The sequence below is a fragment of the Rhodococcus sp. NPDC057529 genome (assembly GCF_042802055.1).
Lineage (GTDB): Bacteria > Actinomycetota > Actinomycetes > Mycobacteriales > Mycobacteriaceae > Rhodococcus_F.
In genome coordinates this window covers 57,672-114,083 of sequence record NZ_JBHVEY010000027.1, presented here as the reverse complement: position 1 = coordinate 114,083, position 56,412 = coordinate 57,672, and the positions used below count along the sequence as shown (strand labels likewise).

Annotated in this window: 52 protein-coding genes (2 of these 52 running past the window's edge); 33 read left to right on the top strand and 19 right to left on the bottom strand. The window is 68.2% G+C overall.

All coding sequences use genetic code 11. From position 1 onward, the window contains the following. On the bottom strand, positions 1–3,001 hold the 5' portion of the coding sequence (locus ACFU5V_RS36510; RefSeq protein WP_378705549.1) for an arabinosyltransferase domain-containing protein. It extends 272 nt beyond the left edge of the window; the window shows 3,001 of its 3,273 coding nt (coding positions 1–3,001); the start codon lies at positions 2,999–3,001; its stop codon lies off the left edge, out of view. A 324-nt stretch (positions 3,002–3,325) separates the two neighbouring features. Continuing rightward, the gene (locus ACFU5V_RS36505; RefSeq protein WP_378705537.1) at positions 3,326–3,940 is read right to left on the bottom strand and encodes a DUF4232 domain-containing protein; all 615 of its coding nucleotides are present in this window, start codon (positions 3,938–3,940) and stop codon (positions 3,326–3,328) included. 162 nt (positions 3,941–4,102) lie between these two features. Between ACFU5V_RS36505 and ACFU5V_RS36500 the strand changes: the two genes are divergently transcribed. Both ACFU5V_RS36500 and ACFU5V_RS36495 read left to right on the top strand, forming a co-directional pair. After that, the gene (locus ACFU5V_RS36500; RefSeq protein ID WP_378705535.1) at positions 4,103–5,527 is read left to right on the top strand and encodes an aldehyde dehydrogenase family protein; all 1,425 of its coding nucleotides are present in this window, start codon (positions 4,103–4,105) and stop codon (positions 5,525–5,527) included. Between the two features lie 161 nt (positions 5,528–5,688). Beyond that, the gene (locus ACFU5V_RS36495) at positions 5,689–6,486 is read left to right on the top strand and encodes an SDR family NAD(P)-dependent oxidoreductase (protein WP_378705532.1); all 798 of its coding nucleotides are present in this window, start codon (positions 5,689–5,691) and stop codon (positions 6,484–6,486) included. On the opposite strand, the gene ACFU5V_RS36490 is transcribed toward ACFU5V_RS36495, so the two are convergent. From ACFU5V_RS36490 to ACFU5V_RS36480, 3 genes are all read right to left on the bottom strand, one after another. Next, entirely contained in the window at positions 6,480–7,862 is a 1,383-nt protein-coding gene (locus ACFU5V_RS36490) for a flavin monoamine oxidase family protein (protein ID WP_378705530.1), read from the bottom strand. The two genes, ACFU5V_RS36495 and ACFU5V_RS36490, sit on opposite strands and share 7 nt — an antisense overlap. A gap of 71 nt (positions 7,863–7,933) precedes the next feature. Beyond that, on the bottom strand, positions 7,934–9,004 hold the full coding sequence (locus ACFU5V_RS36485; protein WP_378705528.1) for an LLM class flavin-dependent oxidoreductase: 1,071 nt from the start codon (positions 9,002–9,004) through the stop codon (positions 7,934–7,936). 1 nt (position 9,005) lies between these two features. Continuing rightward, the gene (locus ACFU5V_RS36480) at positions 9,006–10,304 is read right to left on the bottom strand and encodes an O-acetylhomoserine aminocarboxypropyltransferase/cysteine synthase family protein (protein ID WP_378705525.1); all 1,299 of its coding nucleotides are present in this window, start codon (positions 10,302–10,304) and stop codon (positions 9,006–9,008) included. Between the two features lie 199 nt (positions 10,305–10,503). On the opposite strand from ACFU5V_RS36480, the gene ACFU5V_RS36475 reads away from it, so the two are divergent. From ACFU5V_RS36475 to ACFU5V_RS36440, 8 genes are all read left to right on the top strand, one after another. Continuing rightward, complete coding sequence (locus ACFU5V_RS36475) at positions 10,504–11,202, top strand: alpha/beta hydrolase (RefSeq protein ID WP_378705523.1); 699 nt, start codon at positions 10,504–10,506, stop codon at positions 11,200–11,202. Positions 11,203–11,250: 48 nt separating this feature from the next. Beyond that, positions 11,251–12,615: an aminotransferase class I/II-fold pyridoxal phosphate-dependent enzyme gene (locus ACFU5V_RS36470; protein WP_378705521.1), complete on the top strand. Its 1,365-nt coding sequence runs from the start codon at positions 11,251–11,253 to the stop codon at positions 12,613–12,615. A 150-nt stretch (positions 12,616–12,765) separates the two neighbouring features. Next, positions 12,766–14,157 (top strand): LLM class flavin-dependent oxidoreductase, encoded by a 1,392-nt coding sequence (locus ACFU5V_RS36465; protein ID WP_378705519.1) that lies wholly within the window; start codon positions 12,766–12,768, stop codon positions 14,155–14,157. A gap of 34 nt (positions 14,158–14,191) precedes the next feature. Then, entirely contained in the window at positions 14,192–15,715 is a 1,524-nt protein-coding gene (locus tag ACFU5V_RS36460; protein ID WP_378705517.1) for an ABC transporter substrate-binding protein, read from the top strand. Continuing rightward, the gene (locus ACFU5V_RS36455; protein WP_378440795.1) at positions 15,712–16,737 is read left to right on the top strand and encodes an ABC transporter permease; all 1,026 of its coding nucleotides are present in this window, start codon (positions 15,712–15,714) and stop codon (positions 16,735–16,737) included. The genes ACFU5V_RS36460 and ACFU5V_RS36455 overlap by 4 nt, the downstream gene beginning before the upstream one ends. Positions 16,738–16,744: 7 nt before the next feature. Then, complete coding sequence (locus ACFU5V_RS36450) at positions 16,745–17,602, top strand: ABC transporter permease (protein WP_378705514.1); 858 nt, start codon at positions 16,745–16,747, stop codon at positions 17,600–17,602. Beyond that, positions 17,592–18,458, top strand: coding sequence for an ABC transporter ATP-binding protein (locus tag ACFU5V_RS36445; protein ID WP_378705511.1), 867 nt, complete (start codon positions 17,592–17,594; stop codon positions 18,456–18,458). Before ACFU5V_RS36450 ends, ACFU5V_RS36445 begins: the two co-directional genes overlap by 11 nt. Further along, positions 18,451–19,278 (top strand): ABC transporter ATP-binding protein, encoded by an 828-nt coding sequence (locus ACFU5V_RS36440; RefSeq protein WP_378705508.1) that lies wholly within the window; start codon positions 18,451–18,453, stop codon positions 19,276–19,278. Before ACFU5V_RS36445 ends, ACFU5V_RS36440 begins: the two co-directional genes overlap by 8 nt. Before the next feature lie 41 nt (positions 19,279–19,319). On the opposite strand, the gene ACFU5V_RS36435 is transcribed toward ACFU5V_RS36440, so the two are convergent. The 3 genes from ACFU5V_RS36435 to ACFU5V_RS36425 are packed head-to-tail and all read right to left on the bottom strand — an operon-like array spanning position 19,320 to position 21,874. Next, entirely contained in the window at positions 19,320–19,982 is a 663-nt protein-coding gene (locus ACFU5V_RS36435) for a methionine ABC transporter permease (protein ID WP_378442552.1), read from the bottom strand. Then, positions 19,979–21,001 carry a methionine ABC transporter ATP-binding protein gene (locus ACFU5V_RS36430; protein ID WP_378705506.1) on the bottom strand — a complete coding sequence of 341 codons (1,023 nt, stop codon included), beginning with the start codon at positions 20,999–21,001 and terminating at the stop codon, positions 19,979–19,981. Before ACFU5V_RS36430 ends, ACFU5V_RS36435 begins: the two co-directional genes overlap by 4 nt. Continuing rightward, positions 21,002–21,874 (bottom strand): MetQ/NlpA family ABC transporter substrate-binding protein, encoded by an 873-nt coding sequence (locus ACFU5V_RS36425; protein WP_378705503.1) that lies wholly within the window; start codon positions 21,872–21,874, stop codon positions 21,002–21,004. It abuts the gene before it with no gap. Positions 21,875–22,073: 199 nt separating this feature from the next. Between ACFU5V_RS36425 and ACFU5V_RS36420 the strand changes: the two genes are divergently transcribed. From ACFU5V_RS36420 to ACFU5V_RS36410, 3 genes are read left to right on the top strand one after another with little or no spacing between them, the layout of a single operon-like run. Then, complete coding sequence (locus tag ACFU5V_RS36420) at positions 22,074–22,583, top strand: NADPH-dependent FMN reductase (RefSeq protein ID WP_378430353.1); 510 nt, start codon at positions 22,074–22,076, stop codon at positions 22,581–22,583. Beyond that, positions 22,580–23,080, top strand: a complete 501-nt coding sequence (locus ACFU5V_RS36415; protein WP_072944120.1) for a flavin reductase family protein — start codon at positions 22,580–22,582, stop codon at positions 23,078–23,080. Before ACFU5V_RS36420 ends, ACFU5V_RS36415 begins: the two co-directional genes overlap by 4 nt. 9 nt (positions 23,081–23,089) lie before the next feature. Then, positions 23,090–23,800, top strand: coding sequence for a GNAT family N-acetyltransferase (locus ACFU5V_RS36410; RefSeq protein WP_378705500.1), 711 nt, complete (start codon positions 23,090–23,092; stop codon positions 23,798–23,800). A 23-nt stretch (positions 23,801–23,823) separates the two neighbouring features. Here the strand turns inward: ACFU5V_RS36410 and ACFU5V_RS36405 are convergent, their stop codons facing one another. The 6 genes from ACFU5V_RS36405 to ACFU5V_RS36380 form a co-directional block, all read right to left on the bottom strand. Then, positions 23,824–25,107 (bottom strand): NtaA/DmoA family FMN-dependent monooxygenase, encoded by a 1,284-nt coding sequence (locus ACFU5V_RS36405; RefSeq protein WP_378705497.1) that lies wholly within the window; start codon positions 25,105–25,107, stop codon positions 23,824–23,826. Further along, on the bottom strand, positions 25,107–26,033 hold the full coding sequence (locus ACFU5V_RS36400) for a MetQ/NlpA family ABC transporter substrate-binding protein (RefSeq protein ID WP_378430356.1): 927 nt from the start codon (positions 26,031–26,033) through the stop codon (positions 25,107–25,109). The genes ACFU5V_RS36405 and ACFU5V_RS36400 overlap by 1 nt, the downstream gene beginning before the upstream one ends. A gap of 36 nt (positions 26,034–26,069) precedes the next feature. Next, positions 26,070–26,759: a methionine ABC transporter permease gene (locus ACFU5V_RS36395; protein ID WP_276135988.1), complete on the bottom strand. Its 690-nt coding sequence runs from the start codon at positions 26,757–26,759 to the stop codon at positions 26,070–26,072. Continuing rightward, positions 26,756–27,772, bottom strand: a complete 1,017-nt coding sequence (locus ACFU5V_RS36390) for a methionine ABC transporter ATP-binding protein (RefSeq protein WP_378705494.1) — start codon at positions 27,770–27,772, stop codon at positions 26,756–26,758. Before ACFU5V_RS36390 ends, ACFU5V_RS36395 begins: the two co-directional genes overlap by 4 nt. Before the next feature lie 150 nt (positions 27,773–27,922). Further along, positions 27,923–28,840: an LLM class flavin-dependent oxidoreductase gene (locus ACFU5V_RS36385; RefSeq protein ID WP_378705491.1), complete on the bottom strand. Its 918-nt coding sequence runs from the start codon at positions 28,838–28,840 to the stop codon at positions 27,923–27,925. A gap of 58 nt (positions 28,841–28,898) precedes the next feature. Further along, the gene (locus ACFU5V_RS36380) at positions 28,899–29,291 is read right to left on the bottom strand and encodes a DUF3592 domain-containing protein (protein ID WP_378705489.1); all 393 of its coding nucleotides are present in this window, start codon (positions 29,289–29,291) and stop codon (positions 28,899–28,901) included. A 247-nt stretch (positions 29,292–29,538) separates the two neighbouring features. Here ACFU5V_RS36380 and ACFU5V_RS36375 point away from each other — a divergent pair, with 247 nt between their 5' ends. The 11 genes from ACFU5V_RS36375 (at position 29,539) to ACFU5V_RS36325 (ending at position 42,212) form a co-directional block, all read left to right on the top strand. Beyond that, positions 29,539–30,504: an ABC transporter permease gene (locus ACFU5V_RS36375; protein ID WP_378430360.1), complete on the top strand. Its 966-nt coding sequence runs from the start codon at positions 29,539–29,541 to the stop codon at positions 30,502–30,504. Beyond that, positions 30,501–31,370, top strand: coding sequence for an ABC transporter permease (locus tag ACFU5V_RS36370; RefSeq protein WP_378430361.1), 870 nt, complete (start codon positions 30,501–30,503; stop codon positions 31,368–31,370). The genes ACFU5V_RS36375 and ACFU5V_RS36370 overlap by 4 nt, the downstream gene beginning before the upstream one ends. Beyond that, positions 31,370–33,049: a dipeptide ABC transporter ATP-binding protein gene (locus tag ACFU5V_RS36365; RefSeq protein WP_378705486.1), complete on the top strand. Its 1,680-nt coding sequence runs from the start codon at positions 31,370–31,372 to the stop codon at positions 33,047–33,049. Before ACFU5V_RS36370 ends, ACFU5V_RS36365 begins: the two co-directional genes overlap by 1 nt. Positions 33,050–33,100: 51 nt before the next feature. Next, entirely contained in the window at positions 33,101–34,726 is a 1,626-nt protein-coding gene (locus tag ACFU5V_RS36360; RefSeq protein WP_378705483.1) for an ABC transporter substrate-binding protein, read from the top strand. 121 nt (positions 34,727–34,847) lie between these two features. Next, entirely contained in the window at positions 34,848–35,723 is an 876-nt protein-coding gene (locus tag ACFU5V_RS36355) for an LLM class flavin-dependent oxidoreductase (protein WP_378705481.1), read from the top strand. A gap of 28 nt (positions 35,724–35,751) precedes the next feature. Further along, positions 35,752–36,981 carry an acyl-CoA dehydrogenase family protein gene (locus ACFU5V_RS36350; RefSeq protein ID WP_378705478.1) on the top strand — a complete coding sequence of 410 codons (1,230 nt, stop codon included), beginning with the start codon at positions 35,752–35,754 and terminating at the stop codon, positions 36,979–36,981. A gap of 16 nt (positions 36,982–36,997) precedes the next feature. Beyond that, on the top strand, positions 36,998–38,293 hold the full coding sequence (locus tag ACFU5V_RS36345; RefSeq protein WP_378705475.1) for an LLM class flavin-dependent oxidoreductase: 1,296 nt from the start codon (positions 36,998–37,000) through the stop codon (positions 38,291–38,293). 26 nt (positions 38,294–38,319) lie between these two features. Further along, positions 38,320–39,051: an IclR family transcriptional regulator gene (locus ACFU5V_RS36340; protein WP_378705472.1), complete on the top strand. Its 732-nt coding sequence runs from the start codon at positions 38,320–38,322 to the stop codon at positions 39,049–39,051. Positions 39,052–39,165: 114 nt separating this feature from the next. Then, positions 39,166–40,122: a TauD/TfdA dioxygenase family protein gene (locus ACFU5V_RS36335; protein ID WP_378705469.1), complete on the top strand. Its 957-nt coding sequence runs from the start codon at positions 39,166–39,168 to the stop codon at positions 40,120–40,122. Positions 40,123–40,195: 73 nt separating this feature from the next. Beyond that, entirely contained in the window at positions 40,196–41,137 is a 942-nt protein-coding gene (locus ACFU5V_RS36330) for a TauD/TfdA dioxygenase family protein (protein ID WP_378705467.1), read from the top strand. 16 nt (positions 41,138–41,153) lie between these two features. Beyond that, positions 41,154–42,212, top strand: coding sequence for an ABC transporter substrate-binding protein (locus tag ACFU5V_RS36325; protein WP_378430370.1), 1,059 nt, complete (start codon positions 41,154–41,156; stop codon positions 42,210–42,212). A 51-nt stretch (positions 42,213–42,263) separates the two neighbouring features. Here the strand turns inward: ACFU5V_RS36325 and ACFU5V_RS36320 are convergent, their stop codons facing one another. Next, the gene (locus tag ACFU5V_RS36320) at positions 42,264–43,091 is read right to left on the bottom strand and encodes an alpha/beta fold hydrolase (RefSeq protein WP_378430371.1); all 828 of its coding nucleotides are present in this window, start codon (positions 43,089–43,091) and stop codon (positions 42,264–42,266) included. Positions 43,092–43,333: 242 nt separating this feature from the next. On the opposite strand from ACFU5V_RS36320, the gene ACFU5V_RS36315 reads away from it, so the two are divergent. Continuing rightward, entirely contained in the window at positions 43,334–43,927 is a 594-nt protein-coding gene (locus ACFU5V_RS36315) for a C40 family peptidase (RefSeq protein ID WP_378705463.1), read from the top strand. A gap of 70 nt (positions 43,928–43,997) precedes the next feature. Here the strand turns inward: ACFU5V_RS36315 and ACFU5V_RS36310 are convergent, their stop codons facing one another. Together ACFU5V_RS36310 and ACFU5V_RS36305 are read right to left on the bottom strand one after the other, a co-directional pair. After that, positions 43,998–45,587, bottom strand: a complete 1,590-nt coding sequence (locus tag ACFU5V_RS36310) for a GMC family oxidoreductase (RefSeq protein ID WP_378705460.1) — start codon at positions 45,585–45,587, stop codon at positions 43,998–44,000. Positions 45,588–45,635: 48 nt separating this feature from the next. Then, the gene (locus ACFU5V_RS36305) at positions 45,636–47,372 is read right to left on the bottom strand and encodes an aldehyde dehydrogenase family protein (RefSeq protein ID WP_378705457.1); all 1,737 of its coding nucleotides are present in this window, start codon (positions 47,370–47,372) and stop codon (positions 45,636–45,638) included. A 198-nt stretch (positions 47,373–47,570) separates the two neighbouring features. Between ACFU5V_RS36305 and ACFU5V_RS36300 the strand changes: the two genes are divergently transcribed. Both ACFU5V_RS36300 and ACFU5V_RS36295 read left to right on the top strand, forming a co-directional pair. After that, a complete protein-coding gene (locus tag ACFU5V_RS36300) occupies positions 47,571–48,752 on the top strand; it encodes a PucR family transcriptional regulator (RefSeq protein WP_378705454.1) in 1,182 nt (393 codons plus the stop codon). A gap of 22 nt (positions 48,753–48,774) precedes the next feature. After that, positions 48,775–50,076, top strand: coding sequence for a glutamine synthetase (locus ACFU5V_RS36295; RefSeq protein ID WP_378705451.1), 1,302 nt, complete (start codon positions 48,775–48,777; stop codon positions 50,074–50,076). Here the strand turns inward: ACFU5V_RS36295 and ACFU5V_RS36290 are convergent, their stop codons facing one another. Next, positions 50,077–51,297: a fatty acid desaturase family protein gene (locus tag ACFU5V_RS36290; RefSeq protein ID WP_378705448.1), complete on the bottom strand. Its 1,221-nt coding sequence runs from the start codon at positions 51,295–51,297 to the stop codon at positions 50,077–50,079. Between the two features lie 195 nt (positions 51,298–51,492). Between ACFU5V_RS36290 and ACFU5V_RS36285 the strand changes: the two genes are divergently transcribed. Continuing rightward, positions 51,493–51,897 (top strand): hypothetical protein, encoded by a 405-nt coding sequence (locus tag ACFU5V_RS36285; RefSeq protein ID WP_378705547.1) that lies wholly within the window; start codon positions 51,493–51,495, stop codon positions 51,895–51,897. Here the strand turns inward: ACFU5V_RS36285 and ACFU5V_RS36280 are convergent. Then, positions 51,840–52,169 carry a hypothetical protein gene (locus ACFU5V_RS36280; RefSeq protein ID WP_378705446.1) on the bottom strand — a complete coding sequence of 110 codons (330 nt, stop codon included), beginning with the start codon at positions 52,167–52,169 and terminating at the stop codon, positions 51,840–51,842. The genes ACFU5V_RS36285 and ACFU5V_RS36280 overlap by 58 nt on opposite strands. 21 nt (positions 52,170–52,190) lie before the next feature. Between ACFU5V_RS36280 and ACFU5V_RS36275 the strand changes: the two genes are divergently transcribed. The 5 genes from ACFU5V_RS36275 to ACFU5V_RS36255 all read left to right on the top strand — a co-directional run. Beyond that, entirely contained in the window at positions 52,191–54,242 is a 2,052-nt protein-coding gene (locus tag ACFU5V_RS36275; RefSeq protein WP_378705443.1) for a hypothetical protein, read from the top strand. Positions 54,243–54,445: 203 nt separating this feature from the next. Beyond that, complete coding sequence (locus ACFU5V_RS36270; protein ID WP_378705440.1) at positions 54,446–54,997, top strand: hypothetical protein; 552 nt, start codon at positions 54,446–54,448, stop codon at positions 54,995–54,997. Between the two features lie 101 nt (positions 54,998–55,098). Next, positions 55,099–55,578 carry a MaoC/PaaZ C-terminal domain-containing protein gene (locus ACFU5V_RS36265; protein ID WP_378705437.1) on the top strand — a complete coding sequence of 160 codons (480 nt, stop codon included), beginning with the start codon at positions 55,099–55,101 and terminating at the stop codon, positions 55,576–55,578. Between the two features lie 97 nt (positions 55,579–55,675). Then, positions 55,676–55,999, top strand: a complete 324-nt coding sequence (locus ACFU5V_RS36260) for a hypothetical protein (RefSeq protein WP_378430382.1) — start codon at positions 55,676–55,678, stop codon at positions 55,997–55,999. A gap of 165 nt (positions 56,000–56,164) precedes the next feature. Beyond that, positions 56,165–56,412, top strand: partial view of a hypothetical protein gene (locus ACFU5V_RS36255; RefSeq protein ID WP_378430383.1) — the 5' portion only. The gene runs 85 nt beyond the window's last position; only the first 248 of its 333 coding nucleotides appear in the window; it begins with the start codon at positions 56,165–56,167; its stop codon lies beyond the right edge, outside the window.

The following is a 56,412-nucleotide window of genomic DNA, read 5'->3' as shown; positions in this document are numbered from 1 at the left end:
CCTCCGCGACACCGGCCCGGTGATCGAGCGGTCGCTGGCACGGAAACGCAAGGCCCACAGCCCAGTCGATCATGACCGGCGATTCGGATCCGATCACGTCGTTCAGTGTCTGCGTCCGCGGAACCCGCGGCGGTGTCACCGCCAGCCACTGCTGCGGATCGCTGTCCGTGTCCGACGCCACCAGCCGGAGGACATCCGTCTCGGCCGGCAGGGAATCGAGCGGCACCCGCAGATTGCGCCACGACGGCGCCGGACCGATGTCGATCGGCGTCACCCGTCCCGCGACCGCGACCGTGCCGTCCTGCTGCGCGGTGCCGTACTCCACCTCGAGGTTCTGGCCGTAGGTGACGACGCCGTCCGCGTCGACGGAGCGGATGCGGCCCGCCGCGGCGATGGAGACGAGGTCACCGGCACCGGTATCCGATTCGGCACCGGGCAGTCGGTACCAGCCGGTGGTCAGCGACGCGTCGCCGTCGCTGCCGTCACTGCCGAGGACCGGGGTGCTCGCGGGGTCCAGCCCGAACGGCAATGCCACGGCACTGCCGTTGACACCCACCGCGCCGGCGCCGCCGCCGGTGCCCGCGGCGTTGCTCGACGCCGTCTGCTCGGTGTTGTCGGTCTTGACGGAGTTGGCGACACCCGCATCCGACGATTCCTCGTCGGCGCTCAGGTCTCCGGCGACACCGTTCGGGCTGAAGCCGACGCTGCCGGTGCCCGCGAGGGTGGTCGCCGCGTCACCGGACAGCGGTTGCAGCAGTGAGGCGTTGGGATCGGTTTCGAGCAGGACGTCAGTGGCCAGGCCGCACGGTGCGCCGGTGACGGCGTCGACATTGGAGCGTGCGAGGGAGAACGCCGGGTACTGCGCGACCGCGCCCTTCGCCATCGACAGCACCTCGAACAGCACCATCGCGGCGGCCGCCACCGTCAACGGCGGGAGCGCCCACACCCGGCGCCTGCGCACGGAGTCGCCCTGCGTGTAGGGCTCGCGGAAGTAGCACCACGCCGCGATCAGCAGCATCACCAGGGTGGCGCCGAGCAGGATCGTGCCCGCACCGAGTCCGGCGATCGACACCGGCTTGTCCCACCACGGCACGCTGTAACTGGACACGTACCACCACCCGTTGGTGCTGGTGAAACACATCGCCAGCAGGAACAGCACGGCGGCCGCGAACAGGGCGCGGTTGCGCGGCGAGCGCACCACGGCGGTGCTCACCGCCACCGACGCCAGGACGGCGAGCGACCCGGCGAGACCCGCGTAGATGCCGAAGTGGTGCGTCCATTTGGTGGGCGTGAACATCATCAGGGCCATCGCGGCGAACGTGATGCCGATGAGCCGCCGCGACGGTCCCGTCGCCGTCCCGGGAATCCGGCCACCCTTGCGCAGCATCACGAGGACCGTCACCGCCAGGGACAGCACCATCACGAACACACCGAACCGGCGCGACAGCGAACCGTCGACGGAGATGTTCAGCAGGTACTGGTAGCGGAGGTACTCGTCGAACCAGGGGACGTTGGGGCCGATGGCATGCACGTGCTGCATCTCCATGACGGCGGCGAGGGTCTGGTCGGCGAACACCGCCACCAGGATCACGGTCCCCGACGCGACGAGCGGCGCGAGCAGTGCCAGATAGCCGACGGTCTTGGCCCGCGCGATCACGATCTGCAGGATCGGCCGGGCGCCGGCGACGAGGGCGCCGAAGCAGATCAACCCGGACGGTCCCGCGGTCAGCGTGGCCGCGCCGACCAGGATCGCCACCGCGGCGGGCAGCAGCCGACGGGTCGCGACGGCGCGTTCCACCGAACACCACGTCAGCAGCACACCCACCGCGACGATCGGTTCGGGGCGCAAACCGTTGTTGTAGGGGAGCCAGAACGCGAGGAACACCAGCCCGCCGGTCCACAGCGCGAGCCGGTTGCCCCGGACGGCGGCGCCGAGTCGCGGTGCCACCTCCCGGCTGATCACCAGCCACGCGACGATGCCGGCGAGCAACGCCGGCAGACGCACGAACGGGCTGGCCGGTGTGATGTTCGCCAGCACCGCGAGGACGTCGTAATAGGGGGACCCGAACGGCGCCTCGGGGACGCCGTACCAGCGGAAGTAGTTGGCCATGTAGCCCGCGGCCTCGGACGTGCGGGCCATGTTGAACTGGTAGCCGTCGTCGGAGGTGGAGGCGCCGATGAAATGCCACAGCACCAGCGTGCCGATGACGACGGCGTCGACGGCCCCGAACGACCACCAGCGGGTGGGCAGGAATCGTCGTGCCCGGCGACCGTCCACATTGTCGAGACGGTGCAGCGCAACCAGCGCCAGAATCGTGGCCAGCGCGCCCACCACCATGGCCACGAACTTGATCGTCGACGGCGTCGACGAGAACCGGCTGTCGATCTGCGCGGTCACCTGCAGTCCATCGGGCACCGGCCCGTCGAGGTCGCTGAAGATGCCCACCATCTGCGGGCGGAGGTCGCCGTCGACGACGGTCGGGGCGTCCTGGCCTGCCGTCACGAATCCGGCGGTGGTCCGCGTCGAATCCGAGGACACCACGAGCGTGCACTCGGCGGGTAGCCCGTCCAGCGGTGACGACAGCAGGACCTGGTTCCGCAGCACCACCTCGACGCGGCCGGGACCGTCCGCGGTCGCCGGATTCACCGTGGCGACGAGCCCGTACCTCCCGGCGTCGGCGGCACCCGCGGGGGCGGTGGAGGTCAGCAGTCCGCCGCGGTCGGCGAGTTCGCCGATCGTCGCACAGGGAATTCGCGCGTCGAGGCTCAGCGGCGCGTAGGAGACGAGCGGTGCCTCGACGCTTCCGGTGCTGCCGTTCTGCGGCCAGGTGAGGGTGGCGCTGTCCTGCTCGACGGGAAGGAACGGGAGCGACAACGTGAGCAGCACCCCGAAGAGGGACGCGACGATGGCGAGGAGACGGGCGGAGCGAACCGACTGACCGAGAGGAGACGACTGGGGCGGGGTCCCGATCGGCGACTCGTCCGAGTCGTCTCTGGACACATTCGCCGATTCCAGCCTGCTGTCAGTCACGACGTCGGATAGTACCCATCCGCGCCGATGGTGAGCGAAGGTAAGGAACGGTCCTGGTGGGAGGGTTTCCGGCCCCGGACGATCACATGAGGAGGTGTCTCATGATCCGCCACCGGCGCTCCGGCCGAGTGAGGAGATGGTGGTGATGCCGCGGGCCGCGGCGGTGCCGAACCTCGGAATGCACTTCGCGGATGATCTCGAACATGCCTCCGCCCTCCTCCTGCGCGACCACGTCTATCCCGACCGTAGGTCGGGCCCGGGGTGAGCCGATTCACCCGGTGCGGGTGAACAAGGTCACTCCGTGACCGGCTGAACCGACAGCTGTTTCACGCCGGTCTGCGAACAGCCGGTGGTGGGGTAGGGGACGAACACCGAACCGGTGTCGTTCGGCGGGTACACCCGGAACCCCGCGACCGGCGTGGGGCCACACGTGTCGGCGGGATAGTTCTGCACCACCGTGGCGCGCACCGCAGCGGTCGCCCGCGCTCCCGGAGCCACCGTCACGGGAGTCTCCGTTCCGCCGTCCCGGGCGGCCGCCGCACCCACCTGCGGGCCGTCCGGGGCCGCGACGTAGGACACCCCGGGGTATCCGTGGAGGACGCAGTCGCGGGTGCCGGTGTTGGTGAAGACGAGCGGGATCTCCTGAGATCCGGCCGCCCCGCTGGGCTGGCCGAGCGTCACCTGCAGTTCGCCGATCAGGCAGCGGTCGGGGTGCGGAGTGGTCGGTGTGGTGGCGGACGTCGGCGGGACGTCGGCGGTGGTGGTTGCGTCCGACGTCGTGACGGTGACGCCACCGGGCGAGGGTTCGGCGGTCCCCGGCTCGTCCGTCGAGCCACAGGCCGAGGCGGTGAGTGCGGCGGCGATACCGAGTACTCCGAGAAGGGTGCGTGCCGGTGACTGCGTGCGCATCTGATCGCTCCTCCTGCTGACTGTGCGGCGTACGTCGATGGTCCGCGATCGGTGCCGTCCCGGTGTGTGGTTCGGGGAGATCGCATTCGCCCCGAACCGGCGGGCTCAGGTCGTAGTCTGCGGGCGCAAGGTTTCCGCGACACTTTCACTGGAGGCAGACCGATGAGCGAAGTTCTGGACCGGACCACGATCTACATCGACGGATCCTGGGTCGATTCGCAGGGGACGGGCCGGATCGATGTGGTCAACCCGGCCACGGAGCACGTCATCGCCGTGGTCGCCGAGGGCACCCCCGACGACGTCGATCGCGCCGCGAAAGCCGCGCGGGCAGCCTTCCCCGCATGGTCCGCGCTCAGCGGCACGGAACGCGGCGAGTACCTCCGGAAGGCGGCCGCCCTGATCAAGGAGCGCCTCGACGACTTCACCGCCCTGGTGTCCCGCGACATGGGCATGCCGCTGGGATTCGCGAAACCCATCCAGATCGGGATGCCCCTCGCGAACCTCGCCGCGTTCGCCGAACTGGCCGGCACCTACGACTTCGACGCCCACGAGGTGGGCAACTCGCTGATCGTGCGCGAACCCATCGGTGTCGTCGGCGCGATCACCCCGTGGAACTTCCCGCTCCACCAGGTGGTGCTGAAGGTCGGCGGTGCGCTGGCCGCGGGCTGCACCGTGGTGCTCAAGCCGACCGAGGTCGCGCCGCTCGCCACCTACGCGCTCGCCGACATCTTCGACGAAATCGGTCTGCCCGCAGGCGTGTTCAACCTCGTCAGCGGATTCGGGCCCGTCGTGGGTGAGGCGATCGCCGGTCACCCCGAGGTGGACATGGTCTCGTTCACCGGCTCCACCCGGGCGGGCAAGAGGGTCGCGGTGGTCGCGGCCGAGACGGTGAAGAAGGTGGCACTCGAACTCGGCGGCAAGTCCGCCAACGTCATCCTCGACGACGCCGACCTGACGAAGGCGGTCACCGACGGGGTGGCCAAGTGTTTCCTCAACTCCGGCCAGACCTGTTCGGCGCTCACCCGGATGCTGGTCCCCGCGGACAAGGTGGACGAGGCCTCCGCCATCGCGGCGCAGGTTGCGCAGAACTACTCGGTCGGCGATCCGACGGCTGCGACGTCGGTGCTCGGGCCGCTGGTGAACTCGAACCAGCTGAAGCGGGTGCGCGGCTACATCGAACAGGGCATCGCGGAAGGTGCGCGCGCCGTCCTGGACGGCCGGGAGACCGGCCAGGGCACGGGCTACTTCGTCGGCCCCACCGTGTTCTCCGGCGTCACCGAGGACATGACCATCGCCAAGGAGGAGATCTTCGGTCCCGTCCTGTCCATCATCGGATACCAGGACGAGGACGACGCGGTGCGGATCGCCAACGCGACGGAATACGGGCTCGCCGCCGGCGTGTGGTCCGGCGACCAGGAGCGGGCCGACCGGGTCGCGCGGCAGCTGCGCGCAGGCCAGGTCGAGGTGAACGGCGGGGCGTTCAACACCAACGCCCCGTTCGGCGGGTACAAGCAGTCGGGCATCGGCCGCGAGGCCGGGGTCCTCGGCTTCGAGGAGTTCCTGGAGATCAAGTCGATCCAGCGGTAGGCGGCTTCGCCGCCCGTGCGTGGTTGACGAGTCTCTGGACTCGTTAACCACTCACGGGTGCGGAGCGCAATTGGCCTCACGCTGAACCGAATCCGTGACTCCCGACCGTGGCGGTCCTACCCTCGAATCGAGGGGTGGACAGCGGAGATGAGGAGAACACAATGGATCTCGGTCTGAGCGGCAAGCGCGCCGTCGTCACCGGCGGCAGCCGCGGAATCGGTCTCGCGATCGCGCGCAGCCTCGCGTCGGAGGGGGTCGACGTGGTGCTCGCGGCCAGGGGCGCCGAGGCGCTGGAACTGGCGGCGAAGACGCTGTCGCAGGAGACCGGCCGGCGGGTCATCGGGGTACCCACCGACACCGGCGACGACAAGTCGGTGCGCGCCCTCGTGCAGCGAACGGTGGACGAACTCGGCGGCGTCGACATTCTCGTGAACGCGGCGGCCACACCGTGGAGTGCGGGCAAGCCGAGCGACTTCGCGTCCACCACCGACGACGTGGTCCGCGGCGAACTCGAGATCAAGGTGCTCGGCTATCTGCGGACCGCCCGCGCGGTGGCACCGCACCTCGTGGAGCAGGGGTGGGGACGGATCATCAACATCAGCGGGCTCGGTGCCCGCCAGGCCAACTCCATTGCGCAGACCGTCCGGAACGTCGGGGTGTCGGCGCTGACGAAGAACCTCGCCGACGAACTCGGACCGCACGGCGTCAACGTCACCGTGGTGCATCCCGGATTGACGCGGACGGAACGACTCGTCGACCGGTTGACGGAGCAGTCCGAGGCGGAAGGGGTCCCCGTAGCCGAACTGGAGTCGCGGCTGGCGACCAACTCGATCCACCGGCTGGTCGACGCCAGTGAGGTCGCGGATGTCGTCACGTTCCTGGCGTCGCCGCGCAGTGTCGGGATCACCGGCGACGCGGTTGCCGTCGGCGGGGGTGCGCCGGGCGCCGTCTACTACTGAGCATGGGCGGGTGACAGCACGCCGTCGCGCTGGGTGACTTCGCGGGCGGCGCGTTCACCGGAGCGGACGGCGCCGTCGACCCAGCCGCACATCACGGACGAACTCTCCGTGCCCGCCCAGTGGATGCGACCGCACGGCTCGCGGAGGGCGTGGCCGAACTGGGTGAGTACCCCCGTCGGCGCGTGGCTGAGCATGCCGCCGCCGGAGTACCGCTCCAGACTCCAGTTCTGCTCGATGTAGTCGACGGGGGAGGCCGCCGAGGCCCCGAACCGTGCGGTCAACTCGCCGAGCACCGCCTTCTTCCGGTCCGCTTCGGGCAGCGTCCCCAGCGTGCGGGCGATCGGTCCCTCGACGATCACGCACAGAACTCCGGGTCGTCCGGTGTCGGTGCACGCGTCGATGGTGATCGTCGCGGGGGAGTCGGGGGCCGCCGACTGCCCCGACAATCCGTCGGCGCGCCAGAAGGGTTCGTCGTAGACGACGGCGATCTTCATGACGGCGCCGCTCGGCATCCTCTGGTGCAGGAACGACCGATCCATCGGGAGCAGTGGCTCGTAGAGGATCTGGCTCGCGATGGCGAGAGGCACCGCGACGATCGCTCTCCGCGCTCGCACGGCCAGGTCCGCGGAGCGAACGGTCACGCCGTCGCGGTCCTGCGCGACGTCCCGGACGGGTTGCGACAGGTGGAGCGCGTCGCCGATCTCGGCTGCCATCGGACGGTAGATGGCCCCCATCCCGCCGACCGGCCGCGCATCCTCGGCCGCGTCCTTCACTCCGAGAACGAAACCGGGACCGCCGCCGGACGCCATCTGATACAGCACGAACAGCATCGACACCTCGGACGCGGCGGACGTGTAGCAACCGGCGACGGCGGTCTCGAGAAGGTCGTGGGCAGGTTTGGACAACGTGTTGTCGCCGAGCCATTTCGCGAGACTGATCGCGTCCCACTTGGCGGCCTTCTTCGCCTCCCACGGCGCCTCGAGCGGGATCGTCTTGCACATCTGGCCGAGTTCGAAGAACACGGCGCCGAGATTCGCCGTGGCCCAGGGACTCATCGTCAGGGGAATCGTGCCCTTGTACCGGTACTGCTTGCCGTCGACGACCATCATGGCGTCGCCGTCGGTGTACTGCTTGTACGTCTCGACGCCGAATTCGTCGATCAGGGCGTAGATCCGGTCCTGTCCCGGCCCGATCCACGCGCCGCCCCGATCGATCCACGAACCGTCGTCGCGGGTCTCGGTGAACGTGCGCCCGCCGATCCGGTCGCGGGCCTCCATCAGTACAACCGTGTGCCCGGCCTGTTTCAGACGCAGCGCCGCCGTCAGTCCGGCGAATCCGGCTCCTACGACGCAATAGTCGACTTCGATGTCTGCCATGACGAATCCCCTCGCGCTCTTCGATCCTTACTCGCGACGAGGGGTCCGGTCAAGGCCCCCGTGAGTACTTGTTAACCGCCGGTGGTTAACAAGTACTCACGGGTGGGGACGAGCGGGAACACCTGCTCGGCGATGCGCTCGAGTTCCTCGTGGGCAGGGGAGCACTGGATGAGCAGCAGGGTGAGGCCGGCGTCCTGGTAGGCGCGGATTTTTTCCGCGACCTGTTCCGGTGTGCCGACGAGGTTCGGGCGAAGTCCGCGCGTGCCGACGGAGTATTCGCGCCGGGACAGCTCGACGTCGAGTTCGGAGTTCTTCACGAACTCCTCGAACGACGCGTACCCGGGCGAGTGGGGGTCGACGGTGGTGATGCGTTCGAGTTCGGCGCGGGCCTCGGCTTCGGTGTCGCGCACGATGATGTAGGTGGACATGCCGAATTCGGCCATGTCCCGCTGGTGGATTCGCTGCGACCGCGCGTTCATGTCGGCGATCTTGGTGCGCACCTCGTCGACGGTGCCGCCGTGGAGCACGTACGAGTCGGCGAACGTCGCGATGGATTCGCGGCCGCTCTCGCTCTCGCCGCCCGCGAAGACCGGGGGATGGATTGCGGGTTTCGGCGACAGGATCGAGTCGCGCACGCTGAAGTGCTCGCCCTGGTAGGTGAACGGGGTGTGCTCCCAGAGTCCGCGGAGGACGTCGACGAATTCGGTGGCCTGCCGGTACCGGTCGTCGTGCCGGGTGAACGCGCCGCCGTACTGCCGGGCTTCTTCCTCCCACCAGGCGGCGACGACGTTGAGCGCGAACCGTGCCGCACCGGCGTCGGTGGTGCCGGCGATGTCGGTGATCGTCGCGGATTCCTTCGCGGTGACCGCGGGCAGGTGGAATCCGGGTCGCACCGCCGTCATCACCCGGAGCTGTTCGGTGACCGCGAGGATCGCCGACGACAGCGACCACGCCTCGAGGCTGGGTGCGTCGACGCCCTTGCGGTCGTTGAGGTAGAGCTCGGGCACGAGGGTGGTGTGGTATCCGAGCCGGTCGGTAAGCTGCGACAGCTGTTTGACGTAGTCCCAGGTGGCGGGCATGCCTTCGTCGCCGAGGTTGCGCAGGAAGCCGCCGTAGATGGGCGTCCAGTAGCCGAAATGCATGTCATTCCTCCGTGATGGCGTCGAGCGACGCACGCAGATCGTCGACGAGGTCGTCCAGGTTCTCCAGTCCGATGGACAATCGGACGGTGCGGTAGCCGAATCCGGCGTCGCGGAGTTGCGTGTCGTCGAGGTGGCTGTGCGTGGTGGTGGCGGGGTGCACCACCAGCGAGCGGGCGTCGCCGATGTTGGCGACGATGGCGAACAGTTGCAGCGAGTCGACGAACTTCGCCACCTTCGTGCCGTCGACGGCGAGGTCGAAGGAGAACACCGAGCCGGCGCCGCGCGGCAGGTACCGGCGGGCCGCGTCGTACCACCGGTTCTCCGGCAGTCCGGGGTAATTGACCTTCGCGACCGCGGGGTGGCCGTCGAGGAACTGTGCGATCGCCAGCGCCGAGCCGACCTGCCGTTCCAGCCGCAGGTCCAGCGTCTCCAGTCCTTGGAGCAGCTGGAACGAATTGAACGGGGACAGTGCGGGTCCGAGATCGTGGACGACCTTCGTCTTCGCGTACACGAGGTACGCGCTCCGGTCGCGACCGAACTCGTCCCACAGCACGAGGTCGCCGATCCGCGGATACGGCTCGGTGAACTGGGTCCAGCGCCGCGGCTCCGCGCCGAAGTCGAATGTACCGAGGTCGACGATCACGCCGCCCAGCGACGTTCCGTGCCCGCCGATGAACTTGGTGGCCGAGTAGACGGCGATGTCTGCGCCGAAGTCTCTGGGGCGGAGCAGGTACGGGGTGGCGATCGTGTTGTCGACGATCAGCGGTACCCCGGCCTGGTGCGCGATGTCGGCGACGGCCCGGACGTCGAGGACGGAGGCGACGGGGTTGCCGATCGACTCGGCGAAGAAGGCCCGGGTCTCGGGGCGGGCGGCGGCACGCCAGGCGTCGAGGTCGTCCTGGTCGACGAGTGTGACGTCGATCCCGAAGTCCGCGAACGTGTCGGTGAGCAGGTCGACGGTGCCGCCGTACAGTTGCCGCGCCGCGACGATGTGCTGCCCCGACTTGGCGAGGGTGAGCAGTGCGACCGCGACGGCGGACTGCCCGGACCCGGTGGCCAGCGCGGCGACACCGCCGTCGAGGTCGGCGAGCCGCTGCTCGAGCACGGCCTGGGTGGGGTTCCCCGTGCGGCTGTACAGGTTTCCCTTGCGGCGCAGGGAAAAGATGTCCCGTGCCTGGTCGAAGCTGCCGAAGTCGTAGGCAACCGATTGGTAGATCGGGGGGATCGCGGTGTTCTGCGGCGTGCCGGGTTGATAGCCGGTGCGGACCTGCCGGGTCGCGAACCCTGTGGTCTCGGGCATCGGTGTGCCTGTCCCTTCGTCGATACTCTTGATTGGCCGGGGGTCGATCACAAAACGAATATGTTCGGAACAAAACACGAAGTGCGACGAGAAGACACGCGTTTTGTTCTGCTCGAGCATTACTCTTGTTTCACCGCGCGCGGGTGAGTCAGGGTGACGCAGTCAATCCTGCGAACAACCACCCCGAGTGAGGTAATCAGTGGACATCGACTGGCTGGAACCCGAAGCGGCCGCGCGTGGCTCGGTGATCGTCGTCGCCGGCCGAGGTGAGCATGCTCACGTGTACCGCAGGTTCGCCCGGCGGATCGCGTTCGACGGCTACCGCGTCGCGGTGGTGGAGAACGACCCCGCCGCGGCCGCTCGGGTGATCGCCGACGCCGAGTCCGGTCTCCCGCTCACCGTCGTCGGGTCGGACAGTGGCGCCCTCACCGCGCTCGACCTCGCCGCCACCCATCCGGCCGTGTCCGGGGTCGTGGCCGCCGGTCTGCTCGTCGCGGGCACCGACGCCTTCACCGGAGGGTGGGACGGCGAACTCGAGATCCGCTCGGCGTGTCCGGTGCACCGGGGCGTCCTGGCCGCGGACGACGCGCTCGACCGGGGCACGCTCGGCGCGGAGACACCGATCGCCACGGCGGATTCGCTGACCCACGTGCAGGTTCCCGTCCTCGTCGTCCACGGTGGCGCCGACGTCCTCAGCCCGGCGGCAGAGGTCCTCGCCATCACGTCCGCGTTGCCGGGCGCCCGCGTGGTCGTTGTGAACGACGGGCGGCACGACATTCTCAACGACGTGTCTCACCGGTCCGTCGCCGCCGAGATCGTGCAGTTCCTCGAGCGTCTGCGACTGCCCGGCACGCCCGACGTCCTCCTCCGTGAACCGGTGGGCGCACTCGCGCAATGACCCGGCCCGGGGCGGGGCCGGTAGCGGTTGTCGATCGAAGGGGTGTGGATGTCAGCGGTGATGGAGTCGGAGACGATTGCTCCTGAGTGGTTGCTCGAACGAATCGACGGCCGCACAGCGGAACTGGCCGACGCCGTCGCCGACCTCATCCGGTCGGGTGAGCTGAGCCCCGGCGACCGCCTGCCGACCGTCCGCGCACTCGCGAAGGCGACCGATCTCAGTGTCGGTGCGATCGTCAGCGCGTGGGGCCGGTTGCAGGAGCAGGGTTTCGTGCAGACCCGCCGCCGCGGCGGCACCGTGGTTCTCCCGCCGCTCGACAGCGTGCCCGAGCGCGGCATCCCCGACTGGCGCGGCGTCGACCTGGCGCAGAATGCACCGGATCTGGCGCTACAGCCGTCCCTGTCCGACGCTTTGTTGTCCAGTCTGGACGCTGAGACGCTGAATGTGTTCGGGCGGGAACTGATGACCGAGCGTCTGCGCAATGCCGTCGCTCCGGGGTGGCCGTTCGAACCGGAGGCGTGGGCGACCGCGGGCGGTGGCACCGAGGCGCTGCTGCTGGCGGTGGAGGCGGCGGCACCGCCCGGGTCCCGGGTGGCGGTCGACGAGCCTCTCGGGCCGGGCGTGCTCGACACCCTCCGCGATCTGGGTCTGGACGCGGTGGGTGTCGGCGCCGACCGCGACGGCCCCCGGCCGGACGCGCTCGACGAGGCCCTGACGGCCGGTGCGGTCGCGTTCGTGTTCCAGCCCGGGGCGCCGTTCGCCGTCGACCACGCGGTCAGCGCGCGGCGCACCCGCGAACTCGCCGACGTGCTGCGACGGCATCCGGCGGTGTGGGTGGTCGAGGACGACTCGATCGGACCGCTCGAACCGGACCAACCGCCGACACTGGGACGTGAACTGCCGCAGCGTGTCGTCCGGATCCGCAGTTACTGCAAGGCGTACGGGATCGACGTGCGGACCTCCGTCCTCGGCGGCTCCCGCGAACTGATCGAGAAGGCCATGAAGGTGCGCAGTCACGGTGTCGGCTCGAACAGCCGGATCCTGCAGAACACCCTCGCGCATCTGATAGGCAGCGCCGACGCCGAACACGCGGTCACGGCGGCGCACGAACGTTACGTCGCCAGGCGCACGACGCTCCTCGAAGCCCTGATCGACCGCGGCATCGAGGCTTTCGCGGGCCCGCACAGTCTGGTCGTGTGGGTGACGGTGTCGGACGAGACCGCGGCGCTGGTTGCGTTGGCGCGGCAGGGCATCTCCGTGGGGGCGGGATCGCGGTCGTTCGTGCGGTCACCCGCACGGCAACTCCTGCGCCTGTCGGCCACCCAGTTGCCCGACGACGCCGAGCTGATCGGGCAGCTCGCCGACGTCGTCGCGGCGGCTGTGGCGGAGTCGTCGCGCGAGTTCTTCGACTGATCGGACTTTGTTCGGCAGCACTGCGGGACATACGAAATATGTTTTGAAACATCGAGAATTTAATACTCTGCACGCGTCTGTTTGCTCCATACACTTCAACGCGGCGTGCCGAGGCAGGTGCCTGACGGCGAACGACGAAGGAGCGAGAACATGACGAGACGGCAACTGAAATTGGGAGCTGTCCTCACCCCCACGGGTGGTCCGGGGCACCCGTACACCTGGCTGGACCCGGAGATCCCCGGCGACGCCAGCGTCGACATCGACTGGTACATCGAGTACGCGCGTCTCGCCGAGCAGGCGCGGTTCGACCTCGTGTTCATCGTCGACAGCCAGTTCATCACCCCCGACTCGCCCCCGCACTACCTGAACCGGCTCGAGCCGCTGACGCTGCTGTCGGCGCTCGCCGTGGCCACCGAGCACATCGGGCTCGTCGGCACCCTGACCACGTCGTTCAACCAGCCGTTCAACCTCGCGCGACGGTTCGCGTCCCTCGACCTGATCAGCCGCGGCCGCGCAGGCTGGAACGTGGTCACCAGCGGCGACTCGGGCACCGCCGGAAACTACGGCCTCGAGGAGCATTACGACTACGCCACCCGTTACGGCCGGGCACTCGAACACGTCGAGGTGGTCAAGGCGCTGTGGGATTCGTACGAGGACGACGCGTTTCCGCGCGACCGGGACGCCCGCCGCTTCCTCGACGCGGACAAGCTGCACACCCTCGACCACGCGGGTGAGCACTTCTCGGTGGTGGGCCCGCTCAACATCGAACGCTCACGGCAGGGCCAGCCCGTGATCTTCCAGGCCGGCGACTCCGACCAGGGCCGCGACCTCGGCGCGCGCATCGCCGACGGGATCTTCACGCACGCCCCGAGTTTCGAAGCGGGAGCGGCGTTCTACGCCGACATCAAGAACCGGGCCGCGGCGTACGGGCGCGCCCCCGAGGACATCGTGATCCTGCCGGGCGTCACCGTCACCGTGGGCGACACCGACGCCGACGCCCGCGAGATCGAACGCACGACCCAGCTGGCGGACAACGACTTCGGTAGGTCCCTGCGGGAACTCGGCCGGCCGTTCGGCTGGCACGACTTCCAGCAGTACGACCTCGACGCGCCGTTCCCCACCGAGGCCTTGCAGCACGCCGAGCGGAGCTTCTACACGCAGGCGAAGAAGATCACCGACCTCGCTGTCGGCCGCGGGCTGACGCTGCGGCAGACCGTCGAGGCGCTCAACGCGCCGAAGACGTCGCCGTTCACCGGCAGCGCCGAGACCGTCGCGAACGAACTGCAGCGCTGGCTGGACGGTCACGCCCTCGACGGCATCAACATCCACATCGGTCACCCGGCGCAGTTCCGCCGCTTCGTCGACGAGGTGCTGCCGATCCTGCGCGAGCGCGGGGTGGTCCGGGAGGATTACGAGCGGGACACCCTGCGCGGCAACCTCGGCCTGCCCTTCGCGGAGAACCGCTACACCCGTGCGCGGCGTGAGGGAACCGACCCCGCCCCGCTGCCCGGCACCACCGCGTCGCTGTCCGCGAGCGTCTGAATCACCACCCCCTTTGCATGGTCAGGAGCACCCAGTGAGCAAGAAGAGCCGGCGGATCGCCGGCGCCGTAATACTCGGAGTGATCGTCGGTCTCGTGGCCACCGCGTGCGGCGGTGGCAGCAGTTCGGACGGCGCCGAGGTCAAGTGGGCGTTCAACCTCCCCACCTCGTGGGATCCGGTGACGAGCCGGACCGGAAACGACATCAACACCATCAGCCTCGCGTATGCGTCGCTGACCCGGCTCGATGCCGAGGGCAACGTCGAACCGTCGCTCGCCGAGAGCTGGAAGTACAACGCCGACGGCACCGCGGTGACGTTCAGCCTGCGTGACGGTCTGACGTTCTCCGACGGGACCACCCTCGATTCGCAGGCAGTGAAGGCGTTCTTCGACCGGGGCAAGACCCAGGACGATTCGTTCCTGCGCGATCAGCTCGCCGGCGTCACCGAGGTCACGGCAGACACCGCCACCGACGTCACGCTGCACCTGGCCGACGCCGACTACCAGATCCCGTACCTGGTCGCCGGGCGCACCGGTGCGATCGCCAGCCCGACGGCGGCCGCCGACCCGCAGAAGCTCAGCGTGTGGCCGGTCGGGGCCGGTCCGTTCACGATCACCGATTTCGTCGCCGAGGATCACGCGTACTTCGAGAAGAACCCGAACTACTGGGACGCCGAGAACATTCACATCGACCACTTCGAACTCAGCGTCGCCCCGGACCCGGCCACTCTCGTCGCCGGTGTCCAGTCCGGCTCCATCGACTTCGCGACGCTGCCTGCGTTGCAGTCCAAGGAAGCCGAGGCCGCCGGCCTCGACGTGACCGTGAAGCCGTCGCTCGCCGCGAACGACGTGTCCATCAACCTCAACAAGGCCCCGTTCGACAACCCGAAGATCGTCGAGGCGTTCCGCTACGCATTCGACCGCCAGGCATTCGTCGACGCCATCACGAACGGGCTGGGGAGCACCACCAGCCAGCCGTTCCCCGACGGCTACCTCGCGTTCAACCCGGAGATCGAGAAGCTCTGGAACTACGACCCCGACAAGGCATCTCGTCTCCTCACCGAGGCGGGCTATGCGCCCGGGCAGTTGTCGATCGAGATCACGGCGCAGTCGGCGGCCACCAACCGTGCGGAACTCGTGCAGTCGCAGCTGAAGAAGATCGGCGTCGAGTCCACGATCAAGGTGGTCCCGCCCGGTTCGTCGACGTGGCAGAGCGAGGTCTACATCGCGAAGAACCCGCAGCTGGCCACGGACGGCACCATCGGACGTGAATCCCCGGTGCAGAATCTGCTCGCCGTCTACGGTCCGGAAGGCATCATGAACCTCAGCGGCCCGCACGCGTCGCCGGAGTTCACCGCCGCACTCGACACCGTGCGCCGCACCCCGCTCGAGGACCCGCAGTACAAGCCCCGGTTGTGGGAGGCCGTCAAGGTCGGTGTCGAGCAGTCGCCGACGAATTACCTCTTCAGCAACCCGTGGATCATCGTGTCCAACCCGGACCTGAAGAACCTCAACATCCTGCCGTCCCAGGTTCGCTGGGAAGGCGTCACGGTCTCGTGACCACCGCAGACATCGAGGCCGCAGGCACCGGGAGGACATTCGCTCTCCCGGTGCCTGCGGGTGCGCTCGGCACGGCGGCGCGGGTCGTGCTCGGCACCGTGCTGATCGTGGTCCCGGTCTTCCTGTTCTCCACCCTGATCACGTTCCTGCTCGGTGCGGCCAGCGGGCTGAATCCGGCCGCCGGCATCGCCGGTGACGCCGCGACCCCGGAGACGATCGCCCGGATCAACGCCGAGTTCGGGCTGGACAAGCCGGTCTGGCAGCAGTACGTCGACTGGATGTCGAGCATGCTGAGCGGCGACCTCGGTGTCTCGTGGTTCAGCAAGATCCCGGTCAGCGAGTTGATCGGTGAGCGGCTCGCCGTCAGTGCCTCCATCGCCGGTGTCGCGCTGGTCATCGGACTCGTCCTCGGTGTCGGGCTCGGGGTGCTCGCAGCCGTCTACAAGGGCAGCCTGCTCGACCGGGTGATCACCGCCTACACGTCGGTGGCGTCGACGCTGCCGCCGTTCGTCATCTCCATCGGACTGATCCTCGTCTTCAGCGTCGGGTTGCACTGGCTGCCGTCGGCCGGGTACGTCCCGCCGGACGAGAACTTCGGCCGCTGGCTGTCGCTGATCATCATGCCCGCGATCGCGCTGAGCATGGACGTCGTCGCCGACATCGCGCGGCAGCTCCGCACCGGACTGGTCGCGGAACTGGATCAGAACTACGTCACCGGCGCGGTGGTGCGGGGCATCGGCCCGTCACGGATCCTGTTCGTGCACGCCCTGCGCAACGGCAGCGGTCCCGCGCTGTCGATCCTGGGCATGAAGATCCCCACGCTCATCGGCGGCGCCGTCGTGATGGAGACAATGTTCTCGATGCCCGGCTTCGGTCGCCTCGCCGCCGACTCCGCGCTGCGCGGGGACGTTCCGATCGTTCAGGGAACGCTCGTCGTGGCGATCGTGTTCGTGCTGTTCTGCAACATCGTCGTCAACATCGCCCAGAGCGTCCTGCAGCCGGCCACCAAGCGGAGAGACTGAACATCCCATGCTCACAGCAATTCTGCGCTATCACTCCGCCCGAGCCGCGGTGATCGTCCTCGGCCTGATCGTGGCCCTCGCGCTCTTCGGGCCCGCGCTCGCGCCGTTCGACCCGCTCGAACAGGACACGTCGGCAATCCTGCAGGGCCCGAGCGGAACTCACTGGCTCGGCACGGACAACGTCGGACGGGACGTGTTCAGCCGGTTGCTGGCCGGATCGACCGTGTCGGTGCTGTCCGCGCTGCAATGCGTCGTGGTCGGATTCCTCCTCGGCGTGATCCCGGGCTTCCTGTCGGTGTATCTGGGACGCGGCGTGGAATGGTTCACGCTCCGGCTGATGGACGCGCTGATCACGCTGCCGTTCCTCGTGTTCGCCGTCGCGATGACCGCGCTGCTCGGAAACGGTCTCGCGCAGGCGATGTTCGCGGTCGGCATCCTCATCGCGCCCGCGTTCTACCGGGTCACGCGCGCCGCGGCGCTGACGGTGGCCAACTCCCAGTACGTCGAGGCCGCCGAACTCATGGGCGCCGACACGTCCTGGATCATCCGCCGTCACGCGGTGCGCAAGGTGCTGCCCGCGGTGGGGGTGACATTCGCCGCGATGACCGGCGCCAGCCTCGTCATCGTGTCTTCGCTGACGTTCCTCGGGATCGGCGTCGTCCCGCCCGACCCCACCTGGGGCGGACTCCTCGCCAGCGGACTGCAGTACCTCTACCAGGTTCCGTTCGGTCCCGTCGTCCCCGCGCTGCTGATCGTGGCGACCGTGTGGGCACTCAATGCCATCGCCGACGCACTGCGCGATGTAACCGGCCGACCCACACGACGCGCCCCCAGGAAACAGGAGGTCACCTCGGATGTCCACTGACACACTCGATGCCACGTCGGCACCGGACACCACACGCCCCCGCAGGCCGGTGCTCACCGTCAGCGATCTGCGTATCGCCCTCGACGACGGAACCGAACTGGTCCGCGGCGTCGACTTCTCCCTCGCACCCGGGGGAGCGCTCGGGATCGTCGGCGAATCGGGAAGCGGAAAATCGTTGACCTGCCGTGCCATCCTCGGAATCCTGCCCGGCGGAATCGACGTCACCGCAGGCTCGATCGACTTCGACGGCATCGAACTCACCGACCTCGGGCGCAAACAGTGGCGACCCCTGCGCGGCACCCGCGTCGCCGCCGTGTTCCAGGACCCGGCGTCCTACCTGAACCCGTCCATCCGGGTCGGTGAACAGCTCGCCGAGGCGCTCCGGTCCACGCTCGGACTGTCCCGCGCCGACGCCAAGCGGCGCGGCCTCGAACTGTTCCGGAAGATGGGGCTGACCGACGCGGACACCGTGTACCGCCAGTACCCGCACGAACTGTCCGGGGGCATGCTCCAGCGGGTGCTCATCGCGATCGCGGTGTCCGCGGAACCGGAACTCCTCATCGCGGACGAGGCGACCACCGCCCTGGACGTCACCGTTCAGGCCGAGGTCCTCGACCTCCTCGAGGACCTGCGCGAGGAACTGGGCCTCGCTCTCGTCCTCGTCTCGCACGACCTGGCCGTGGTCGCTCAGGTCTGCGACACCGTGATCGTCATGCGGGACGGCGCCGTCGTCGAATCCGGGCGGGCGGCAGACCTGCTCACCGCGCCACGGCACGAATACACCCGCCAACTCGTCGACAACCATCGCGAATACGGGCTCGAGTCGTTCACCGGGAAGGAGGCCGCTCGTGTCTGAGCCGTTGCTGCGCATGACCGACGTCCGGGTAGAACGTGGGTCCCGTGGCGCCCGCACGCAGATCCTGCACGGCGTCGACCTGACGATCGACGTCGGCGAGAAGGTGGGTCTGATCGGCGAGAGCGGTTCCGGGAAAACGACACTGGCCCGCACGATTCTCGGTCTGATCACCCCGACGACCGGGTCGGTCGAGATCCGCGGGCAGCGCGTCGACGACCTGTCCACGGCACAACGCCGGGCACACCGGCGCACGGGGACCGTCCAGTACGTGTTCCAGGATCCGCTGCTGAGCCTCGACCCGGACATTCCGGTGGGCGAGTCGATCGCCGAGGGGCTCACCGTGCGGGGCGGACTGGACCGTGACGTCGTGCGGTCGAAGGTCGCGGCGGTACTGGGCAGCGTGGGCCTCGACGCCGGCATCGCGGCGCGGATTCCAGCCGAACTGTCGGGTGGGCAACGCCAGCGGATCGCGATCGCGCGGGCCCTGGTGCTGGACCCGTCGTTGCTGCTGCTCGACGAACCGGTCAGCGCCCTCGACTCGGTCAACCGCATCCAGATCCTGAAACTGCTCACCGAACTCGGGCATGCGCGGCGACTCGCTCAGCTGTTCATCTCCCACGATCTGGGGGCCGTCGCCGCGCTGGTCGACCGGATCGTCGTGCTTTACCGCGGCAACATCGTCGAGGACGGACCGACCTACCAGGTGATCTCCGATCCGCAGCACCCCTACACCGCGCTCCTCGTCGGATCGGCGCCGACGTTGAGTGGTGGCGCCGTGACCCGCGAGCGTCGCCGCGAACTGAGGCTCCGCCTCCCGTGAGTACTTGTTAACCGCCCGCGGTTAACAAGTACTCACGGGTGCTAGCGGCGCAATGCCTTTCGCGCCAGCCAGTTGCCCAAGAACTGGGAGGCCTGCACGAGCAGGATGATGACGAGGGTGGCGACGAGGGTCACCTGCCAGTTGAAGCGCTGGTAGCCGTAGACGATGGCGAAGTCGCCGAGCCCGCCGCCGCCGATGGTGCCCGCCATCGCGGACATGTCGACGATGCCGATGAGGACGAACGTGTATCCGAGGATCAACGGGCCCAGGGCTTCGGGGATCAGCAGGGTGACGATGATCCGCAGGGGACCGGCGCCCATCGCGCGGGCCGCCTCGATCACGCCGGGGTCGACGGTCACCAGATTCTGTTCCACGATGCGGGCGATGGCGAACGACGACGCGATGATCATCACGAAGATCGCGGCCTCGGTGCCGATGGTCCGGCCGACCACGGCGAGGGTCACGGGCCCCAGTGCGGCGAGCAGGATGATGAACGGAATCGGCCGCACGATGTTCACCAGGATGTTCAGCACCGTGTAGGCGGCCGTGTTCTGGAGGATCCCGCCGTTCCTGGTGGCGTACAGCAGCGTGCCGACCACGAGCCCGATCAGCCCGCCGACCACCAGGGTGATCACCACCATGTAGATGGTGGTGCCGATGGATTCGAACAGTACGGGGCGCAGTTTGTCCCAGTTCGTGGTCATGCCTGTACTTCCTCGACATCGGTGACGGTCCGCAACCGGCGGATCACGTCGTCGATGCCGTCGTCGGGGCCGACGAGTTCGAGCGTGAGACTGCCGAACGAGCGGTCCTGCAGGGTGGTGATGCCGCCGTACACGATTTCGAATCGGACACCGTGCCCGCCCGCATCGGAGAGGACGTCGCCGATGCGGCTGCCGTCCCGCACGTCGGCGGTGACGATCCGGCCCCCGAAACGCGCGCGGAGCCGCTCCAGGTCGGCCGGTTCCGGGCGGTTGCGCAGGATCGTGCTGACGAAGCTCTTCGACGCCGGCGCCTGTGGTTCGGAGAAGACGTCGAACACGGTGCCGAGTTCCACGACACGGCCCTCCGCCAGCACGGCGACACGATCCGCGACGGCCCGGACGACGTCCATCTCGTGGGTGATCACCACGATCGTGACGCCGAGTTCCCGGTTCACCTTGCGGAGCAGGCGAAGCACGTCCTGCGTGGTCTCCGGGTCCAGGGCGCTGGTGGACTCGTCGGCGAGCAGCAGGTCCGGCGACGTCGCCAGCGCGCGGGCGATCCCGACCCGCTGCTTCTGCCCGCCGGACAGCTGGTCGGGGTAGGCCCGAGCCTTGTCGGACAGGCCGACGAACGCGAGCAGTTCGGCGACGCGTTCGCGGCGTTTCTGTCGCGGCCACCCGGCCACGACGAGGGGGTAGGCCACGTTCCCGGCGACGGTGCGGGAGCGGAACAGGTTGAACTGCTGGAAGATCATGCCGATCTTCGCGCGCACGTGCCGGAGTTTCGATTCCGGCAGTGCGGTGATGTCGACGTCGTCGACGACGACGCGCCCACCGGTGGGGCGTTCCAGGCCGTTGATCAGCCGGACCAGCGTGCTCTTCCCGGCCCCCGAGTAGCCGATGACCCCGAAGATCTCACCTCGCTCGATGGCGAGATCGACGGCGTCGACGGCGGTGAGTGTCTTCTTTCCGGTTTGGAAGGTTTTGGTGACGGATTCGAATCGGACGATCGGTGTCATCTACTTGGCCGAACGAATTCCCTCTTCGACCCGCGACAGGATCTGCTGGAGCTGGGCACCGTCCCGTTCGACCTCGACGGACGTTCCCTTCGACTCCTCGCGCACGGCGGACTGGATTTCGGGGTCGTGCCAGATCTTCACGAGTTCGAGGTACGTCGCGTTGTCCTTGTCGTCGGCGCGGGTGACGAACGTGTTGATGTACGGCTCGGCGGCGGGGCTCGACGGGTCGTCCTTGTAGAGGGCCGATGCGGGGTCGATGCCCGAACGCTCGAGGAACGTGTTGTTGACGATCGCACCGTCCACGGAGGCGAGGGACAGCGCGGTCTGCGCGGCGTCGACCGGCGTCACCTTCACCTTGGACGCCCCCGCGGCGATGTCGGCGGGCGTGGGGGACGGGTTGTCGCCGGTCAGGGTGAGCAGGCCGGCGCCCTTCAGCACGAACAGGGCACGGGCCTGGTTGCTGGGATCGTTGGGGATCGCGATCTCCCCGCCCTGCGGAATGTCGGCGACACTCTGGTGCTTCTGCGAGTACAGGCCGAGCGGCACGATCTGGGTGGCGCCGATCGGGGTGAGGTCGTCGTCGGCGCCGGTGTTGTACTCGCCGAGGAACTGCAGGTGCTGGAAGAGGTTGGCGTCGATCTGCCCCTGCGACAGGGCGATGTTCGGCTGGGAGTAGTCGGAGAAATTCACGACGTCGAGCGTGATGCCCGCATCCTTCGCCTTCTCTTCGAAGATCTCCCACGAGCGGTCACTGGCCTCGGTGGTTCCGATCCGCACCGTGTCGCCGTCGGCGCTGCCGGATCCACCGGAGCACGCTGTCAGTACCGCCAGCAGTGGAACGGCGGCAATGGCGAGAGAACGGCTGAACTTCACGGAAAATCCCCACGATCGATCGGCTGACCACGGAGTGTGGCCGCTGACAAATTAGCCCGTCCGAGCGCGGTGCGGAATGGTTTCGATCGACGTGATTCGAAAGGAGCCGGCTCGACTTCCGTTCCTGCCCAGCACTATTCGACCGGACCGGCCGCGTGCTCTAGGGTGGCAGCGTAGACATGTGGAAGGTGATGAAGCAATGAAGGTAACGGTAGTGGCCGGCAATCCCAAGCCCGGTTCACGGACGCTGGACGCGGCCGGTCTGGTCGCGGCCGCGATCACGGGGGCGGCCGCCAGTTCCACGGTCGACGTGATCGAGCTCGGCCCGGGACTGCTCGGTTGGGGCGACGAGAAGGTCGCGGCGGCGGTGGACACGGTCGCGTCGTCGGATCTGGTGGTGTTCGCCAGCCCCACGTTCAAGGCGTCGTACACGGGTGTGCTGAAACTGTTCCTCGACCAGTTCGCGACCGGCGACGGCCTGAAGGACGTCGTGGTGGTGCCGCTGATGCTCGGAGCCGGCCCGGCACACGCCATGGCGCCGGACCTGCTGCTCAAACCGGTGCTCGTCGAACTGGGCGCCACCGCCCCCGCGCCGGGCCTCTACCTCATCGACACCACCTACACCACCGACACACGCATCGCCGACTACACCGAGCGGTGGGGTTCGATCCTCACCGCGGCGGCCCGGACCCGGACGGAACTCTCATGACACAGGCAGACGGCACACTGGACAAGACGTCGCTCCGGGAGGCGTTCGGACATTTCCCGAGCGGTGTCGTCGCCGTCTGCGCCGAAGTCGACGGTGAACGGGTCGGGATGGCGGCGAGCACGTTCGTGCCCGTGTCGCTGGAGCCGCCGCTCGTCGCGTTCTGCGTGCAGAACACGTCCACGACGTGGCCGAAGCTCGCGGACCTCGAGCACGTCGGGATCAGCGTGCTCGGCGAGGCGCACGACGCGGCCGCCCGGGTCCTCGCCGCGAAGACGGGTGACCGGTTCGCGGGCCTCGACACCGAGACCACCGACGGCGGTGCGTTGTTCATCGACGGCGCGTCGGTGTGGCTCGACACCACCGTCACCCAGCAGGTGCCCGCGGGCGATCACGCGATCGTGGTCCTGCGGATCAACGAGCTGCGGGTGCAGTCGGAGATCGAGCCGATCGTGTTCCACCGCAGCCGGTTCCGCTGGCTCCGCACCGTCGCGTCGTAACCGAGCGCGATGACCACGGAACTGACGGCCCCGGCCGAGACGGACGTCCATCCTCTGGACGATGCGATTCGCGAATCCCTGGGCGGCGAGCACGCGCATTTCGCCCGGTGGTCGGGCAGGGTGGCGCGGTATCACCCGGATGTCGCGCCGCACGTCGGGCACCCGGACACCCTGGTGGACGAGGACTGGGCGGATCTGGCAGCATTGCTCGGCCCGTCCGCGACGGCTGCGCTCCGCGGATTCGGGCACACGCCGCCGCCGGGCTGGGAGGTTCTGAACTCCTTCGGCCTGGTCCAGATGGACGGCACCGCGCTGGACGTCGCACCGGACCCGGACGCCGAGGTCCTCGGCGCGGACGATGTTCCGGAAATCCTGGACCTGATCGGCCGCACCCGGCCCGGGCCGTACCTTCCGCGGACCATCGAGATGGGGACCTACCTCGGGTTTCGGGTCGACGGCGAGCTCGTCGCCATGGCGGGAGAGCGGCTGCACCCGCCCGGCTGGACCGAGATCAGCGCGGTCTGCACCGACGAGCGTTTCCGGGGCCGCGGATTCGGTGCCCGTCTCGTCCGCGCCGTCGGAGCCGGTATCCGCGCTCGCGGGGAGACGCCGTTCCTGCACGCGGCGCAATCGAACACGACGGCGATCCGGCTGTACGAGAGCCTGGGTTTCACCCTCCGCAGGCAGTCCGCCCTCACCGTCGTCCGGACACCCGCGTAGGCGGCTCCGCCGCCCGTGCGTGGTTAACGAGTCCCTGCACTCGTCAACCACTCACGGGGAGCGAAGCGCCCTCGCAGCGTGGACTCCGCGTACTCGTGCCGGAAGATCCCCTTCTCGCGCAGGAGCGGTACGACGTGATCGACGAAATCGGTGAGGCCTGAGGGGAATCCGTCCGGCATCAGGTTGAAACCGTCCGCCGCCCCTGCCACGAACCATTCCTCGATGGTGTCGGCGATCTGTTCGGGGGAGCCCACGACGAGCCGGTGCCCGAAACCGCCTGCCTTGCGCAGAAGTTCGGACACCGAGTACCGGCTCTCCAATGCCAGCCGCACGACTGCTTCCCGGAACCCGAGGGAACCGGAGAACGACGGGTCGACCGGCGCCAGCAGCAGGTCCTCCGGGATCGGCCGGTCCGGGTCGAGTGAGCTGAGGTCGACGCCGAGCATCCCGCCGAGCCGCTCGGCGGAGAAGCCGTCGGCGGCCTTGGACTCCCAGTCCTCGTACCGGGCGATCGCCTCGGCCTCCGTGCTGCCGACCACCGTGACGAGGCCGGGCAGGATCTTCACCGACGCGGGGTCGCGACCGGCCGCGCGCGCGACGTCCTTGACCTCCCGGTAGTGCTGCCGCCCGGCGTCGAGGGTGAGTTCCGCCGAGAACACCGCGTCGGCGCTGCGTCCGGCCAGCGCGCGGCCCTGCGGCGAACCGCCGGCCTGCACGAGCAGCGGGCGACCCTGCGGCGACGGCGGCACAGGCAGCACGCCGTGCACGTGGAAGTATTCCCCGTCGTGGTGCACCGGTACCCGGGTGGCCGCCGATTCCCACAGCGCCGTGACGACGTCCACGAACTCCGAGGCCCGGCGGTACCGCGCCTCGCGGTCGGGGATCCGGGAGAGACCGAAGTTGTGGGCCGTGCCGGCGTGGAACGTGGTCACCACATTCCACGCCACCCGCCCGCCGGACACGACGTCGAGGGACAGGAACCGGTCCGCCAGGTCGAACGGGTCGTTGAACGTCGTCGACGCCGTGCCGATCAGCCCGAGGTGCTCCGTCGCGCTCGCCACCACCCCGAGAACGGTGGTGGGTTCGAGCGCCCGGGTCGGTTTGACGGCGGGATCCTCGCGGAGCGCGGGACCGTCCGCGAGGAACAGCGCGTCCAGCGTGCCTCGCTCCGCGATTCTCGCGACTTCGGCGTAGTAGTCGGGGTCGATGAACGACGTCGGGTGCAGATCGGGGGCCCGCCACGCGGACGGGTGGAAACCCACGTCCAGCACGTTGACGTTGAGGATGACCTCTCGTTGCGCGGGCATCAGCCGGCGGGCTTCGCGGCGGCGCCGTCGACGTTGGTCTGGCTGCGGTCGGTGGCCCGCGCCGATTCGATGCTCTGCGCCACCCGGGAGAAGAACGGGTCGCTGTCGATCAGCTGCCCGATCCGCGGGTCGTGGTAGGTGTCGAGCAGCGGCGCGAAGTCGGGGTTGTCCTTGTTCTTCTCGTTGATGACGACCTCGATCCAATACAGCTCGTAGGCGGGGGCGTTGAAGACGATCTTGTCGTCGGACACGTCGGCGAGATCGAAGTTGGAACGCCAGCCCAGCGCCAGATCGACGTCGGGGAGCGTGCGCGGCAACTGCGCCAGCGCGGCCTCGGTGAACTCGAACGACTTCGGGTTGTCCTTCACGTCGCGGATGGTCACGCGGGACGGGTCGACACCGTCCTTCAGCGTCAACTGGCCGAGGTCCTGCAGCGTCTGCAGGGCTTGCGCCTGGTTCGACGGGTCGTCGGGAATGGCGACCTTCGCGCCCTTCGGGAGATCCTCGAGCTTGTCGAACTTCTCGGAATAGCCCGAGAACTTCAGGACGTACCAGTCGCCGGCCGCATACAGTCCGAGGTTGCCGTCCTCGTTCTGCACGCGCATCCACTCCTGATGCTGGCTGTGGTTGGCGTCGATGTCGCCCTGGGAGACCGCCAGGTTCTTGAGCTTCGAATCCTCGATCTGCACCGGTTCGACGGTGATGCCGTGGTCGGGGGCGAGTTTCGCGACCTCCTTGGCGAGCTTCTCGTCGAGGATCGATCCGGCGGTGTACCCGATCTTGAACGTGGTCTGCGGGCCGTCGCCCTCGGTGCGGTCGTTGCCCCCGCCCGCGCCGCACGCGGTCAGGAGGAGCAGCAGTGTGGCCGTCAGTCCGCCTGCCGCGACAGCGCGGGCGCGCGTCACCGAGCGGGGTCGAGTCGTCATGGGTGTAGTCCTCTGATCTGAGTGGGAGTGAAAGGCTCAGCGCCGGTTGGTGAGGCGGGCGGCCAGATCGCCGACGAGTTGGATGACCTGGACCAGCACCACGAGCGCGATGACCGTCGTGATCATCACGGTGTTGTCGAATCGGTTGTAGCCGTACGCGATGGCGAGGTTGCCGATGCCGCCGGCTCCCACGGCGCCTGCTATCGCCGACATGTCGAGGATGCCGATCAACGCGATCGTCAGGGCGCCGATGATGGTCGGGACCGCTTCGTGGAGTTGCACTTTTCGGATGATCTGAAAGTTCGAGCCGGCCGACGCGCGGCCCACTTCCACGACCTCGGGGGGAACGTCCCGCAGCGAATTCTCGATCAGGCGCGCGACGTACGGGGTTGCGGCCAGCGTCATCGGAACGGCTGCCGCCTGCACCCCGAGCGACGTGCCGACGACGAAGCGGGTGAACGGGATGATGGCGGCCATCAGCACCAGGAACGGCAGCGATCGGCCGAGATTGACGACCCACCCGGCGACCGCGTTGACCGCGGGGTTGGGAAACAGTCCGCGGGGAGCGGTGTTGTGCAGCACGACCGCCAGCGGAGTGCCCAGCAGGATCGCCAGGATCACCGTGATCCCGACCATCTGCACGGTCTGTTGCAGGGCGGGCAGGAACAATTCGGGAAGTTCCTCGACGGGCGTCGAGATGGCCAGGACGACGCTGTCGGCGCTCATGCCGCCTCCTCCTCGGTGGCGGGGGCGGGCGCGTTGTCGTCGACCCGTGTCCCGTGCAGACCCCACGAGGACAGAAGCTCCCCGACCGACGGATGGTCACCGGCAACCGAGATGGTGACCCGGCCTGCGGGGCGTCCGCCGACCGACTCCACGGTCCCGGACAGCACCCCGATCGACCGGCCGGTGGCCGTGCCGAGACGCTCGATCCAGTTGGTGGGGACGGTGTCGGAGCCGTAGGTGACGTGCCACAGCACATCCCTGTCGTCCGCGGTGATGTGGGAACGGTCGGGGAGCAGCCCGACGCCGAGTTCGGAGCGCGGGTCGCGCAGGAGGTCGATCACCGGGCCCGATTCCACGACCCGTCCCGCGTCGAGGACGGTGACCACGTCGGCGACCTGGCGGACGACGTCCATCTCGTGGGTGATCAGCACGATCGTGAGCCCGAGGTCGTCGCGCAGTTCGCGGAGCAACGCGAGGATGGATCGGGTGGTGGCGGGGTCCAGTCCGGACGTCGCCTCGTCGGACACCAAGACCTTGGGGGCCAGTGCCAGCGAGCGGGCGATCCCCACACGTTGCCGCTGCCCGCCCGACAGTTGCCGGGGGTAGAGGTCGGCCTTGTCGGACAGTCCCACCCGCTCGAGCAGTTCCGCCACCCGCGCCCGTCGCTCGGCGCGGCCGACGCCGGCGAATTCCAGCGGCAGAGCCACGTTCTCGGCGGCGGTCCGCCGGGCGAGGAGGCTCGACGCCTGGAAGATCGTCCCGATCGCGCGGCGTTGTTCCCGCAGTCGCCGCTCGGACAGCCCGGAGACGTCCGTTCGTTCGAGGAGGATGCGGCCCTCGGACGGACGCTCGAGCAGGCTGATGATGCGCGACAGTGTGGTCTTGCCTGCCCCGCTCTGGCCGATCACCGCGGCGATCTGGCCGGTGCCGACGGTGAAGTCGATGTCGTGGAGCACCTCGACGGAGCGGGCTCTCTTCCCGAATCGTTTCGTGACGGAACGGACTTCGATCATGCTGCACCACCTGTATCGGATGACGGCACCGCGGGTCGGCCGCCGGGAGGGAGTCCTGGCCTGTGGGTGGGCCAGTGGGCTCCCGAAACGATAGGCGTGGGTAAACGGAAAGTCATGTGTAAGAATCGACTTGATCAGAAGGTGCGCTCGCTACCCGGGATACACCGGGCGGCGGCCGGTCGGGGCAGGCGCCGGATCGGGTAGCCGCAGCGTCGCCCGGAGCGACCGCTGCCGGTACCCGCGGGGCCGAGGCGGCTTCGCCCACGCGGAGAAGCCGGCGTCGAGGTCGGTGACGGTCGCGATGTGACCGTCCACGCCGGTGGCGTCGGGATCGTCGACGACGAACAGCAGGGCGCGCTCACGCACGGCCGGGCCGTGCCGGTCGACGTCGCCGCCGGCCAGCACGACGATGTCGGAAACCTCTGCTGCGGAGACGATGTCGTCGCCCTCCTGCGCCCACCACGCCACGGGGATCTTCTGCTGCGGCGGTGCCGGTACGTTGAGGGGGCCGGCGATGTCGAAGATCCCCTGGTGGTCGGCATAGACGATGCGGCCGGAATCGGCGAAGCGCACGTCGTCCGGGCGTCCACGGATCGTGTCGGCCGGCCAGCTCTCCCACAGCGTGCGGGAGGCGTGGATCGCGTCCGTCGTCACCGCGGGACTCGGCCCGGACTCGATCCACACCCCCGCCGAGGCCAGGTTGCCCGGCGCCGACCGGTCCTCCACGCCGGTGAGCCAGCCGACGCGGCCGCGGCTGGTGTGATCGAGTGAGGCCAGCCGGCGAGCCAGGTTGTACGGGTGGTCGAGGTGGGGGACGGCGGTGACGAACACACCGACGTCGGCGGTGGCGGCGATCAGCGCCGCGGCGGACACGCTGGGCGACAGGGCCGCGGTGGGCCGCGGAGCGGTCCGCGACACCCGTTCGACGCCGACGAGGACGAAGTCCGCCCCGGTCCGGTCGACGAACGCGGCGAGTTCGTCGACCCGGCCGCGGCGGATGGCGTCGACGAGCACGTGCTCACCGAGCGCGAGTCCGTAGAAGGTCCTGCTCCGCTGGATCACACTCATCCGAGGTCTCCCGGTGTCGGTTCGAGGGTCTGCTGTCGTGATGTCATCGCTAGTGGTGTCAAGGGGCATCTCCTGAGAAGAGGGCGACGATCGCGAGGGTGAAGGATGTGAGTCCCAGCGTGACCAGGAGCATCGATACGGACGCACTGCGCCGAAGGACGCTGGCCCGCGGATCCTGCGGGTCGTACCACAGCCAGAGGACCTGTCCGGAAACGAATTCGTTCCTGCATGCGTCGGACACGGCGGCGCCGAGTCCCGGACCGGGATCGAATGTCTTTCGCCGGCCGGTGAACTCGTCGCCCCCGACCCGGTAGGCGTAGGTGACCGGGGGTCGTACATCGACGACCGCGCATTCGGACCCGGTCCACGACCGCGACCGCCACAGCGCGAGGACGCCCGGAACCCCACGGAACAGGAGGAACGCACCCGCGACGATCCAGACGGTGACCACACGGGCGACGTTACGGCGGCGACGGTGGGGCCGTACAGCCTTCCCCGCAGCGTGAGCGGAACACCGTTTCCGCACGTGCACACGCCGGCGGTCGCATGAATGGTGTTGGACACCAGACATTTAGGCCGTGTGTTGAAATCAGGACGAGTGGAAGACTCGGATAATCGGTGGCCCTGAGCCTACGGTGGCCGTGCGAGAAACTTCGCAGAATTCCCACATCCGGCAGCATGTCCCGAAGGTGCGCGCAATGAGACCGAACTACTGGTACCTGGCGCGAAGGGTGGGGCAGGCGTTCGTCGTGATCGCCCTGTCTTACACCCTCGTGTTCTTCGTACTCAACGTTCTTCCCGGTAACCCGATCGAATCGCAGATCAACAGTCCCGAGAACCCGATTTCGGCGGAGGACGCCGAAGTGCTGATCGCCTATTACAACCTCGACAAGTCGGCGTTCGAGCAGTTCGCGCTCTCCGTGCAACGACTGGTCGTGCACGGCGACCTCGGCTATTCGCTGACGTCGGGCAAGTCTGTCGAACACCTGCTGTTCTCGGCGCTTCCCTCGACGCTGAAGCTGGCGTCCACGGCGTTGCTGCTCGCCATCGTGTTCGCCTTCGTCATCGCGCTGACAGCGGTGTTCGCGAAGGCCGCACGCGTCCGGGAAGCCGCGCGGGCCGTACCGGCGGCGTTTCTGTCGACGCCCTCGTTCATCGTCGGCCTGTTGCTGCTGCAGTTCTTCGCGTTCGAACTCGGGCTGGTCTCCGCCATCCGGGACGAGGGGGTGCGCTCGGTGATTCTGCCGGCCATCGCGCTGGCCATCCCCGTGTCCGCGCCCATCGCGCAGGTGCTCATCCAGGGGCTGCACAACGCGTCGGGTCAACCGTATGTCGACGTACTGCGGTCGAAGGGGCTGACGGAGAACCGGATCATCTTCCGGCACGTGCTCAAGAACGGGTCGATCCCGACGATCACGATCGTCGCCATCACGGTGGGGGAGCTGCTCGCGGGATCCGTCATCACCGAAACGGTGTTCTCCCGCACCGGAATCGGATATCTCACCGAACAAGCAGTCCGCAATCAGGACACCCCTGTCATCCAGGCGGTGGTGATTCTGGTGTCGGTCATCTTCGTCGTCGCGAACCTGCTCGCAGATCTCGCGTATCCGCTGATCGACACGAGGATCTCCTTCGCGCCGGACAAGAAAGTGGTCACAGCATGAGTGTCGACGCGCCTGTGCGGCGCGCACCGGTCGGCCCCGCCGCGACGCCGCGCGTGCCATGGGCACGCAGGCACGGGCTGAGCGCCGGCGACGTCCTGTCCGTGGTGTTCCTGCTCCTGGTGCTGCTGTGCATTCTGCTGCCGGGGGTGCTGGCGCCGTTCGATCCGCTCGCCGAGTCGCCGGAGCATCCGCTGGAGGGGCCGAGCCTCGGCCACCCGTTCGGTACCGACTACATCGGCCGCGACGTGCTCAGCCGCGTCATCCACGGTGCGGCGACCACCATCAGCGGTTCGGTCATCGCGGTGATCCTCGGACTGGTCGTCGGCAGTGTGCTCGGTCTGACGTCGGCGTACTTCGGCCGGGCCTACGACACCGCCGTCAGCCGCGTCGTCGACGTCCTGCTGTCCATTCCGGCACTGCTGCTGGCGATCACCATCATCGTCGCGCTGGGCTTCGGAACCGTCAACGCCGCAATCGCTGTCGGGGTCTCCTCCGTCGCGGTCTTCTGCCGGTTGATGCGTTCGGAGGTTCTCACGATCAAACACCAGCCGTTTGTCGAGGCCAGTGAGCATCTCGGCGCCGGCAAGATCTGGCTGCTGGGACGCCACATCCTCCCCAATGCGTACTCCTCGGTGCTGTCCCTGGCGGCGCTGCAGTTCGGCTCCGCGATCCTCTCCATCGCGGCACTGAGTTTCCTCGGGTACGGCGCCCAGCCGCCGAATCCGGAATGGGGCCTCCTCATCGCGGAGGGCCGCAACTACATCGCCACCGCGCCGTGGCTGGTGGCGTTCCCGAGCGTGGTCATCATCCTGACCGTGCTCAGCGTCGGCAAGTTGAGTCAGATCGTCCGGAAGCAGGTGGGTTGATGACAACGGTCGCGGAAGCACCGGTCACGAGTTCTGCCGGGCAGCGGGACGGCGGTCCGTTGATCGTCGCCCGGTCCCTGCACATCGAGTACGCGCCCGACTCCCCGCACCTGCCTGCCGCACAGGTGGTGAACGACGTGAGCTTTCACCTCGAGTGGGGGCAGACGCTCGCCGTGGTCGGGCAGTCGGGGTCGGGGAAGACGACCATCGCGCGGGCCGCCATCGGACTCCTGCCGGGCAACGGCCGGATCTCGTCCGGGAGCGTGCACATCCTGGGCCGGGACGTGACCGGGTACGGGCAGAAGCAGTGGCGCGACCTGCGGGGCGGCACCATCGGGTTCGTGCCGCAGGATCCGCTCGGTTCCCTCGACCCCCTGCAACGCGTTGGCGACCAGGTGGCGGAGACCCTCCTCGTGCACGGGCGGGCCACCCGCCGGGACGTCCGGTCGAAGGTGACGCGCCTGCTCGACCGCGTGGGGATCCGCAATCCCGCCGAGCGCGCACGCGCGTACCCGCACCAGCTGTCCGGCGGCCAGCTGCAGCGGGTGCTCATCGCCATCGCGATCGCGGTCGAGCCTGCGGTGCTCGTCGCGGACGAGCCGACGTCGGCGCTCGACGTCACCGTGCAGAAGCGCATTCTCGACCTCCTCGCCGACCTGCAGGACGAACTCGGACTCGGCATCCTGTTCATCACCCACGACCTGGCACTGGTACGCGACCACAGCGATTCGGTTCTGGTCCTCAACGAGGGCCGCGTCCGCGAGGCCGGACCCGCCGGCGACGTCCTGGATCACCCGAAGGACCCGTACACCGTGCAGCTCATGAGCGACGCGCCCGCACTCTCGCCCGGCAAGTACGCCGGCCGGAACACCGGGACGGGCGTGGCGACACCACTGCTCGAGGTCCGGAACCTGACGAAGACGTTCGCGACCGGCAGGCGCGGCAAGGGCGGGCAGGCGACGGTGGCCGCACTCGACTCGGTGTCGTTCTCCGTCGCCCGTGGCAGTACCCACGCACTGGTCGGCGAATCGGGCTCCGGCAAGACCACCACCGCGCGAATCATCGCCGGACTCAGCACGTTCGACTCCGGTGAGGTGTTGGCCGACGGCCGGCCACTGAAGACCGACCCGCGGTCGTACCGCCAGAATTCCCGGGTGCTGCAGACGGTGCAGCAGAATCCGCTGGCCGCGATGGACCCGCGCTACACCATCGCCGACGTGATCGAGGAACCGCTGCGCATCGCCGGATCGGGTGACCGGGCGAGCAGGCACTCCGCGGTGCGTGACGTGCTGGACAAGGTCGCGCTGCCGACCGAGGTGCTCGGGCGCAGGCCCCTGGAGATCTCCGGCGGTCAACGTCAGCGAGTGGTGCTGGCACGGGCGCTCGTCCTCGCCCCGAAGATCCTGGTGCTCGACGAGCCGACGTCGGCGCTGGATGTCACCGTGCAGGCGCAGATCGTCGACCTTCTCGTGGATCTGCAGGCCCAACTCGGTTTGACGTACCTGTTCATCTCCCACGACCTGAGCCTGGTCCGTCAGATCTCGGACACGGTGACCGTGCTCGAACACGGACGCCTCGTCGAGTCCGGTTCGGTCGCCGAGGTTTTCGGCAACCCGGCCGACCCGTACACGGCGCGCCTGATCGATGCGGTCCCCGGCCGGATTCCGCTCGCCGTCTGAATGCTTCCCAGTTTTCGACGCCACTTCACACAACCCGGAGGTTCACGGTTCATGGCACGCAGGTTCGGACGCTTCCGCCTGGCGGCGTGCATCGCGGCGACGGCGGTGGTGGTGGCGTCGTGCACTCAGACGCACGGTGCCACCGAGACGGCTTCGCAGGTCAAGCCGGGGGGAGACCTCGTGTACCTCGACGCCGAGGTGACGGCGTCGATGCAGATCCAGGTGTCGTACTGGCAGAACAGTCTCGTCAAGGATCAGCTTCTCGACCGACTGGTGTACCAGGATCCGGAGACGTTCGAATTCGAGCCGTGGATCGCGCAGAGCTGGACGGTCGACGACCCGGGAACCACCTACCAGTTCGTCATCCGCGACGGCGTCACCTACAGTGACGGCACCCCGTTGGACGTCGCCAGCGTGAAACGCAACATCGAATGGCTGGCCGAGGGTGACAAGCCGAAGGGGATTCCCCGCAACGCGTGGTTCCCGAAGGTGACGGCGGTCGACACGGACGCGGCCGCCCGCACGGTCACCGTGCACCTGGCGGAACCGAACGCCCCCTTCCTGGCGGCGTTGTCGATGAACACGGCCGGGCTCGTCGCGGACGCGACCATCGACGCGAGCAAGGAAGACCAGTCGGTGGTGACCAATCTGATCGGCAGCGGACCGTTCGTCGCGGAGTCGGAGATCCCGAACAAGGAGATCCGACTCGTCAAGCGTCGCGGGTACGACTGGGCGCCCGCCACCGCGAAGCATCAGGGCGAGGCGTACCTGGACTCGGTGACGGTGGTGCCGATCGAGGAGGACAGCATCCGCGTGGGTGCGTTGCGTTCCGGGGAGGGCGACGCCCTGCGGTACACCCAGCCGCCGGACGAGGCCCTGCTGCGGAAGGAGGGATTCACCGTTCTGGGACTGCGCACCCCGGGTCTGGCCAACGTCCTGGACGTGCGGCAGACCGCCGATTTCGTCGACGACGTCAACGTGCGCAAGGCGCTGATGTACGGAATCGATCGCGACCAGATCGTGTCCACCCTGTACTCGGACAACTGGAAACCCGCGAACAGCATCATCACCGAGGGTGCGCTGGGGTGGAAGGACCGCTCCGACGAGGTGCGGTTCGACCCGGACGAAGCGAACCGCCGGCTCGACGCGTCGGGCTGGACCGCGCGGGATGCCGACGGGATCCGGCAGAAGGACGGCAGGCCACTCGAGCTCAGCCTGTACATCGACGTCTACGACCACACGTCGAAACCGTTGTACGAACTCGTCCAGCGACAGCTCCGTGCGGTGGGAATCTCGCTGCAGCTGAGGCAGACCGACTTCGCGAACTACCCGAAGGCGACCGCCGATCCGAAACTGAGCCTGCGCCGCAACGGGTGGCCCACGGCCGACACCTTCCGGCTGACCCAGAACTACGACAGCGACCAGGGGGATCTGTTCCAGCTCGAAGGCAACGACCCGTATCTCGACGGCCTGCTGCGGTCGCAGGTCACCGAGACGGACCGGAACAAGCGGATCGCGCTGATCGAACAGATCCAGGATCACGTGATCGACAACGCCTACACGATCCCGCTTCTGCTCGACACCCAGATCTTCGCCGTGGCCCCGCACATCCACGATTTCCGCAATGCAGCCAACTCCGTGCCCTGGTTCTACGACACGTGGACCGAGCGTAAGTGAGTACCGCTGTGGAACACAATGTTTCATCCGGCGCCGCGTCCACAATCACACTGAGCGCAATGCTCGTCCGGGGCGTGACGCTCTGGGAAGGTGAGAGGCAATCGCGGAGAGGGGAACCGTCATGAGCCGCCATACCGTCGTCGGACTGCAGCTCGACGCCGCCGTCGTCACCCACGTGCTCGACCCGAGGCAGCAGGCGCGGCGAGAGGAATTCGGGCGCAGCATCGACGAGTCGGGAATCGACTTCCTCGTTCTCGGTGGTGACCACACGAACGAGGTGGAGCCGAGGATCGATGCGACGGTGGCCGCCACCGTCCTGGCCCGGCACACGAGCTCGGTGGGACTGGTGGTGACCGGCGCCGTGGTTCGCGATCACCCGTTCAACCTCGCGCGCCGGCTCGGCTCGCTCGACCACGGATCCCGCGGCAGGGCCGGCTGGCTGATCGGGTCGGGCCCGGTGGACGCGGCCGTCGATGCCGTGTCGGTCGTCCGGAAGTTGTGGGAGAGCTGGCCCGGCGACAGCATCGTCGACGACGCCGCGCGCGGCATCTTCGCGGACTCCGAACGGATCGTCCACATCGATCACACGGGCTTCTTCTCCGTGTCGGGCCCGCTCAATGTTCCCGAACCGCCGCAACGCAAGCCGCCCGTCTTCTGGCGCCCCGCGACCGACGCCGAACAGGTCGCCGCGCGACGCACCGCCGACGCGGTGATCCTTCCGGACGAGGACTCGGTGCGCCGATACCGCGCGCACTTCGACCCGGACCAGGTGCTGCTCATCGACCGGCAGTGGACACGAGGCAGCACCCCGCCTGCGACGGAAGCCGACGGCGTGATCGTCGGTGGGTTCACCGCCGCCGATCTGCCCGCCCTGCTCGCCGCGGTTCGGCGCGAACCGACACTCCAGGACCCGCGGCCCACCCTGCGTGACCGTCTGGGTCTGCAGACGGCGGAGACCGTGCTGTCCGGCGGCCGCAGCGCGTTCCCGGCCAGCTGACCATTTCACCGAAGACAGGAGATTCACCATGACAGCGGTATCCGAGGCCCCCGCACCGGAGGCGGTGCGTCCGCCCGCACGCGGCTCCGCCGAACTGGCCGCCGTGATCGCCGAGATCGCCGACGACGCCGCGCGACGGCGTGCCGGTGGCGGGACCGAAGGGCCGCACCGGGCCGTCGAGCTGATCCGCGAGCACCGCCTCGGGGCCGTGCGCGTGCCCCGCGAGCAGGGCGGCGGCGGGTACACCCTGCAGGATCTGTTCGACCTGGTGATCGACCTCGCCGAGGCCGATCCCGACGTTCCGCACATCATCCGGGTCCACTACGCGTTCGTCGAGGAACTGCTGCGGGTCCCGCGCACAGAGCGCAAGGAGGCATGGTTGCCGGACGTCGTGTCGGGCAAGCTGTTCGGCGGCGCGTCCTCGGAGCTGAGCACCCGCGCCGTCGGCTCGTACAGTTTCGAATCCACGCTGACACCGGTCGACGGCGGATACCGCCTCGACGGGGTCAAGTTCTACAGCACGGGCTCGCTGTACTCCGATTTCATCCGGGTATCCGCCAACGTCCCGGACGGAAAGGCACTGAGCGCCATCGTGCCCGCCGACCGCGCGGGGATCGTCCACGAGGACGACTGGGACGGAATCGGCCAGCGGCACACCGGCAGCGGAACGACCGTGTTCGAGAACGTCGCCGTGGCCGAGTCCGAGACCCTTCCGTTCCGGGGCGGCGACGAGGAGACCCGGCCGCGTCAGGCGCTTCCTCAGCTGTACCTGCACGCGATCGCGGCGGGCATCCTCCGCACCGTCACGGCCGAGTCCGCCGCGCTGATCCGTGGCCGCAAGCGCAGTTTCGTGTTCGCTGCCGCCGAGGAACCGCGGCACGACCCGCAATTGCTCGAGGTCGTCGGAACACTGTCGGCGGCGGCCTTCGCGGCGGAGTCGGTGGTCCGCGCGGCCGCCGCAGCCCAGGATGTGGCCGCGGACGCCGCCCGCACGTCCGGCGTCGACGCCCGGCTCGAGCAGGACGCCGCGGTCCTGGCCGCGAAGGTGAAGGTGTCCATCGAGGACGTCGCGCTCCGGGCCGCGACCCGGTTGTTCGAGGTGGGCGGCGCCTCGGCCACCCGGGAGTCCGCGCACCTGGACCGGCACTGGCGGAACCTGCGAACCCTGTTCTCCCACAACCCGACGGTGTACAAGGCGCGGGTGATCGGCGACCTCGTGGTCAACGAGACACCGCTCCCCGACACCGGATTCTTCTGATTCGGAAGGCACAGCCGTGAGTAGCTCCCGACGCCAACTGGTGCTCAACGTGAACGTGCTCGACGTGGGTATCGCCCCCGGGGCGTGGACGCTCGACGACGTGCACGCCCACTCGTTCGTCGATCTCGACCACTTCACCAGGGTCGCGCGAATCGCCGAGCGCGGCACGCTCGACGCGTTCTTCCTCGCCGACGGTCCCGGCTTCTGGGAGAACCCCCGGGTCAAGCCGACCCGGGCGCTGGAACCGTCGGTGATCCTGGCGGCCGTCGCGACAGCCACCGAGAATCTGGGTCTGATCGGGACCGCCTCCACCACGTTCAACGACCCGCGCGATCTCGCCGAACGCTTCCTCTCCCTCGACTACCTCAGCGGCGGTCGGGTGGGGTGGAACGTGGTCACCACGTATTCGCCGACGGCGGCAGCCAATTTCGGCTTCGACCAGATCCCGGACCGCGACTACCGCTACCGCCGTGCCGAAGCATTCGTCGGCGTCGTCACCGCACTGTGGGAGAGCGCCCGCAGCGGTGTCCCGGTGTCGCACCACAGCGAGTTCTTCGACGTCGACGGTGTGCTGCGGGCGCCGGCGTCGGAGCAGGGGCAGCCGCCGCTCGTGCAGGCGGGCGGATCACCCGCCGGGCGTGAGCTCGCCGGACGCACCGCACACGGCGTGTTCTCCGCAGAACTGACGCTCGACTCCGCGCGCAGGCACTACAAGCACGTCAAGGACGTGGCGCGGGCGGCAGGCCGCAACCCGGACGACGTGAAGATCCTGCCCGGGCTCATCACCGTCATCGGCTCGACGGAAGCGGAGGCCGTCGCTCGACACGAGCAGCTCCGCGAGCACATCCCCGCCCGGTTCGGCTGGGACCGGCTGAGTCTGACGCTCGGTGTCCCACTCGCGGAACTCGACCTCGACCAGCCGATCCCGCCGTCGCTGCTGGACGGGCCGCCCGACCCCGCGACGTTCTCGGGTTCCCTCGGATTCCGCGAATCGGTGGTCGGGCTGGCGCGGGAGCGGAACCTGACCGTCGCCCAGCTGCTGCGCGAGTTGAACGGCGGCGGCGGGCACCGCGCCGTCATCGGCACCCCGGAACAACTGGCCGACACCATCGAGGCGTGGTTCCGCGCCGAGGCGGCCGACGGATTCAACCTCATGCCCGACGCGTTCCCGTCCGGCCTCGACACCTTCGTCGACGAAGTGGTGCCCCTGCTGCGCAAGCGGGGACTGTTCCGCCACGAATACGCGGAGACGACCCTGCGCGACCGCTTCGCGGTTCCGCTTCCCGAGTACCGCGCCGCGCGGTCGGCCTGACTGCGTCCGGACGGTAAGGAGGCGTCGTGAATTCACCGCGGTCGGGGTCGCAGGCGGTGGAACGGGCAATCGCGGTCCTCGCCTGCTTCGAGGGCGGCGCCACCGACCTGACGGTCAGCGCGCTCGCCGCCCGCACCGGATTGGCCGTCAGCACCGCGTACCGCATCGTGCAGGCCCTCGTCCGCGGCGGATTGCTCGAACGCGACGAGCACACCGACTGCTACCGGGTGGGGCCGCATCTGATCTCCCTCGCGGTGCCGTCGCTGGGGCGGCACGACGCCGAAGCGTTCGCCCCGCACCTGTATTCGCTCGCCGCGCGGGTGAAACTGACCGCCAGCCTCGGCGTCGCCAAGGACGATGTCGTGGTCACCGTCTTCTCCGCACGCCCACCCGAGCGGTTCTGCACGCATCAGCTGCCCGGTGCGCGTCAGCCACTGCAGACCAGCGCGATGGGCATGGCGATCTTGGCGTTCGGTTCGGCGTCCGCCCGGCGAGGCACCTCGGTGCAGGCGTCCCCGGACCTCGAGCGGGTCCGGCGGCGGGGGTACGCTGCAGCCTTCTCCTCCGAGAACCGGGACGTGCTCGCCGTCGCGGTTCCCGTTCTCGACGCCGACGGACGGACCCGCGGCGCGCTCGGGGTCCAGGCGCTCCGCCGGCGACTCACCGACGATCTCGTGCGGGAGATCGTGCCGCCGATGCGGGGCGTCGCGGCGCGGATCGGTGCGGGCGCCGGAACCGCATTTCCCGCGTTCCGGTAGGGAAAAACTCAGGGTGAACCTTTTTCGCATTGTGAAAAAAGCGTTGTAGCAACGTAGTTCGGGATTCGATGATGATCGCGACGTATCGATTCAGCCCGAAACCCAGGAGTACCCATGACCGTCACCACCGCAGCGCCCACCGACTCCGATCGGTCCGCCGACACCGCGATCGAGGTCCGTCCCGTCGCCGGGCACATCGGCGCCGAGATCTCCGGGCTCGACCTCCGGAAAGAACTGGCCGACACCGAGGTAACACAGGTTCGCGACGCTCTGCATCGCTACAAGGTGCTGTTCTTCCGCGACCAGGAGATCGGGCACGCCGAACAGATCGCGTTCTCCCGAAAGTTCGGTGACGTGACGCCGTCGCACCCGTACGACGACGAAGCACCCGAAGGCTTCCCGCAGATCCTCGCCGTCGACAGCCGCAAGTACGAGAAGCGGTTCGGGCGCAAGAAGTACAGCTACGACAACAAGTGGCACACCGACGTCACCGCGCTGATCAACCCGCCTGCCGGCACGATCCTGCGCGCGCACCTCGTCCCCGAGCAGGGTGGCGACACCCAGTGGACCAACCTCGTCGCCGCCTACGAGGGTCTGCCGGACTCACTGAAGGGACTCGTCGACGGCCTCCGCGCCGAGCACCGATTCGGCGGACGGCACCCGCAGTGGGCCGAGGACAGCAGCTACGCCCAGAAGACGCGGGAGAACCCGCTGGTCACCGAACACCCGGTGGTCCGGGTACACCCGGAGACGGGGGAGCGTGCCCTGTTCGTGACGCCCGGGTTCACCGCCCGGATCGTCGGGGTGTCGCCGTCGCAGAGCGACCGCCTGCTGGACCTCCTGTTCGCCGAGGTGACGAACCCTGCCTACACGGTGCGCTTCCGCTGGGCGCCGGGCAGTCTCGCGTTCTGGGACAACCGCGCCACCGCCCACCTCGCGCCCACCGACCTCGACCACCTCGACGTCACCCGGGTCCTGTACCGCACCACCCTCGAGGGCGACGTTCCCGTCGGTCCCGACGGCAAGGAATCCACGTCCATCGCCGGTGCGGCGTTCCGCGGCGAGAAGTAGGCGGCTTCGCCGCCCGTGCGCGGTTAGCGAGTCTCTGGACTCGTCAGCCGCGCACAGAACCAAGGAGACGACAATGACAGTTATCGACGACCGTCCCGGTGTCGCCACCGAACTCCGGATCGCACCCATCGCCGGCTATATCGGCGCCGAGGTCGGCGGTGTGGATCTCGCGGGTGACCTGGACGAGGCCACCGCCGCACGACTGCGGCAGGCGTTGCTCGACCACAAGGTGCTGTTCTTCCGCGACCAGCCCCTCGACCACGCGGCGCAGATCCGGTTCTCCCGGCACTTCGGGAAGGTGACACCCGCCCATCCCTACGACTACAACGCCCCCGAGGGCTACCCGGAGATCCTGGAGGTGGACAGCCGCAAGTACGCGGCCCGCGGCGGTGCCCGCAAGTACAGCTACGCGAACTTCTGGCACACCGACGTCTCGGCGCTGGTGAACCCGCCGGCGATCACGTTCCTGCGATCGGAACTGGTCCCCGACGTCGGGGGCGACACCACCTGGACCAATCTCGCGGCGGCGTACGCGAATCTGCCGGAATCGTTGAAGTCGTTCGTGGACGGCCTGCGCGCCGAACACCGGTTCGGGGGACGGCAGAAGCGCTGGGAGGCGGGCAGTGACGCCGAGCAGAACGTCACGACCAAGCCGATCGTGACGGAGCATCCGGTGGTCCGCGTGCATCCGGAGACCGGTGAGCGGGGGCTGTTCGTCACTCCCGGCTTCACGAGCCGCATCCTCGGGGTCTCCCCGGCGCAGAGCGACCGGATCCTCGACCTGCTGTTCGAGGAGGTCACGAACCCGGCGTACACGGTTCGAGTTCGCTGGCAGAACAACAGCATCGGGGTGTGGGACAACCGCATCACCGCGCACCTCGCGCCGGCCGACCTCGATCATCTCGACGTCGTGCGGGTGCTGTACCGCACCACCGTCGAAGGTGATGTTCCGGTCGGCGTCGACGGTCAGCCGTCGCGGTCGGTGGCCGGCACCGCGTTCCACGGCTCCGACTGAGCCAGAGGACGTCGACATGAGGGCTGAGTCGCCGATCGGGTTGCGCCGTAACAGATCGTTCGCCGCCGCGGTGCTGGTCACGGCCGTGGCGCTGGTGGTCGCGGCATGTGGTGGGTCGTCCTCGGGCGGCGGGACGACGGCGGACGGCAAGACGGTGCTGCGGTACGAGGGCAGCCCGGCCAGTGTCACCTTCCCCGAGCTCGCGGAGGATCTCGGGTTCTTCGAGAAGGTGCACCTGGAGTGGTTGGGGGACACGACGAGTGGGCCGCAGAGCATCCAGTCCGCGGCCACCGGGGAGACCGACTTCGGGGCGGCCTTCAACGGTGCCATCGCCAAACTCGTCGACGCCGGGGCACCGCTGACCGGAGTCGTGTCGGTATACGGTTCGGACGGCGACACCGAGGCCGACAGCTTCAACGGCTATTACGTCCTCGACGGCAGCCCCCTCCGGACGGCCCGCGATCTGATCGGGAAGAAGGTGGGCATCAACACCCTCGGCGCCTACCACGAGTACGTCATCAAGGAATGGCTGTTCCGCGCCGGCCTGACCAACGACGAGATCAACCAGGTGGAGCTGACCGTGGTGCCGCCGAACAACACGGAACAGGCACTGCGGTCGGGGCAGATCGACGTGGGGAATCTCGGGGGGATCGTCAAGGATGCCGCGCTCGGCCGGGGCGGGCTGACGCCGCTGTTCACGGATGTCGATCTCACCGGCCCGCTGGGGATCGGGTCGGTGGTGTTCCGGAACGACTTCATCTCGAAGAACGAGGACGCCGTCCGCGACTTCGTGCAGGGCGTCGCGCGCGCCGTGCGGTGGACGCAGACGGTGCCGAAGGAGGAGGTGGTCGATCGTTTCGTGAAGATTGTCGAAGGTCGTGGGCGGAACGAGTCGACGGAGTTCGTCCGGCAGTGGAAGAGTGCCGGCGTGCCTGCGGCCGGGGGAGTGATCGATCCCGGGGAGTTCCAGATCTGGATCGACCAGGGCGTGCGGTTGGGGGTGCTGAAACCGGGCGGAACGACGGCGGAGGGCCTGTTCACCAACGACTACAACCCGTACGCGAACGGCAAGTAGGCGGCTACGCCGCCCGTGCGTGGTGAGCGAGTCCCTACACTCGCAGGCCACTCACGGGCTGTGGAGTGCCCGGCGGACGGCGTCGGCGAAAGAGGTGGGGTCGTGGATCAGCCAGCCGTGGTTGCCTGTCACGGTAATGACGCGTGGATTGCGTAGCGCGTTCCTCATGGACTCGAAGCTGGCGAGGGGAATTGTCCGGTCCCCGCGACCCCACAGGAGGGACACCGGTAGGCCCCGCTCGGCGAGGACGCCGAGTTCGTGGCGCAGATCCGCCCGTCTGGCCAGGTGTGCCGTTCGCCAGACCGCACCCGGATCCCGTAGCGCGTTGGGCAGAAAACCGTTGACGAGCGACGCCGTCGTGTGCGCGATGGTCCGGATCGACAGCGCCTCACCCAGGGCCGAGGCGCCCCAGTCCCACAGTGGTCGCTCGTCGATGGGCCGGGTGTGCCAGCCGTCGGACGACCAGGCGCCGCCGCCGACGGAATTGACCAGTACCAGGCGCGTGACCCGCTCCGGAAGGTCGTGGGCGGCCTGGATGGCGACGCCGCCGCCGAACGAGTGGCCGACCAGGGTGACCGGTTCACTGATTCCCGCGTCGTCGAGAAACCGTCCGAGCCAGGCCGCGTAACCGGCGAAGGTGCGGTCCTCGGGCGCGTGATCGGGAGTGCCGCCGAAGCCGGGGAGTGTCGGCGTGACGACGCGATGCCCCTGCTGAGCGAGCATCGCGAGGCTGCGGTCGTACACCCGCGGGGTGAGTCCCCATCCGTGCAGGAAGACGACGGGCGCGCCTGCACCCACGACCGTGAGGGTCGTGGCGTCCGCACCTGCGGGTTCCCCGAAGATCTCGGGTTCTGAGTTCTGGGTCAGTGACACGCACACAGCGTGGACGACGGGGATGCCGTCGGTAACGGGCCGATTTACCCGAAGGCATACCTGTTTCCGGTGTTTCGTGCCGGACCGGTCGGTTCGATATCGAATCGTTATCTACCTGTATTGCAAAAACAGGTATGTGTATGGGCCATTCGGCCGTTGTCCGCTGAGTTCGTGACCGGGATGTTATCTAACGTCTCGTCCGAACGGCACGGAAGTCGCCGGACCTCAGAATTGAAGGACTCAGCTCAATGGCCAAGCATAGATTGCGTCGGGGCAATCGTCTGCAGTTTTCGACCGGCGGTCTTCTGATCGCCGCCGGTGTGGGAGTGGGAGCGTTCCTGCTTCCCGTCGCTCCCGCTGCAGCGGAGCCGATCAGCATCCCAGGAATCGGGACATTCGAGGTACCGGGTGTACCGCCAGTGCCCCCGGTTCCGTCCGCTCCGGCTCCGAACCCCGGGCCACTGCCGGGACCGGTCCCGGCCCCGCCGGCGATGCCATCCACCCACGGCGCGCAGGCCCTCGCCGCCGCCGAGTCGAAGATCGGCTCGCCGTACGTCTGGGGCGCCACCGGGCCGAACTCCTTCGACTGCTCGGGCCTCGTGCAGTGGGCGTACAAGCAGGTGGGCATCTCGGTGCCCCGTACCACCTACGACCAGTTGAACGGGGGATCGCCGGTCGACAAGGGCAGCCTGCAACCGGGTGACCTGGTCCTGTTCAACGGGGCGCAGCACGTCGGGCTCTACGCCGGGAACGGCACGGTCGTCCACGCGCCCACCGCCGGGCAGCCCGTCAAGCAGTCGCCGCTCGATTCGATGCCGTTCTACGCGGCGCGCCGGTACTAGGCGGCTCCGCCGCCCGTGCGTGGTTAACGAGTCTCTGCACTCGCTAACCACGCACGGGGCGCGAAGCGCCCTACGAGTTCCGGATCAGATCCGACGCCCGCTCACCGATGAGGACCGACGGTGCGTGGGTGTGCCCGCGGATGATGGCGGGCATGATCGACGCGTCCGCGACCCGCAGTTTGTCGACTCCACGAACCCGCAGGTCGGGTGTGACGACACTCGCGTCGTCGTTGCCCATGCGGCACGTCCCGACCGGGTGGTAGAGCGTGTGCGCGTTCTCCTGCAGTGCCCGCTCGAGGATCTCGTCGATCGGCGTGCTCGGCTCCACGGCCGGGCGGATCAGATTTCCGAGCCGCGACTTCAGCGCGGGCGCGGACGCGAGAGCGTCGCACAGGCGCAGTCCCTCGAGCATCGCCCGCCGGTCGACTCCGCCGCTGTCGCTGAGATAGCGGGGATCGATGATCGGCTTGGCGAGCGGATCCGCCGACCGCAGCGAGATCTCGCCGCGGCTCTCGGGTTTGACGAGGATGGTGCCGATCACCGCGGCGTGCCCGGTCGCCGGGATGAGGCCCTCGTCGAAGAACGGTGCCGGCCCGAAGATCATTTCGAGATCGGGTAGCGCCAGATCGTCCCGACTGCGCGTGAAGCCGTACGCCTCGCCCACATTCGACGTCAGCATGCCGCGGCGACGGGTCAGGTAGTTGAGCAGTTCCGGGATCTTCTCCGCGGCGAACAGCGAGTCCGAATCGACGCGGTAGCCGAGGAACGACACCAGGTGGTCGAGCAGATTCTTCCCGACCTCCGGCAGGTGCTGCTGCACCGCGATGCCGTGCGCCCGCAACTGGGCCTCGTCGCCGATGCCCGACAGCATGAGGAGTTGCGGGGAGTTGATCGCCCCGCCGGCGAGGACCACTTCCTTCGCGGCGCGGACGGTGCGTCGCACCCCGCCCTTCTCGTACTCGACGCCGACGGCGGCGGAGCCCTCGAACAGCACCCGCGTGGCCTGGGCGCCGGTGAGGACGGTCAGGTTCTTCCGCTTCAGTGCCGGCCGCAGGTAGGCGTCGGCCGTGCTCCACCGCGCGCCCCGTTTCTGCGTGACCATGGTCTGCGAGAAACCCTCGGGCCGAGTGGTGTTCGCCCGTTCGACGGGGTACCCGGTCTCCTCGGCGGCCGCGAGGAACGATGAGGTGAGGGCGCGGGGGCTCCGCTGGTGCGAGACGACGATCGGGCCGCCCGTGCCGGTGTCGGCGTCCGACGCGTCCTGCACGTTCTCGATGCGGCGGAAGTACTTGACCACTTCCCGGAACGACCAGGTGTCGTCGGAGAGTGCGGCCCACTCGTCGTAGTCGGCGGCGAATCCGCGCACCCACATCATCGCGTTCATCGACGACGAGCCACCGAGCATCTTGCCGCGCGGCCAGTAGATCGTGCGCCCGCCGAGCCCGGGTTGCGGCTCCGTCAGGTAGTCCCAATCCAGCTCACTGCGAAACAGTTTCGAGAAGGCGGCGGGGATGTGCGCGAACTTGTCCTTGTCCTCACCGCCGGCCTCGAGGACCACGACCTCGGTGCCGGAGTCGGCGCTGAGCCGGTCGGCGAGGACCGCACCTGCCGAACCCGACCCCACGATCACGTAGTCGGCCACAGACAGTTCCTGATTCATCGTTCATCTCCACTTCGACGGGGGTGACGGGACGAGGACTCGCAGCCCTCACCCGCGCAGCGCGGACGCGAAGATCGCCGGCAGCCGGGTCCATGAGGGTGCACCGGCAAATCCTGTCAGCAATCGGCCCGTCGTGGCGGCGGTTCGGTTGGTGACGAACCACGGGGGTTTGGGCGAGATGGACATCTCGCGGTTCAGGATCGACCGCGGCGACGGACGGAACGGGCCGCGGACGACGGTGCGTTCGGGCCGGTCGATGAGGAGCGCGTTGTGCACCACGCCGATGCCGCTCTGCACGTCGTTCAGGGTGTGGCCGGGGAACGCTCCCCAGGTGGCGGTGGCGGTCAGGTAGCCGACGCCGGTCCACGCGTTGACGGCGATGGTCCCGTAGCGGAGGCTCTCGAGCAGCGAGTCGAACTCCGCACCCATCTCGCGGATGGTCTGCGGCGCCGCGACGATGTTGATCCCGAGTGTTCCGACGAAGTCCGCGTTGACGAGGTCGGCGGCGTGGGCCGCGAACTCGGCGCCGCCGTGGGGAAGGTCGATCACGCCGAGCACCGGTGCGAAGTACTCGGTCTGCAGCAGTGGGGCGTAGGCGCCGGGCTCGAGATCGGTGACCAGGACGCGTCCACCGTTCTCGCCCAGGCGGGCCGCGGTGGGGAACGACGCGACGGCGCCGGCGATCCGGGCGTCGCTGCCGGGGTAGTACGCGGTGCGTTCCGGTGCCTTGTCGAGTGCGTCCTTCAGGGCGGCCACGAACTCGTCGCGTTGCTTCCACTCGGACGACACGACCACGGCCTGCGCCGCAACGCAGTTGTAGCCGCCGTTGTGCAGTCTTTGCGTCGCAATGTGTTCGGCCTGGAACTTGATGTCGGCACGGCTCCATTCGCCGGGCAGCACGATGGTGGGGGACACGCCGCCGAGTTCGCTGGAGATGGCCTTGCCCAGGAGGGGTTCGTTCGCCGCCTTGCGCCGCGCGCCCTTCTCGCCGGTGCCGAACACGATCGCGTCGTGGGTGAGCGCGCTGCCCGTCATGTGCACGTGGTCGACCCGGTCGTGGTGCACCAGATACGTCCCGACCTCCGCGCCGCCGGTCAGCAACCGGACCGCGCCGATCGAGATGAGCGGTTCGAGGACCCGCGTCAGCACGGGCAGCAGGCGGTCGGTGACCGGGTTGAGCTTGAGGGCGACGACGCGGTTGTGCGCGATCAGTTCGTACAGGGTGTCGAGCGGGGCGATCGAGGTGATGTTGCCGGCGCCCAGGACCACGCCGACGCCCTGCGTCTGCGACGGGTCCCGCTGGGCGAGTCCGGCGTCGCGCTGTGCCGTCGCACGATCGATTCCCGGCTGCAGCCACACGTCCGCGCTGAATCCGCTGAGCAGCAGCCTGTCGAAGATGTTCAGCGGCAACGCCTTGACGGTGGTGCGGCCGCCCGGCGCGGTGCCGAACGTGGCGCCGTCCAGTGGGCTGGTGCCGGCGTCGAGCTTCGCCAGGCTCGCGGACAGTGCCGCGGTGCCGGTGGCCAGCGGGTACGGTCCGGACATCCATTCCTCGCCGACCAGCGGCGACTTCGGGTCCAGGCCCTTGATCGCGACCGCGGCGTCCACCCAGTCGGCGGCGTGCTGCACGGTGAGGTCGTGCACCTTGTCGAGGAGTGTTCGGCGGTCGGTGAGGGTGAGGTCGGCCCAGGTCTTCTCGCCCTCGGCGAGGTCGGCGAGGGCCGCATCGACCTCCGGGTGGGGGGAGGTGATGGGGGAGGTGGCCTCGGGTTCTGAAGTGCTCACGGTGGACAGCTCCGCTCGGGTCGAGTACATGGTGGACCGCGCCACGGATGGGAAGATTTCTGTGGCGTAGAACACCGATTCTCGTCCCCGTTGCGGGCGCTGCGCCATAGGCCGCGGCTGTCAATGTGACCACCGGGGCTATGCCGTCGCACAAAAAGGGGGATGGCGTGGACTTCGTCGGGTCGATAGTCTTGCCGGATGACTGTCAGCCCGGATGTCGCGCCGTCGCCCACCGAGCTTCTGGGCTCGATGCTGGAGTCGGTCGACCAGTTGTCCGAGGAACTCGTCTCGCGCATCCTGTCGGCCGAGCACGGCTACGTGGAGGCGACCCTCCTCACCCCGGAGCAGTTGTACGCGGCGTGCGTCGACAACTTGACGGCGATGCTGGGCAACCTCGCGGGCAGTGCGCCGATCCGGCTGGAGGCGGCGCGTGCGGCCGGGCAGCTGAAGGCGGAACAGGGGGTGCCGCTCGCGGCGCTGCTCCACGCGTTCCGGCTCGGTGGCCGCCTGATCTGGGACGAACTGATGAACCGCTCGGAGGGACGCGCCACCAATGCGCTGCTCGACATGGCCGCTCAGGTGTGGGCGCTGGTGGACGTCTACTCGGACAGCGCCGCGGAGGCCTACCGGGAGACCGCCGACCTGCGGGCCCGCGAGGACGCCGAGTCGCGGGGCCGGCTGATCCGCACCCTGTTCGGCGACCATGCCGCCAACCCGGCCGGCGCCGCCGACGCCCTCCGTACGTTCCGGATTCCGGAGAACAGCACATTCCTCGTCGTGTCCGTCGAGGCAGCGGCGTCCCCGTCCGCCGCGGACGTCGTCCAGTCGGACCTTCGCGGTGCGGGGGTCGACTCGGTGTGGGACACGGAGGTCGACGGCCGGGTCGGGCTGCTGTGGGCCGCCACCGCCGAGGTCCTCGATTCGGCACTGGACGTCCTCGGCCGCACCGGTCACGGACGGATCGGGGTCAGCTCGGCGTTCGGACGTCCGGGCGGGACGAGCCGGGCAGTCGAGCAGGCGCGGATCGCCCGCCGCTGCGCGGGTCACGGCGGAGGTACCGTCACCCGTTACGAGTCGGTGCCGGTGTCGCTGCTCCTGGTCAGTGTTCCCGACGCCGGGAAGCTCGCGTCGAACCAGATCCTCGGACCGGTGCTGGCGCTGCCCCCGGAGGAACAGGAAAGCCTGCTCGCCACCCTCGACGCCTGGTTCTCCTGCCGCGGCTCCACGACTGCGGCGGCCACCCAGCTGCATTACCACCGCAACACCGTCCTCTACCGGCTGCGCCGAATCCACACGCTGACGGGACGCGATTTCGCCGACCCCATCGACGCCGCCGAACTGTACGTCGGTCTGCGAGCGCACCAGCTGCTCGGTGCATGACCGGGGTGGTGGCGAGGCACTGATGCGCGGCGCACAGAACGGCTTCGGCCCCACCGACCGCATCGTCGGCTCGATCGTCGACATGGCCGGGGTCTCCCGGGCGAAGGTGCTGCCCGCGTCGAGACTGTCCGCGTTCGTCGGCGTCGGTGCGGGCGCCTCGCCGAGCTGGAGTGTGTTCTGCATCGACGACCACCTCGCGTTCACGCCGTCCTTCTCCGTGGTGGGCGACCTTCGGCTGCGGATCGACGGCGACGACGTGAGAAACCTGGGCGACGGCACGTACTGGGCGCCGGCGTGCCTCACCGAGCAGGACGGAACGCCGTCGCTCGCCTGCGCCCGGGATGCGCTGCGGCGGGTGACGGCGCGGCTCGCGGAATCCGGGCTGAGCGCGCGCATCGGCCACGAGATCGAGTTCACGCTGTTCGCCGCGGCGACGGCCGAAGAATGGTCCGCGTACGGACTGAACGCCGTTCTCGCACACGACGAATTCTTCGCACGACTGCTCGCCGCGGCAGCGGCTGCCGAACTGCCGATCGAACAGGTCCACGCCGAGGCCGGGCTCAACCAGTTCGAGGTGTCGCTCGCCCCCGCCGATCCCGTCACGGCGGCCGACGACGTGGTGCTGGCCCGCGCATTGATCAGCCGGACCGCGCGCGCCCAGGGTATGCGGGCGTCGTTCTCGCCCATGCCCGTCGCGGGCGGTGCGGGAAACGGCGCCCACCAGCACGTGTCGTTGGCCGAGGACGATCGGCCGATCCTGTCCGGAGGTCCGGGCCCACACGGGCTGACGGCCGCCGGTGGCGCCGCGATCGCCGGGATCCTGCGGGCGCTACCCGAGTTCACGGCGGTTCTCGCCGGATCGGCGCTGTCGCATCTGCGGTTGCGTCCGGGGATGTGGTCGGGGGTGTCGCGCTGTTGGGGGCTGGAGAACCGCGAGGCAGCGGTCCGCCTGTGCGCGGACACCGCCGGGAACCCGCACGGCGCGAACCTCGAGATCAAACCCGTCGACCCTTCCGCGAACCCGTACCTGAGCGGCGCCGCCGTTCTCGGCGCCGCCCACGACGGGATCGCCGGTGCGTTTCCATTACCGGACGAGGTGTCGGTCGACCCGGCGAACCTGGCAGGCGCGCACGCCGTTGACCTCCTCCCGACCCTGCCGTCCGACGTGCTCGGGGCATTCGAATCCTCGGCACTCGCGCGGGACCTGTTCGGTCCGCTGATCGTCGAAGCGCTGGCGGCGGTCAAGCGCTACGAGCACGCCGAGTACCGGGACAAACCGGTCGACGAGGTCGCGCAACGCTTCCGGTACGCGTGGACGTCCTAGTCAGTTACGGATCATCGCCAGCGCCGTGCGCAGCCCGCGCCGTGTACCGGTCGCTGGGTCGACCCCGAACACTTCCTTCATTCCACCCCGGATGCGGAAGCGCAGTTCCGACGCCGTCTCCGGTGCGTCGTCCGCGGACGCCGACAGAAAGCGGTTGGGCAGGGCGAGTTTGAAGATGGTGCGCAGGGTGAGCCCGTACTGGTGGGGGAGTGAACCCGTCGTGTACGGGAGGTCGTACTTGTCGCACAACGCCCGCATCTTCACGCCGATCTCCGCGTAGCGGTTGCTGGGCAGATCCGGGAACGCGTGGTGCTCGATCTGGTAGCAGAGGTTGCCGCTCATGAACGCGAGCACCGGGCCCGCGTGGAAGTTCGCCGAGCCCAGCATCTGACGCAGATACCACTCGGCCCTGGTCTCCTGGTCGAATTCCTCCTCGGTGAATTTCTCGGCACCGTCGGGGAAGTGGCCGCAGAAGATGACACCGTAGGCCCACAGATTCCGGATCACGTTGGCCGTGACGTTCGCCGTGAGAGTGCTCTTCCACGCCGGTCCGGTCAGCGCCGGGAACACCACGTAGTCTTTGCCGACCTGCCGCGCGATCTTCCGGCCCACCTCCTTCGCGTTGCGGAGGGTTTCGGCGCGGTCGTAGTCGCCGCGCCGGATGCTCTCCACGTCCAGGTGGTGCAGCGCGACACCCCACTCGAACAGCAACGCCAGCAGCACGTTGTAGAACGGCTGCGCCAGGTAGACGGGCGACCACTTCTGATCGCGGGTCATCCGCAGAATCCCGTAACCGACGTCGCTGTCGAGTCCCACGATGTTGGTGAACTTGTGGTGCACGTAGTTGTGCGAGTGCTTCCACCCCGAGGAGGGGCACGTGTTGTCCCACTCCCAATTCGACGAGTGGATTTCGGGATCGTTCATCCAATCCCATTGGCCGTGAATGACATTGTGGCCGAGTTCCATGTTCTCGATGATCTTCGCCGCACCCAGCAACGCGGTACCCAGGAGCCACGCCGGTCTTCTCCGGCTGCCGAACAGGACGACCCGGCCCGCAATCGCCAGCGACCGCTGCAGCTTGATCGTCCGGTCGATGTACCGCGCGTCGCGGGCGCCGCGGGACTCCTCGATGTCGGCCCGGATCGCATCGAGTTCCGCGCCCAGCGCCTCCACGTCCGCCTCGGTGAGGTGGCTGTACTCCTTGATATCGGTGATGGCCATCTCGTCTCGATACCCGGTTCGTGCCATTCCCAATCTGTGTACCCGCCGAACCGGTGCACAACCGTGTTGTGGTCATGCGTCCGTGTGGGCGGGGTCCGCTATTCTCTCCACGGTCGCCGAGCGTCTCGGTGGCCGGGGTCCAGGGGTGGACCTCGATGCAGACAACAGGGGGAAAAGTCGATGTCAGAGGGCGATATGACGTGGCCGGACAGTGTCATCGGCTCACTGGACGGCCCAGGTGCGACGCAGCCTCCGCTGGCCAGCATCCCAGGGTTGCCGCCAGTGCTCGGCGGATCGGACGTCACGGTCGTCAAGGTCGACCCCGACATGCTCCGTGCGATGTCCGATTCGCTCGGCGCCATCGCCCGTGAGGTCGAGGCGCTCGGCGGCGGGCGGAGCTTCGACAGCGCGGGCCGGGCCGTCGAGGGGTCCGACACTGCCGCCGCGTGCCGGGACGCCGGCGACATTCTCGCGTCCGCGCTCGGAGTCGCAGCCAGCCGCATCGACGAGATGGCGTTCATCGCGGGTGACGGGGCCGAGAACTACGACGTCACCGACACGACGTTCGCTTCGCAGCTGTCGGCGATGGGAGAGCTGTGATTCCGCGTAGGTCGCAACTGCACGTCTGGAACCCGCAGGACCTGAGGTCGGCGGGCGAGGAAATCGGTCGGACCGCCGAAGACACGCGAAGCCGGGCCGAGGACGTCTATCGGGTCGTCGCGGATCTGGGCCTCCACGACGACTGGCGCGGTCCGTCGCAGGCGGCTGCCGAGCAGCGGGCGAACACCGAGCGGGCGGAAATCCGTCGGCTCGCCGACGATCTGGAGGATCTGTCGACCGCCCTGGTGGGCGGGGCCGATCGCCTCGGTCACGCGCGAGACTATGTCGCCACCGTGGTCGACAAGGCGGCGACCGACGGATTCACCGTCTCCGACGATTGGCAGATCGTCAGTCAGCCGAAGACGATGAGTGAGGCTGAAGCCGCCGAGTACGCCGACGTGATGGAGTACTGGCGCAGCCGGCTCGATGGGGCCCTGACGGAACTCGACAACGCCGATCGGGACATGGCGACGGCGATCCGGGAGGCCCTCGGGGCCGTCGCCGCGAGCGCCCCCGCGTCGTCGGGCCTGTCGGGTCACGAGGGCACCGAGTTGGGCGAGCAGGTCGCGCGGGGCGGTTCCGACATTCCGCAGGACGTCCGTGACCGCGTTACCCGGGAGATCGCCGCCGCCGGGCTCACCCCCGCGCAAGTGAAGACGCTGGCCGACGGCGGCAAGGTCGCCGACGTTCCGCAGGGAACGATGGATTTCCTCCAGCAGTTCTACACTGCGGCCGGCAAGGACGGCTTCCTCGCACTGTCCGAGCAGTACACCGAGAACGGTCGCACGGAGGCCGCGAGCGCGCTGTCCAACGGCCTCGCCGTCGTGTCGAACTACAACGTCGGCAGTGCGGCCGGTGACGTCGGCGGACGGAGTCATATCCCGGAAAGCCTTCGTGGGCTGTTCGAGGGGCCGGTGACGTCGACCGGCAACCTCACGAAGGGTGCGAACGACGCCCCGCAGCCGTCGACGGTCGTCAACAACGGCCACGACCTGGCGCGATTCACCAAGGCGTTCGGACTCGCAGACCCTGCCGTTCAGCAGGGCAGCGAGCTGAGCGAGAATCTCCTCTCCCGTGCCGGCGAGATCGCGTCGGCCACGAACGATAAGAGTCTGCTGATCGGAGACTCCTTCGACCACAACGTTCTGCGCCGCGACGGCGTCGACACACTCCTGCAGGAAATGGTCGGGGTCGGCGGCCGCGATCACGTCGCCGTCCACAACATCCTGTCCGGTGAAGGCATGCCGACCGGTTACAACCGCGACGACGTCATCCTGCCGCTGCTCCAACGCGATTGGGCCGAGGGCGGCGAACAGAACGTCGCCGGGATGTTCGACTGGATCGCCGACGACGCCAGGCCCTCCGAGCCGTCGGACCCCGGAGAGATGTTCCGATCGCGACAAGCCGGTGAATCGGCCTTCGGGCTGGCACAGATCCTCGCCGCCAAAGACGCCGAACTGCTCGACATCCCCGGGATGAAAGGCCAGGCCATCGGCGAGGTGAACCCCGAAATTTCGCAGGCTCTGGGCACATCACTCGCACCCTACATCGGCAACATGGTGGGGGTGCCCGGAGACTTCGCAGGCACTTCCGGCTTCGCCAGCCCGACCGGCGGAGAGTTCGGGCTCGAAAATGCGCCCCGCCTGTTTTCGGTGATCGACTCCAACGCGGATGCGGCGGGCTACTTCAACGCTCAGGCATTCGGAATGTCGGCTCAGCTGGAGCAAGCGTGGGCGTTGGAAGGTCGCACTCCGCAGATGCCGCACTACGAATACGGTTCTTGGGCCGGCAGTATCCAAGGTGTGGTCGACAAGGGGTTCGATCTCGAATTTGCGGACCGCGCAGCGGACGAATCGTCGAATAACACTGCCGGTTTCGAGAGCAAGGGTTTCGCATACGACATGATCCGAACCGTGGTGAGCAAGGGTGTCGAATTCATCCCCGGCGCTGGGCCGATCATTTCTAGCGGAATCGATCTCGCTGATCCGGCTTTCAAGAGTGCGGTTATGGGTGCTGTGCCCGACGGTACAGTCCAGCCGAACACGCAGTTTGCAGAGGATTCGCTTCTTGCAAAGCAGTACTATCAGATTGCGCTCGGTCTTCAAGCGGCGAATGGCGGCTCGCTTGACCCTTATGTCGGTCTCGAGGACTTTCGAGATGGTGTGAACGGCCCGCTGCTGCCGTATGACGAGATTGTCTCTGACCGTCCCAGTTTTACAACCCCGCTGCTTTCTTCGAGCTTGGCTGGATACATTACCGAAGCAGGTTTCACCGGCGTTGGTGAGTTTGTCGACGCGATGAACGCGGGGCGTGAGCAAGTGCAGGACATGGAGTTCGGGCGGTGAGGACTCGGATCTCGACGGTCCTAGCTGCAGTAGTTGTCGGGGTTAGTGCCTGTGGGACCGACGAAGCGACAACGCCGATCGATCCCACGAAAGCAGTTGTCAATGGGTACAGCGTTCCCGAGAACGTCAATTACAATTTTCGGTGGTCGGCAGAGTCCGGTATTGATCTATCGAGCAGACCTGCCGTAGTGGTCCGGGCGTACATGGAGTCGTATTATCTCGCGATTCATGGCCATGCGTTGGCGGCAGGCTACCCAGGTTTCGCTGATGCGACGTCGCAGCAGCGCGACCGGGTCGACTTCGACTATTCGAACGGTTCAGGCCTGGAACGACTCGTCGGTACCCAGTTCGAGCACGTACTGGCGCTCGCACCGACCGAGGATGGGTGGGCCGCCACAGTGTGTTCGGGCAACTATTCCGTAATGGCCGAGAAGGACGATCGATTCTTCAATCTGACGGGCCCGTCCCCGCAGGCCGAAACAGTGAGGATCGTGGCGCCTGAGCAAATGCTGTCGGTCCATTCTGAGTCGCGTGCTGCGAAGGGCGCAGAGCGTGCTCCGTCAGCGGATGTATTCGCTGGTTGGAAGATCGCTGGGCACGAGCAGGCTGCGCGCGATCAGAACGCGTATTCGGAGTGCGACTCGCGGATGCCCGATGCCAGGGATGCGCGACCGCAGAAGGCGAACCTCCCGCACGACGCCCCGTATCCGACGCTTGCTCCGTTTCCGGGCTGGCCGAGGTACGACGAGAACTGACGACCGCATTCCTGCTGCTGCGGGCGGCAGGGCGCCGTCGCCGCGGCCGGCGTGCGGTCATATCCTCGACGGAGTCTCCGTGTTCGTGGAGGCACGAGCGAATGATCGGACGGTTTGTGGTGGACAGCAAGTGTGACGTCGTCTATGCGGACGACCTCGGGGTCGGCGAGCAGTTCGAGCTGGGCTCGTACACGGTGACCGAGGAGGAGGTGCTCGAGTTCGCGGGGCAGTGGGATCCGCAGTCGTTCCACATCGACGGTGAATCCGCAGATGAGGGCTATTTCGGTGGTCTCATCGCGAGTGGGGTGCACACGATCGCGGTGTGCCAGCGGCTGTCGGCGACCACTCTCTACGCCCGCTGGAGTGTCATCGCGGGGAGCCGCATGCGCGACGTCAACTTTCTTCGGCCGGTGCGGCCGGGTGATGTGTTGACCGGGAACCTGCTGATCGAGGACGTGAATCCGGACGGTCGTGGGCGGGCGTTGGTGACCGTCGCGACGGAGATTCTCAACGGGTCGGGCAAGCAGGTGCTGACGTCGGTGACCGAGATGTATGTGCGCTGCCGCCCCGAAACCGACTGATCGTCGAATTTTCTGGACGAAACACCCTCGTCGAGGATTGTTTTCCGGGTTTCTGGGTACCGCACCCGGGGAGGCCATGAAACCAACGGAGGCAATCATGAGAATGGGTAGGAGGGTGGCCGCGGTGGCAGTGTTCGCGGCTTCGATCGGGTTGGGAGCATCCGGTGTCGCGTGGGGCGGCAGTCTCGACTCGGCGGTGCCGGTGCGTCGGCCGGATGTCATTCAGCCGATGCCACCCGGATTCCCGCAGAACGGTCCGATCGGATGCGACGACTGGGCGGAACCGTACGAGAACAACGTCCCGGCGTGGGGCAGTGATCCGTACAACCAGTTCGACAACTGGTGCGACGGTCCCGAGGACGGGCTTTCCGCGCAGCAGCCGCCGGTCAACGACGACCAGGGCCGGACGGTCAATCCCTGATTCGACGGAATCGTTCACGCGAGGCCTGTGCCGTCGTGTGGCTGGGTCGTGAACCGAAACCGACCGTCGGTCGAATTTCATCCACGAAATTCGCGCTTCGAGGATTGTTTACGTTGTCTTTGGGTACAGCCCTTAGGCAGCGTTATTCACCTATGGGAGGCAACGATGAAGGTCGGCATGAGATTGGCTGCGGTCGCTGTGTTCGCGGCCTCGATCGGTTTGGGAACATCCGGTGTCGCCTGGGGTGACGCGCTCGACTCAGTAGCCGTACCCGTGCGGGCGCCCAATAATGTTGCGCCTCTGCCTCCCGGCGTTCCGCCGTACGGCCCGGCGGGTTGTGACGACTGGGCGGAACCGTACGAGAACAACGTCCCGGCGTGGGGTGCCGAACCGTACAACCAGTACGACAATTG

Coding starts and splice junctions, on each gene's coding strand:
- ACFU5V_RS36315 (WP_378705463.1), top strand. CDS start 43,334: ATGGCCAAGCATAGATTGCGTCGGGGCAATCGTCTGCAGTTTTCGACC.
- ACFU5V_RS36395 (WP_276135988.1), bottom strand. CDS start 26,759: ATGAGCGCCGACAGCGTCGTCCTGGCCATCTCGACGCCCGTCGAGGAA.
- ACFU5V_RS36350 (WP_378705478.1), top strand. CDS start 35,752: ATGACAGCGGTATCCGAGGCCCCCGCACCGGAGGCGGTGCGTCCGCCC.
- ACFU5V_RS36325 (WP_378430370.1), top strand. CDS start 41,154: ATGAGGGCTGAGTCGCCGATCGGGTTGCGCCGTAACAGATCGTTCGCC.
- ACFU5V_RS36415 (WP_072944120.1), top strand. CDS start 22,580: ATGACACAGGCAGACGGCACACTGGACAAGACGTCGCTCCGGGAGGCG.
- ACFU5V_RS36300 (WP_378705454.1), top strand. CDS start 47,571: ATGACTGTCAGCCCGGATGTCGCGCCGTCGCCCACCGAGCTTCTGGGC.
- ACFU5V_RS36470 (WP_378705521.1), top strand. CDS start 11,251: ATGTCAGCGGTGATGGAGTCGGAGACGATTGCTCCTGAGTGGTTGCTC.
- ACFU5V_RS36435 (WP_378442552.1), bottom strand. CDS start 19,982: ATGACCACGAACTGGGACAAACTGCGCCCCGTACTGTTCGAATCCATC.
- ACFU5V_RS36420 (WP_378430353.1), top strand. CDS start 22,074: ATGAAGGTAACGGTAGTGGCCGGCAATCCCAAGCCCGGTTCACGGACG.
- ACFU5V_RS36400 (WP_378430356.1), bottom strand. CDS start 26,033: ATGACGACTCGACCCCGCTCGGTGACGCGCGCCCGCGCTGTCGCGGCA.
- ACFU5V_RS36445 (WP_378705511.1), top strand. CDS start 17,592: ATGTCCACTGACACACTCGATGCCACGTCGGCACCGGACACCACACGC.
- ACFU5V_RS36465 (WP_378705519.1), top strand. CDS start 12,766: ATGACGAGACGGCAACTGAAATTGGGAGCTGTCCTCACCCCCACGGGT.
- ACFU5V_RS36370 (WP_378430361.1), top strand. CDS start 30,501: ATGAGTGTCGACGCGCCTGTGCGGCGCGCACCGGTCGGCCCCGCCGCG.
- ACFU5V_RS36410 (WP_378705500.1), top strand. CDS start 23,090: ATGACCACGGAACTGACGGCCCCGGCCGAGACGGACGTCCATCCTCTG.
- ACFU5V_RS36430 (WP_378705506.1), bottom strand. CDS start 21,001: ATGACACCGATCGTCCGATTCGAATCCGTCACCAAAACCTTCCAAACC.
- ACFU5V_RS36490 (WP_378705530.1), bottom strand. CDS start 7,862: ATGGCAGACATCGAAGTCGACTATTGCGTCGTAGGAGCCGGATTCGCC.
- ACFU5V_RS36265 (WP_378705437.1), top strand. CDS start 55,099: ATGATCGGACGGTTTGTGGTGGACAGCAAGTGTGACGTCGTCTATGCG.
- ACFU5V_RS36505 (WP_378705537.1), bottom strand. CDS start 3,940: ATGCGCACGCAGTCACCGGCACGCACCCTTCTCGGAGTACTCGGTATC.
- ACFU5V_RS36260 (WP_378430382.1), top strand. CDS start 55,676: ATGAGAATGGGTAGGAGGGTGGCCGCGGTGGCAGTGTTCGCGGCTTCG.
- ACFU5V_RS36355 (WP_378705481.1), top strand. CDS start 34,848: ATGAGCCGCCATACCGTCGTCGGACTGCAGCTCGACGCCGCCGTCGTC.
- ACFU5V_RS36390 (WP_378705494.1), bottom strand. CDS start 27,772: ATGATCGAAGTCCGTTCCGTCACGAAACGATTCGGGAAGAGAGCCCGC.
- ACFU5V_RS36485 (WP_378705528.1), bottom strand. CDS start 9,004: ATGCATTTCGGCTACTGGACGCCCATCTACGGCGGCTTCCTGCGCAAC.
- ACFU5V_RS36375 (WP_378430360.1), top strand. CDS start 29,539: ATGAGACCGAACTACTGGTACCTGGCGCGAAGGGTGGGGCAGGCGTTC.
- ACFU5V_RS36330 (WP_378705467.1), top strand. CDS start 40,196: ATGACAGTTATCGACGACCGTCCCGGTGTCGCCACCGAACTCCGGATC.
- ACFU5V_RS36495 (WP_378705532.1), top strand. CDS start 5,689: ATGGATCTCGGTCTGAGCGGCAAGCGCGCCGTCGTCACCGGCGGCAGC.
- ACFU5V_RS36335 (WP_378705469.1), top strand. CDS start 39,166: ATGACCGTCACCACCGCAGCGCCCACCGACTCCGATCGGTCCGCCGAC.
- ACFU5V_RS36480 (WP_378705525.1), bottom strand. CDS start 10,304: ATGCCCGAGACCACAGGGTTCGCGACCCGGCAGGTCCGCACCGGCTAT.
- ACFU5V_RS36385 (WP_378705491.1), bottom strand. CDS start 28,840: ATGAGTGTGATCCAGCGGAGCAGGACCTTCTACGGACTCGCGCTCGGT.
- ACFU5V_RS36270 (WP_378705440.1), top strand. CDS start 54,446: ATGGAGTCGTATTATCTCGCGATTCATGGCCATGCGTTGGCGGCAGGC.
- ACFU5V_RS36365 (WP_378705486.1), top strand. CDS start 31,370: ATGACAACGGTCGCGGAAGCACCGGTCACGAGTTCTGCCGGGCAGCGG.
- ACFU5V_RS36295 (WP_378705451.1), top strand. CDS start 48,775: ATGCGCGGCGCACAGAACGGCTTCGGCCCCACCGACCGCATCGTCGGC.
- ACFU5V_RS36310 (WP_378705460.1), bottom strand. CDS start 45,587: ATGAATCAGGAACTGTCTGTGGCCGACTACGTGATCGTGGGGTCGGGT.
- ACFU5V_RS36500 (WP_378705535.1), top strand. CDS start 4,103: ATGAGCGAAGTTCTGGACCGGACCACGATCTACATCGACGGATCCTGG.
- ACFU5V_RS36290 (WP_378705448.1), bottom strand. CDS start 51,297: ATGGCCATCACCGATATCAAGGAGTACAGCCACCTCACCGAGGCGGAC.
- ACFU5V_RS36360 (WP_378705483.1), top strand. CDS start 33,101: ATGGCACGCAGGTTCGGACGCTTCCGCCTGGCGGCGTGCATCGCGGCG.
- ACFU5V_RS36450 (WP_378705514.1), top strand. CDS start 16,745: ATGCTCACAGCAATTCTGCGCTATCACTCCGCCCGAGCCGCGGTGATC.
- ACFU5V_RS36285 (WP_378705547.1), top strand. CDS start 51,493: ATGACGTGGCCGGACAGTGTCATCGGCTCACTGGACGGCCCAGGTGCG.
- ACFU5V_RS36405 (WP_378705497.1), bottom strand. CDS start 25,107: ATGCCCGCGCAACGAGAGGTCATCCTCAACGTCAACGTGCTGGACGTG.